Source organism: Paenibacillus sp. NPDC056579 (genome assembly GCF_042793215.1).
GTDB lineage: Bacteria > Bacillota > Bacilli > Paenibacillales > NBRC-103111 > Paenibacillus_S.
Map to the genome: position 1 here is coordinate 576,714 of NZ_JBHTVD010000004.1, position 57,671 is coordinate 634,384.

Annotated in this window: 45 protein-coding genes, 1 pseudogene and 2 riboswitches (2 of these 48 cut by a window edge); of the genes and pseudogenes, 40 read left to right on the forward strand and 6 right to left on the reverse strand. The window is 48.4% G+C overall.

Annotation, left to right across the window (positions count from 1 at the left end; translation table 11 throughout):
- The 19 genes from sbnA to ACFQ88_RS19485 form a co-directional block, all read left to right on the forward strand.
- On the forward strand, positions 1-259 hold the 3' portion of the coding sequence (gene sbnA, locus ACFQ88_RS19395) for a 2,3-diaminopropionate biosynthesis protein SbnA (protein ID WP_379455550.1). The gene continues 731 nt to the left of window position 1, outside the view; 259 of the gene's 990 nt are visible here — the last part of the coding sequence; the start codon falls outside the window, past its left edge; its stop codon occupies positions 257-259.
- Positions 260-275: 16 nt separating this feature from the next.
- Complete coding sequence (gene sbnB, locus ACFQ88_RS19400; protein WP_379455604.1) at positions 276-1,352, forward strand: 2,3-diaminopropionate biosynthesis protein SbnB; 1,077 nt, start codon at positions 276-278, stop codon at positions 1,350-1,352.
- A 75-nt stretch (positions 1,353-1,427) separates the two neighbouring features.
- Positions 1,428-3,296 carry an IucA/IucC family protein gene (locus ACFQ88_RS19405; RefSeq protein WP_379455606.1) on the forward strand — a complete coding sequence of 623 codons (1,869 nt, stop codon included), beginning with the start codon at positions 1,428-1,430 and terminating at the stop codon, positions 3,294-3,296.
- Entirely contained in the window at positions 3,293-5,200 is a 1,908-nt protein-coding gene (locus ACFQ88_RS19410; RefSeq protein ID WP_379455608.1) for an IucA/IucC family protein, read from the forward strand. Before ACFQ88_RS19405 ends, ACFQ88_RS19410 begins: the two co-directional genes overlap by 4 nt.
- 6 nt (positions 5,201-5,206) lie before the next feature.
- Entirely contained in the window at positions 5,207-5,992 is a 786-nt protein-coding gene (locus ACFQ88_RS19415; protein ID WP_379455610.1) for an HpcH/HpaI aldolase family protein, read from the forward strand.
- A gap of 89 nt (positions 5,993-6,081) precedes the next feature.
- Entirely contained in the window at positions 6,082-7,314 is a 1,233-nt protein-coding gene (locus ACFQ88_RS19420; RefSeq protein ID WP_379455612.1) for a type III PLP-dependent enzyme, read from the forward strand.
- The gene (locus tag ACFQ88_RS19425) at positions 7,311-9,362 is read left to right on the forward strand and encodes an IucA/IucC family protein (RefSeq protein ID WP_379455614.1); all 2,052 of its coding nucleotides are present in this window, start codon (positions 7,311-7,313) and stop codon (positions 9,360-9,362) included. Before ACFQ88_RS19420 ends, ACFQ88_RS19425 begins: the two co-directional genes overlap by 4 nt.
- Before the next feature lie 583 nt (positions 9,363-9,945).
- A complete protein-coding gene (gene ppsA / locus ACFQ88_RS19430) occupies positions 9,946-12,540 on the forward strand; it encodes a phosphoenolpyruvate synthase (protein WP_379455616.1) in 2,595 nt (864 codons plus the stop codon).
- A 196-nt stretch (positions 12,541-12,736) separates the two neighbouring features.
- Positions 12,737-13,099 (forward strand): hypothetical protein, encoded by a 363-nt coding sequence (locus tag ACFQ88_RS19435; protein WP_379455618.1) that lies wholly within the window; start codon positions 12,737-12,739, stop codon positions 13,097-13,099.
- 148 nt (positions 13,100-13,247) lie between these two features.
- A complete protein-coding gene (locus tag ACFQ88_RS19440; RefSeq protein ID WP_239625292.1) occupies positions 13,248-13,877 on the forward strand; it encodes a hypothetical protein in 630 nt (209 codons plus the stop codon).
- 464 nt (positions 13,878-14,341) lie between these two features.
- Positions 14,342-14,725, forward strand: coding sequence for a hypothetical protein (locus ACFQ88_RS19445; RefSeq protein ID WP_379455620.1), 384 nt, complete (start codon positions 14,342-14,344; stop codon positions 14,723-14,725).
- A gap of 220 nt (positions 14,726-14,945) precedes the next feature.
- Positions 14,946-17,195, forward strand: a complete 2,250-nt coding sequence (locus ACFQ88_RS19450) for a helix-turn-helix domain-containing protein (protein ID WP_379455622.1) — start codon at positions 14,946-14,948, stop codon at positions 17,193-17,195.
- A 263-nt stretch (positions 17,196-17,458) separates the two neighbouring features.
- Complete coding sequence (locus ACFQ88_RS19455; RefSeq protein ID WP_379455624.1) at positions 17,459-18,421, forward strand: ABC transporter permease; 963 nt, start codon at positions 17,459-17,461, stop codon at positions 18,419-18,421.
- A 15-nt stretch (positions 18,422-18,436) separates the two neighbouring features.
- Positions 18,437-19,351 carry a carbohydrate ABC transporter permease gene (locus ACFQ88_RS19460; protein ID WP_239625283.1) on the forward strand — a complete coding sequence of 305 codons (915 nt, stop codon included), beginning with the start codon at positions 18,437-18,439 and terminating at the stop codon, positions 19,349-19,351.
- 113 nt (positions 19,352-19,464) lie between these two features.
- Complete coding sequence (locus ACFQ88_RS19465) at positions 19,465-21,105, forward strand: type 2 periplasmic-binding domain-containing protein (RefSeq protein ID WP_379455627.1); 1,641 nt, start codon at positions 19,465-19,467, stop codon at positions 21,103-21,105.
- Positions 21,106-21,198: 93 nt separating this feature from the next.
- A complete protein-coding gene (locus tag ACFQ88_RS19470) occupies positions 21,199-23,592 on the forward strand; it encodes a glycoside hydrolase family 95 protein (RefSeq protein WP_379455629.1) in 2,394 nt (797 codons plus the stop codon).
- Between the two features lie 156 nt (positions 23,593-23,748).
- Positions 23,749-23,928 (forward strand): hypothetical protein, encoded by a 180-nt coding sequence (locus ACFQ88_RS19475; RefSeq protein ID WP_379455631.1) that lies wholly within the window; start codon positions 23,749-23,751, stop codon positions 23,926-23,928.
- An 81-nt stretch (positions 23,929-24,009) separates the two neighbouring features.
- Positions 24,010-24,825, forward strand: coding sequence for a tetratricopeptide repeat protein (locus tag ACFQ88_RS19480; RefSeq protein ID WP_379455633.1), 816 nt, complete (start codon positions 24,010-24,012; stop codon positions 24,823-24,825).
- 307 nt (positions 24,826-25,132) lie between these two features.
- The gene (locus ACFQ88_RS19485) at positions 25,133-25,747 is read left to right on the forward strand and encodes a class I SAM-dependent methyltransferase (protein WP_379455635.1); all 615 of its coding nucleotides are present in this window, start codon (positions 25,133-25,135) and stop codon (positions 25,745-25,747) included.
- Between the two features lie 207 nt (positions 25,748-25,954).
- Here the strand turns inward: ACFQ88_RS19485 and ACFQ88_RS19490 are convergent, their stop codons facing one another.
- The 3 genes from ACFQ88_RS19490 to ACFQ88_RS19500 all read right to left on the reverse strand — a co-directional run bounded on the left by ACFQ88_RS19490 (position 25,955) and on the right by ACFQ88_RS19500 (position 28,714).
- The gene (locus ACFQ88_RS19490) at positions 25,955-26,596 is read right to left on the reverse strand and encodes an acetyltransferase (protein ID WP_379455637.1); all 642 of its coding nucleotides are present in this window, start codon (positions 26,594-26,596) and stop codon (positions 25,955-25,957) included.
- Positions 26,593-27,732, reverse strand: coding sequence for a DegT/DnrJ/EryC1/StrS family aminotransferase (locus ACFQ88_RS19495; protein WP_379455639.1), 1,140 nt, complete (start codon positions 27,730-27,732; stop codon positions 26,593-26,595). The genes ACFQ88_RS19490 and ACFQ88_RS19495 overlap by 4 nt, the downstream gene beginning before the upstream one ends.
- A gap of 118 nt (positions 27,733-27,850) precedes the next feature.
- Complete coding sequence (locus ACFQ88_RS19500) at positions 27,851-28,714, reverse strand: glycosyltransferase family 2 protein (RefSeq protein WP_379455641.1); 864 nt, start codon at positions 28,712-28,714, stop codon at positions 27,851-27,853.
- 214 nt (positions 28,715-28,928) lie between these two features.
- On the opposite strand from ACFQ88_RS19500, the gene ACFQ88_RS19505 reads away from it, so the two are divergent.
- The 9 genes from ACFQ88_RS19505 to ACFQ88_RS19545 all read left to right on the forward strand — a co-directional run bounded on the left by ACFQ88_RS19505 (position 28,929) and on the right by ACFQ88_RS19545 (position 41,346).
- Positions 28,929-30,458 carry a glycosyltransferase gene (locus tag ACFQ88_RS19505; RefSeq protein ID WP_379455643.1) on the forward strand — a complete coding sequence of 510 codons (1,530 nt, stop codon included), beginning with the start codon at positions 28,929-28,931 and terminating at the stop codon, positions 30,456-30,458.
- A 544-nt stretch (positions 30,459-31,002) separates the two neighbouring features.
- Complete coding sequence (locus tag ACFQ88_RS19510; RefSeq protein ID WP_379455645.1) at positions 31,003-32,034, forward strand: Cfr family 23S rRNA (adenine(2503)-C(8))-methyltransferase; 1,032 nt, start codon at positions 31,003-31,005, stop codon at positions 32,032-32,034.
- 247 nt (positions 32,035-32,281) lie between these two features.
- On the forward strand, positions 32,282-32,497 hold the full coding sequence (locus ACFQ88_RS19515) for a hypothetical protein (RefSeq protein ID WP_379455647.1): 216 nt from the start codon (positions 32,282-32,284) through the stop codon (positions 32,495-32,497).
- Between the two features lie 222 nt (positions 32,498-32,719).
- The gene (locus ACFQ88_RS19520; protein WP_379455701.1) at positions 32,720-33,568 is read left to right on the forward strand and encodes a dienelactone hydrolase family protein; all 849 of its coding nucleotides are present in this window, start codon (positions 32,720-32,722) and stop codon (positions 33,566-33,568) included.
- Between the two features lie 189 nt (positions 33,569-33,757).
- A complete protein-coding gene (locus ACFQ88_RS19525) occupies positions 33,758-34,372 on the forward strand; it encodes a 3-keto-disaccharide hydrolase (RefSeq protein WP_239625258.1) in 615 nt (204 codons plus the stop codon).
- Positions 34,373-34,700: 328 nt separating this feature from the next.
- On the forward strand, positions 34,701-35,318 hold the full coding sequence (locus tag ACFQ88_RS19530) for an FMN-binding negative transcriptional regulator (RefSeq protein ID WP_379455704.1): 618 nt from the start codon (positions 34,701-34,703) through the stop codon (positions 35,316-35,318).
- 375 nt (positions 35,319-35,693) lie between these two features.
- A complete protein-coding gene (locus tag ACFQ88_RS19535; RefSeq protein ID WP_379455706.1) occupies positions 35,694-36,992 on the forward strand; it encodes an ABC transporter substrate-binding protein in 1,299 nt (432 codons plus the stop codon).
- A gap of 206 nt (positions 36,993-37,198) precedes the next feature.
- The gene (locus tag ACFQ88_RS19540; RefSeq protein ID WP_379455709.1) at positions 37,199-38,518 is read left to right on the forward strand and encodes an ABC transporter substrate-binding protein; all 1,320 of its coding nucleotides are present in this window, start codon (positions 37,199-37,201) and stop codon (positions 38,516-38,518) included.
- 101 nt (positions 38,519-38,619) lie between these two features.
- Positions 38,620-41,346 carry an alpha-mannosidase gene (locus ACFQ88_RS19545; RefSeq protein WP_379455786.1) on the forward strand — a complete coding sequence of 909 codons (2,727 nt, stop codon included), beginning with the start codon at positions 38,620-38,622 and terminating at the stop codon, positions 41,344-41,346.
- Between the two features lie 149 nt (positions 41,347-41,495).
- Here ACFQ88_RS19545 and ACFQ88_RS19550 read toward each other — a convergent pair whose 3' ends face one another.
- Together ACFQ88_RS19550 and ACFQ88_RS19555 are read right to left on the reverse strand one after the other, a co-directional pair.
- Positions 41,496-42,632, reverse strand: coding sequence for a GntR family transcriptional regulator (locus ACFQ88_RS19550; protein ID WP_379455788.1), 1,137 nt, complete (start codon positions 42,630-42,632; stop codon positions 41,496-41,498).
- Positions 42,633-43,125: 493 nt separating this feature from the next.
- Positions 43,126-43,947: an alpha/beta fold hydrolase gene (locus tag ACFQ88_RS19555; protein ID WP_379455790.1), complete on the reverse strand. Its 822-nt coding sequence runs from the start codon at positions 43,945-43,947 to the stop codon at positions 43,126-43,128.
- A 148-nt stretch (positions 43,948-44,095) separates the two neighbouring features.
- On the opposite strand from ACFQ88_RS19555, the gene ACFQ88_RS19560 reads away from it, so the two are divergent.
- Positions 44,096-44,560 carry an Lrp/AsnC family transcriptional regulator gene (locus ACFQ88_RS19560; protein WP_239625243.1) on the forward strand — a complete coding sequence of 155 codons (465 nt, stop codon included), beginning with the start codon at positions 44,096-44,098 and terminating at the stop codon, positions 44,558-44,560.
- Between the two features lie 347 nt (positions 44,561-44,907).
- On the opposite strand, the gene ACFQ88_RS19565 is transcribed toward ACFQ88_RS19560, so the two are convergent.
- The gene (locus ACFQ88_RS19565) at positions 44,908-46,086 is read right to left on the reverse strand and encodes a KamA family radical SAM protein (RefSeq protein WP_379455793.1); all 1,179 of its coding nucleotides are present in this window, start codon (positions 46,084-46,086) and stop codon (positions 44,908-44,910) included.
- A gap of 126 nt (positions 46,087-46,212) precedes the next feature.
- Positions 46,213-46,359, reverse strand: a riboswitch (cyclic di-AMP (ydaO/yuaA leader).
- A 372-nt stretch (positions 46,360-46,731) separates the two neighbouring features.
- Here ACFQ88_RS19565 and ehuB point away from each other — a divergent pair.
- From ehuB to ACFQ88_RS19620, 11 genes and pseudogenes are all read left to right on the forward strand, one after another.
- Positions 46,732-47,640 (forward strand): ectoine/hydroxyectoine ABC transporter substrate-binding protein EhuB, encoded by a 909-nt coding sequence (ehuB, locus tag ACFQ88_RS19570; protein WP_379455795.1) that lies wholly within the window; start codon positions 46,732-46,734, stop codon positions 47,638-47,640.
- A 36-nt stretch (positions 47,641-47,676) separates the two neighbouring features.
- Positions 47,677-48,321 (forward strand): ectoine/hydroxyectoine ABC transporter permease subunit EhuC, encoded by a 645-nt coding sequence (gene ehuC, locus ACFQ88_RS19575; RefSeq protein WP_379455797.1) that lies wholly within the window; start codon positions 47,677-47,679, stop codon positions 48,319-48,321.
- A 2-nt stretch (positions 48,322-48,323) separates the two neighbouring features.
- Complete coding sequence (gene ehuD, locus ACFQ88_RS19580) at positions 48,324-48,977, forward strand: ectoine/hydroxyectoine ABC transporter permease subunit EhuD (protein ID WP_379455799.1); 654 nt, start codon at positions 48,324-48,326, stop codon at positions 48,975-48,977.
- An 18-nt stretch (positions 48,978-48,995) separates the two neighbouring features.
- Positions 48,996-49,835: an ectoine/hydroxyectoine ABC transporter ATP-binding protein EhuA gene (gene ehuA / locus ACFQ88_RS19585; RefSeq protein ID WP_379455801.1), complete on the forward strand. Its 840-nt coding sequence runs from the start codon at positions 48,996-48,998 to the stop codon at positions 49,833-49,835.
- The gene (gene ectA, locus ACFQ88_RS19590; RefSeq protein WP_379455803.1) at positions 49,832-50,380 is read left to right on the forward strand and encodes a diaminobutyrate acetyltransferase; all 549 of its coding nucleotides are present in this window, start codon (positions 49,832-49,834) and stop codon (positions 50,378-50,380) included. The genes ehuA and ectA overlap by 4 nt, the downstream gene beginning before the upstream one ends.
- Entirely contained in the window at positions 50,370-51,683 is a 1,314-nt protein-coding gene (gene ectB, locus ACFQ88_RS19595) for a diaminobutyrate--2-oxoglutarate transaminase (protein WP_379455805.1), read from the forward strand. Before ectA ends, ectB begins: the two co-directional genes overlap by 11 nt.
- A 25-nt stretch (positions 51,684-51,708) precedes the next feature.
- Positions 51,709-52,089, forward strand: a pseudogene (locus tag ACFQ88_RS19600) (ectoine synthase); the annotation flags it as partial.
- Between the two features lie 21 nt (positions 52,090-52,110).
- Positions 52,111-52,959 (forward strand): ectoine hydroxylase, encoded by an 849-nt coding sequence (gene thpD / locus ACFQ88_RS19605; protein WP_379455878.1) that lies wholly within the window; start codon positions 52,111-52,113, stop codon positions 52,957-52,959.
- Between the two features lie 56 nt (positions 52,960-53,015).
- Positions 53,016-53,194: riboswitch (cyclic di-AMP (ydaO/yuaA leader) on the forward strand.
- 78 nt (positions 53,195-53,272) lie between these two features.
- The gene (locus tag ACFQ88_RS19610) at positions 53,273-53,695 is read left to right on the forward strand and encodes a hypothetical protein (RefSeq protein ID WP_379455807.1); all 423 of its coding nucleotides are present in this window, start codon (positions 53,273-53,275) and stop codon (positions 53,693-53,695) included.
- Between the two features lie 1,027 nt (positions 53,696-54,722).
- Positions 54,723-56,651 carry a putative thiazole-containing bacteriocin maturation protein gene (locus ACFQ88_RS19615; RefSeq protein WP_379455809.1) on the forward strand — a complete coding sequence of 643 codons (1,929 nt, stop codon included), beginning with the start codon at positions 54,723-54,725 and terminating at the stop codon, positions 56,649-56,651.
- A protein-coding gene (locus ACFQ88_RS19620; protein ID WP_379455811.1) for a TOMM precursor leader peptide-binding protein crosses the window boundary here: on the forward strand, positions 56,648-57,671 show its 5' portion. Its footprint extends 920 nt past the window's final position; only the first 1,024 of its 1,944 coding nucleotides appear in the window; the start codon lies at positions 56,648-56,650; its stop codon lies off the right edge, out of view. The genes ACFQ88_RS19615 and ACFQ88_RS19620 overlap by 4 nt, the downstream gene beginning before the upstream one ends.

The window sequence follows — 57,671 nt, forward strand, 5'->3', positions numbered from 1 at the left end:
TTTGAACCGCGACGAGATCGATATCTGCATCCACGTCTCCGATAAAGAATCGGCACAAGGATGCCGCGACCTGCTGCTACAGGAAGGCATCTTCGCCGGGGGCTCGTCCGGGTCCATTGTGGCGGCGCTCCAAAAGCTGATCCCTACGTTAGAGCAGCCGCCCGGCCGCCCGCTGCGGATCGTGACGCTCCTGCCAGACCGCGGTGACCGCTATCTGGATTTGGTTTATAACGACGAGTGGGTCGCTCAATTACAATAAACGGAAGGTGAACGAAATGACGATACAGCAACAAGACAAGCCGCAGGCTTCAGCCGATGTACAGAAGCAAGCAGTCTTTCAAACCAGACCCGAGCTGCTCTATTTGAACAGGGAGGCGATCGCGTCGCTCGGAGGAGGTTCCTCCAAGCTCTATGCGGAAGCGCTGGAAGAAGCATTGTCGCTGCACGCACGTGGTGATTACGTGCAGCCGCTGAAGCCGTATTTGCGGTCGGCGGGCAAGGATGGCCACATTGCGGACAGAATCATAGCGATGCCGGCCCATGTAGGAGGCGAGCTGCCGCTGTCCGGGATTAAGTGGATCGGCAGCAAGCACGATAATCCGCAAGCCCGGGGGTTGGAGCGGGCGAGCGGGGTCATAGTGCTGAACGATGCGGAGAGCAACTATCCGGTGGCCGTCATGGAAGCGGGACTAATCAGCAGCATGCGGACGGCGGCAGTAACGGTCGTAGCGGCGCGTTACTTGGCGCGGAGCAGCTTCGCAACGATCGCCTGCGTCGGATGCGGCCTGATCGCTAAAGCGCAGTTGACCTCGCTGCTGGAGCATTACACTCATGTCAGCGACGTCCACTTGTTCGATCAGTCGCAGGCGGCTGCAGAGAGACTGGCGGAAACGCTTCACACGGCTTTCCCAAATGTGCGGGTTACCATAGCGGCTAGCGCGGAGAAGGCTGTGCGCGAGGGCGAGGTTGTCGTAACATGCACGGTCGCGGATTCGCCTTACATTCCGTTCGAATGGCTGCGAAAAGGGGCTTTTGTCAGCAATATTTCGATTATGGACGTACATAAGGAAGCATACATCATGGCGGACAAAGTCATCGTCGATGATTGGGAGCAGTCCAACCGGGAGAAAAAAGTGCTTAACCAGCTTGTGCTGGAAGGCCGCTTTTCACGGGAACAGCTTCACGCCGAGCTTGGCGAGATCGTGATTGGCTCAAAGCCGGGACGGGAAAACAAGGACGAAATCATCATCTTGAATCCGATGGGAATGGCTATCGAAGATATAGCCTGCGCCCGTCGTATCTATATCGAGGCGCTCAAAGAAGGCGTCGGCGTAAGACTGCCATTATATTAAAGCAAGCCATGGATTGTGTGAACGACCGTTAAAGGAGCGATGATGCATCCTAAGCAGAGGGAAGGGAGTAAGGACATGTTGTATAAACAGGAGCTTCCCCAAGCGGTGTCAGGAAACGCTCGGAGGCTGGCTGAGAAGGCTGCCCTCCGCGCCTTGCTGAACAGCTATTTGCGGGAAAGCGGGATAGCCGATCCGCGGAACCAAGCAGGTACAGCTATCTTCGATCTCGGGGCAAGCGCCGGTGCTGACAGCGAAGAGCGGAACGGGACCGAGGAGCCCTTCGGAGTGCTGCTTCCAGCAACGGGCATGCGGGTAGCCGGAGAGATCGTATATTATTCGCGCTCCGGTCAACATGCGTTTGGGGACCGGTTTTATTTAACGGCGGCCAGCGAATCGAAGTGTCCGTTTGTCGAAGTCGATACCGGGGCACTGATTGAAGCGCTGCTGGCCGAGGTAAGCTTCTGCGAGTCTGAATCGGATCGGGAGCAGCGATGTCTCGACATGCGGGAGCAGATCGAGAACAGCATCCGCCGAACGGCGCTGTACTTGGAACACGCACGGAAACGGGAGACGGAGATGGCGCGAAAGCCGCTTGATTATATCCGCTCCGAGCAATCGCTGCTGTACGGCCACCCGTTCCACCCGACGCCAAAAAGCTCGCAAGGCTTCTCGGACTTGGAGCTGGACCGTTACGCGCCGGAGTTATCGGCATCATTTCCGTTGCATTATATTGCCGTATCGCGTCGCCTGCTCCACGAAGAATGGGTAGGAGCAGAGGACGACCGTACTTCGGCAAGTGTAGCGGAGGCAGCGGAGAAGCTGCTGGGAAGCAAGATGGGCGAATATAAGCTGCTTCCTCTCCATCCGTGGCAGATGAGCTACGTATCTGGACTGCCTGTTGTTGGTCAAATGCTGGAACAGCGCGAGCTGGTCGATCTCGGACCGATTGGTCCAATTGTATATCCGACCTCGTCGGTTCGCACCGTATGGGAGCCGGAGGCCGGAACATTCTACAAGCTGCCGATTCATGTCCGCATAACGAATTTTATCCGTGAAAATACAAGCGAGCAGCTCAGACGCACAATGGATGCGGCTATTGTACTGAGTCAAGCGCTAGAAGATCGACCGGGCGGGGCAGACGCCGCAGGCGGGATGGTCATTTTGCCGGAGACTGGCTTTCGGACAGTCCATGTGGCTGAAGCGGACGAAGAGCTGCAGGAACGGATTGCGTCCAGCTTCGCCGTCGTATACAGGCAGGCGGAAGCGCTGGCGGGGGCGGAGCAGCAGCGCTGCTATGTCGTCGCCGGATTACTGGAACTGCCTCCAGACCAGGATGAGCCGCTGCTGTTTACTGCGGTTCGGCAGTCTCGCGGAGGAGCTTTGCCGGATTGGCACACATGGCTGGCCGCTTATTTGAAGCTGTCTTTGCTGCCATTGCTCCGGCTGTTTGCTTCGACCGGCATCAGTCTGGAAGCGCATGTACAGAATTCGCTGCTTGCGCTGAAGCAGGGCTACCCGATACGCTACTACGCCCGCGATCTGGAAGGGATCAGCGTCAACCGGAAGATAGCGTCAGCCCACGGCTGGATCCCAATGCTTATCCCGGAGGATAGCCCGGTGCTATACGAGGAAGCAGAGGCGTGGATGCGGCTTAAATATTACTATGTCGTGAACCATCTGGGAGCTCTCATTCATGTGATCGGCAGATTCAGCCGGAACGATGAAGAAACTTACTGGTCCGTGGTGCACCATGTACTTCAAGACGAGCGGGAACGGTGCGAGGAGGAAGCCGACAACCGGCTGTGCCGTTATATCGACGATCTGCTGATGATCCCGCACCTGCCTGCCAAAGCCAATTTTATTAGCCGGTTTCAAGAACGCGGCGAGACACCGGATTACGTCCTTATACCGAATCCTATATGTGAAGGAGGAGAATGCCGATGATTATACAGCAAACAAAGGAAAAACAAGGCGAAGCCACGATGCGTGGTTCGTCCGTCGCCGGACACAACGAAAGTAGACGGGGGAATGACTGGATCGAGGCGCTTCAATCGTCCGAGTATAGAAGGGTAGAGCAGCGAATCATCCGTCAACTGATCGAATCGCTGCTTTACGAAGGCATTGTTGTCCGGCAAAATGCCGAGGATGAAACGCAAGCAACCTCCGAATCGACAAAGGATGAGGAGATTGTGCTATCCGGCGTGACGGCAGATGGAGAAGCGGTTACCTATCTATGCACGGGACGCACAAAGCGGAGCTTCGGTCGAATCCGGCTTAGCCGGACGGGGGCCGTCCGGCGCGTAGGCTCCGAAGGGACGGAGTCTGAGGCGCGGCTTGCCGACTTGGTGCAGGAAGTACTCGGACCGGTGATTGAGCCGGACCGACTCGCTCTTTTTATGGAAGAGCTTGGGCAAACACTGATCAAGGACGTACAGGCGCAATATGCTGCTCCGCTGCGTGAGTTTTCCGGTTCGGAGAGAAGCTACGACGAGCTGGAGGGCAACATTATGGATGGCCATCCTTACCATCCCTGCTATAAATCAAGAATCGGCTTCAATCTGGAGGACAACGCGTCTTTCGGACCGGAATTCAAGCCCGCTTTGTATCCGTTATGGCTGGTGGTGCCTGTAGATCAAGTAGCGTTGGCGCACTCGACGGCGCTCGATTTCATCTCGTTTATGGTGACGGAGCTAGGGGCCGGGACAGCGGAACGGTTCGTTGAGAAGCTCAAGGCAGCTGGAAAATCTCCGGAATCGTACCGATTCGTTCCGGTGCATCCGTGGCAGTGGAGAGAGATTACGGTACGGCTATTGCACTCGAGCATCGCTGAAGGCGAGATCGTTTTGTTGGGCGAAGGCGAGGACGAGTACCGGCCGCAGCAGTCAATCCGTACACTAGCGAATATGTCGCATCGCGAGAAAGCGTATTTGAAACTGCCGATGAACCTTATCAATACGTCGACCGGACGCATGCTCGCGAAGCATACAGTGCTGAACGCGCCGATTATCTCGGATTGGCTGAGCCAATTGGTGGAGCAGGACCCCGTGGCGCAGCAGCTTGACTTTGTGCTGCTCCGGGAAATCGCAGGGGTTGTCTACGATCATGAGACAGCGCCGCTGCCCGCTCTGGTCAGGCCCAAAACATATGGTACACTGGGCGCGATTTGGCGGGAAAGTGTACATCTCTTTTTGCGTGAAGAGGAGGAAGCCTCGCCTTTCAATGCGCTGTCCCATATCGAGCGCAGCGGTACGCCGTTCATCGACCCATGGGTGAAGGCGCATGGTGTTGAAGCATGGACGCGTCAGCTGTTGAACGTTTCTGTGCGCCCGCTCATTCACTTGCTATTTGCCCATGGCGTTGCACTCGAATCGCATGCGCAAAACATGGTGCTCATACACCGCAACGGCGTTCCTGTCCGAGTCGCATTTAAAGATTTTCATGACGGCATCCGGTTTTCCCGCCGGGATTTGGCGAATCCGGAAGCTTGCCCGGTGCTGCACGCTTTATCCGACCATCACGCTCGGGTAAATCCGAATTCGTTTATTGAGACAGACCGTGCGGACATGGTGCGTGATTTTGTCCATGACGCCTTTTTCTTCATTAATTTGACGGAGGTATGCTTCTTGCTGGAGGAACGCTACGGGCTGCCGGAGGAAAGCTTCTGGCGAATGGTGGCGGACATTATTCACGAATATCGTCGCGAGCATCCTCAGCATGAAGCACGTTACCAGGCATTTGATTTGTTTGCGAGCACGATCCAAGTGGAGCAGTTGACTTCGCGCCGATTGCTTGGGGATACCCAGATTCGGATGCAGGAAGCGCCGAACCCGCTCCATCCGTTTCGGTGACCGGCCATGCTTGGAACGAATCGGCTGAAACAGAAGCTGGGTGAAGGTGAGACGGTATTCGGGCTGTTGTGCTCGATCCCTTCGCCTGTTGTCGTGGAGATGGTAGGCTGCGCAGGTTTTGATTTTGTCATTATCGATACGGAGCATGTGCTGGTGAACCCGGAAACACTGGAAAATATGATTCGTGCGGCGGAAGCGGTCGGATTAACGGCGCTTGTGCGCGTGTCCGAGCCGAATCCGAAGGAAATATTGCGTGCGCTCGATGGGGGAGCACTCGGCATCGTCGTGCCCCACGTGGAATCCCGCGAGCAGGCGGAGCTGATCGTCCGCGCTTGCAAATACGGTCCCGAAGGGAGCCGCAGCTTGAACAGCGGCAGGGCGGGGACGTTTGGCAAGCACGATTTGACCGAATATATACGCAGGGCGAACGAGGAGATCATGGCTGTCCCGATGATTGAGAGCAGGTCAGGCGTAGAACAAGCTGATGCAATTCTGTCCGTGCCCGGCATCGACATGGTGCTGGAAGGGGCGGCGGATTTGTCGCAGTCTTACGGAATTCCGTGGCAAACGCGCGCTCCTCTAGTGAAAGCGGGACTGAAGCAATCGTACGAAGCGTCCCTGCGTCGAGGCGTGACTTATTGCGCTATTCCCAGGGCAATGGAAGATTACGAGGAGTGGCGGCAGCTCGGTGTACGAGCGTTCGTCCTCGGGGATGAACGGGGCGTGTCGTTCCGTGCCATGCGGGCACATTTGCAGTCGTTCGCCGCAGAAGTACAGGCTGCAAAGGGGTAAGTTGAGCATCTTGCACAGATGAGCGCGCTCAGCGAAGCTGCTGATACGGATGTTTATACATATTTTGGAAGGAAGGTGCGAAGAAACCGATGAATGCTGTGGTAACGAAAGCAGAACGAACCGTCATTGCTTTGGTGGAACGCTTGAAGAAGGATGGGTCTGAGCCAGTCTGCGCTTTTCTGTACGATAAGCGGGAACTGCGCGGGCGGGCGCAGACATGCGCGGATAGCTTGCCGGAAGGGTGCCGGCTGTTTTACGCGATGAAGGCGAATCCGTCTAGAGACTATTTGGAGTGTCTGGCACCGGTTGTTTATGGCTTTGAAGCCGCATCGATCGGGGAAGTCCGCAAAGTCCGCGAGGTGTCGGCAGACAAACCGATTATTTTCGGCGGACCCGGCAAAAAAGATTACGAAATCTCAGAGGCTCTAGAGCTTGGCGTTATGCTGTTCCATGCCGAGAGCATGCACGAGCTGCGCCGCATCTCGCTGATCGCCGGCAGGCTTGGTAAAATAGCTTCCGTCCTGCTGCGCGTCAACCTGCGCGCTTCTTTCCCTGAAGCGACATTGGTCATGGCAGGGCGTCCTACGCAGTTCGGCATCGACGAGGCTGATGTTCCCGAAGCGATTCAGCTCGCCCAGTCGCTGCCGCATCTTCAGCTGGAGGGCTTCCACCTCCATTCGATTTCGAACAATTTGGATGCGCATTTGCACGCTTTGCTCATTTCGGTTTATTGGGACCGAGTAACGGAGTGGAAGGAAACGTTCGGCTTGACGGTCCGTTACTTGAATGCGGGTGGCGGTTTCGGCATTTCATACACTGATTTGGACCGCAAATTCGAATGGCCCGTATTCATCAAGGAGCTTAGCCGTGTGCTGGAGGAGAAGCGGCTGCCGGGTGTGGAGCTGCTGTTCGAGCCAGGGCGTTATTTGGCGGCTACTTGCGGCTACTACGCCGCCGAAGTTGTCGACCTAAAGTGCAACCATGACAAGCATTACGCCGTACTGCGGGGCGGCTCGCATCATTTCCGGCTGCCGGGAGCATGGCAGCATAGCCATCCGTTTGAAATCGTCCCGCTGGAGCAGTGGGACTATCCGTTCCCGCGTCCCGAAGTAAGGGACGTCGAGATTACTGCAGCCGGCGAGCTGTGCACGCCGAAGGACGTGCTCGCCCGGGACGTGCGCATTTCCCGTCTCCGCATCGGGGATGTGCTGCTCTTCCATTTGGCGGGAGCCTATGGCTGGACGATCTCGGCGCATGATTTTCTCAGCCATTCGCATCCGGATCATATCTTTTTCGAAGCCGGGCAGGAGGACTCGCAATGAGCGTGACCGTAAAAAAACTATCCGGCGCAGTAGCAGGCACTAAGAGCTCAACTGAAAGGGAGCAAAGTCACGCGATGGGTGCTTCGGCATCGCAAGCGTACGAAGCACTGGCTGCCGAGGCGGCGGAACGAATCCTTGCCGATCTGATCAATGCGCTTCTGGCCGAAGGCTTGACCGAAGTGGAAGGGCGTGGCGAGCTGATCGGCTTGACTGACGCCCGGCAAGACGCGGTCGTCGCCGCATTATGGCCTGACGGCTTGAATGCGCTAAGCGACGAAGCGAGCCCTGAACCCGGATCCGTTCGGCCAGAAGTGAAGCTTTACCGCTGGCGGGCAGACCGGGAGTCGGGCCATTGTATTGTATTCCAGGTGAGGCCGGGGTTCGTGCAAACTAATCGTTATATAGCGGGCAGCGGAGTGTACGAGGTTGGCGGCGTGTCTCCCGTTCGCTTGGATGCTGCAGAGGTGCTCCGCCGATTGACGGATGCACTCTACAACGGTAAGAATCCTGGGCGAACTGCACCGGACGGCTCCACCGGCGTGACGCGGCTGCATGATCTGCTGCAGCTGTCACTGGAGCAGGCACAGTGGTCGGCGAGGCTCGCAGAAGATGAGGCGGCAGAGCTTCAACACGGCGGGCATACCGGCGACCCGTGGTCGTTTGTCCTGCTGGAGCGTCTTGCCGCTTGGCGCGACCGACCGTTTCACCCCGTCGCCAAAGCGAAGGGCGGGTGGACGGAGGCGGATTACCGAGCCTACAGCGCTGAGTCGGGCCAGCCGGTCAAGCTGCAATGGCTCGCGGTCAAACGCGAGTATTTGCTGCACGGCAGCGGCAACGCGGAGCGAGGTGCGTCGTTCGGTCCCGCCGACCTCTTGCTGACGGCGGATGAGCGTGCCGGCATAGACGAAGCGATGAAGAAGCTCGGGTTGTCGCCGGAGGAATACACGGCGCTGCCCGCTCACCCGTGGCAGCTAGAAGCCGTGCTGCCGAAGATGCTGCCGCACGAGCTGGATTCCGGTATTTACATCCCCCTTGGCGTGGAAGCCGGTAACTATGTTTCCACTTCCTCGGCCCGGTCGCTTGCTCCATTAGACGGAGGTGCACAACACGTCAAGCTGCCGCTCGGCATCGTCTCGCTCGGTGCGGTACGGTATTTGCCTGCTGTGCACATGATGAACAGCGAGCGGGGACAGCGGCTGCTGGAGCAGGCAAGAGAGCGCGATCAGGTGCTCAAAGAGCATCTGAGTTTGTGCGATGAAACGAACTGGTGGGCGTATGTGCCGGAGAACGGTGACCTGTTCGCCGATCCTCCCCGTCATTTGTCCGCACTCGTACGCGGTTATCCGCCGCATCTAATTGGAAGAGAAGATACTCGCCTCATCCCGATGTCGGCTTTATCCGTCCTGCGCCCTATTGGAGCGCACCATATCTTCGATGATTGGATGCGACTTCGTTCATTTCCGGAAACGGCCGAGTCGGCCATCCTTTTGTTCAGGGAAGTGTGCGTCCAATTTGGTCAAATAGTGTTGAGGTTGTTCCGCTTGGGTGTAGTCCCGGAAATTCACGGACAAAACGTGCTGCTTGTGCTGCGCGAGGGGAAGCTTGCAGGCATGCTGCTGCGCGATCACGATTCCGCGAGACTGCATCTGCCGTGGATGCAGATGCACGGGCTGGATGATCCTTGCTACAAGATGAAGCCGGGCTATCCCAATTCGCTTTACAATGAGACTCCGCAGAAGCTGCTCTTTTATATCCAAACGCTTGGAATCCAGGTGAATCTGTATTCCATCCTAGAGACGGTTTCACACCGCTACGGCATCGCGGAGCTGCGTCTAGGGGTCGAGCTGAAGGAAAGCTTGCTCGAAGCGATCGAGCTGGCTGACTTGCCTGTGACTGTCCGCGAGCTGACGGAGGATGCTCTGTTTAGGCAGCCAAGCTGGCCATGGAAAAACTTGCTCAAGCCGCTGCTGGAGCAGGAGGGAGCCGTTTCCGGCAGTATGCCGTCGGGCGCTGGCATGTCGGTCAATCCATTTGCAGGCTTAAACTGATATCAGCCGCCCTGTTCGCAACGGTTCGAGCTTGAGTTAAGACTGAGCGGATGCCATTTGGGTGAAAAGTAGCGCAGAAGTGAATGGAAAACTCTCGCTCACTCCGATGATCTGTTCTACGCATTCATAACCACCCATACAAGAAAGCGCACTGAATACCCCTAGCAGGGCGTTCAGTGCGCTTGTTGTTTTCGCAGGAGCTGAAATTGTTTCGCGATACTTCAGTGTGTATCAAATGGAGAGGTTCATGATCATATGAAGAATGATCGGGAAAGCATGTGGTTTAACGCAAAGGTTAAAACAATACAATCTTAGAATTTCCTAAGGTTGCATAATCTATGCGGTTTGAAAGCAGATTTGAATGTTTTTTGGACGGGACAAATAGCAGCGGAACATCAAAAAAGAACCTGAAAAAAAACCAGATTCTTGGCACTTGCATATGAACAGATGCAATGATATAATCAATTCACGACTGTTATCATAAATATGGTCGTATGTATCTCATCTTACAATTTAATTGTATCATGGCGGTAAACTCTTGTCAAATGTTTTTTCTCAATTTAATGGTTAGGAGAGATGTTGAATGAGTTCGTTGGTTCTCGGCTTCCAGGAAATCGAAAAGACGCAGCTGTTCCTCATTGGCGGAAAAGGTTTGAACTTAGGAGAATTATCAAAAATTCAAGGAATACAGGTACCGGAAGGATTTTGTGTTACAACAGCAGGATATCAAAAAGCCATCGAACAAAACGAAACGTATCAATCATTGTTGGCTCAACTAACCGTACTAAAAGCAGAAGATCGAGATCAAATTGGTGAAGTGAGCAAGAAGATTCGTCAAATCATTATGGAAGCAGAAATTCCTGCCGATGTTGTAAATGCAGTTACCCGTTATCACTCCCAATTAGGCGTGGAACATGCCTATGCAGTTCGTTCTAGCGCGACCGCCGAAGATTTGCCGCATGCCTCTTTTGCCGGTCAACAAGATACCTTTTTAAATATTATCGGTAAAGAAGCAATCCTGCACCATATCAGCAAATGCTGGGCGTCCCTATTTACGGATCGCGCGGTAATCTACCGTATGCAGAACGGGTTCGACCACAGTCAAGTTTACTTATCCGTTGTCATTCAAAGGATGGTTTTCCCAGAGGCTTCGGGAGTATTATTCACAGCTGATCCGATTACCTCCAACCGAAAGCTGCTCTCAATTGATGCGAATTTTGGACTCGGAGAAGCACTGGTCTCTGGATTGGTATCCGCCGATTGTTATAAAGTACAGGAAGGGGAAATCGTCGAGAAAAGGATAGCAGCCAAACAATTGGCTATCTATGGACGGAAAGAAGGCGGAACAGAGACACAACGGATTGATCCTGATAAGCAAAAGTCTCAAACACTTACTGAGCAGCAAATTTTACAACTGGCACGCATCGGAAGACAGATCGAAGCTTATTTTGGCTGTCCTCAAGATATTGAGTGGTGTTTGGCTAATGATACATTTTATATTGTCCAGAGTCGGCCGATCACTACTTTATACCCGGTCCCTGAAGCGAATGATCAAGAAAATCACGTCTATTTATCTGTCGGTCATCAACAAATGATGACAGATCCCATAAAACCATTGGGATTGTCTTTTTACCTGTTAGTTACTCCTGCTCCTATGCGTAAAGCCGGCGGGAGGTTGTTTATTGATGTTGCACCTAGGCTGGCTACACCTGTCGGCCGGGAAGCTTTATTGAATACCATTGGATCCGATCCGCTCATAAAAGGCGCACTCATGACCATAATAGAGCGAGATTATATAAAATTGTTAGCAAATGATCAAACAGCACCGATTCCCAATAGAAGTAATACAGATACGCTGGCACAAATCGATAACGATCCGACTATCGTTGCTGATTTAATCAAGAAAAATCAATCATCGATAGAAGAGCTAAAACATAACATCCGATCGAAATCAGGATCCGAATTGTTTGATTTTATTTTGGAAGATGTACAGCAATTAAAGAAGATCTTATTTGATCCGCAAAGCACAGCGGTCTTTATGGCTGCAATGAATGCTTCTTCATGGATCAATGAAAATATGAACAAATGGTTAGGCGAAATAAACGCAGCAGATACGCTTTCTCAATCTGTACCCAACAATATTACTTCGGAAATGGGTCTGGAGTTAATGAATGTAGCGGATCTGATTCGCCCTTATCCGGAAGTCATTGATTATTTGCAGCATGCCAAAGATGATAGCTTTTTGGATGAGCTGGTTAAGTTGGATGGTGGCCAGGAAACGCAAGACGCTATCTATGCTTATCTCAATAAATACGGGATGCGATGTGCCGGAGAGATCGATATTACTAGAACTCGTTGGAGTGAAAAGCCAATTACACTTGTCCCTATGATTCTTGGTAACCTCAAAAACTTCGAGCCAAATGCCGGCAATCGAAAATTTGAGCAAGGCCTCCAGGAAGCTTTGGAAAAAGAACGAGAGCTATTAGATCGATTGAAACAATTGCCGGATGGTGAGCAAAAAGCAGAAGAGACAAAACGAATGATCAGTCTAATCCGGAATTTCATCGGTTATCGTGAGTATCCCAAATACGGCATGATTAATCGATACTATGTCTATAAGCAAGCTATGATGAAAGAAGCCGAACAGCTTATGAAAGCTAGCATTATTCTGGAAAAAGAAGATATTTACTATCTTACTTTTGAAGAGCTTCACGAAGCTGTACGCACTAATAAAGTTGATTATGAAATCATCAACAAACGAAAAGAGGATTACAAATTTTTCGAAAAACTAACTCCTCCTCGTGTCATCACGTCTGATGGCGAAATCATTACAGGTGCGTACAATCGAGACAATCTGCCGGCTAATGCGATTGTAGGTCTGCCTGTTTCTTCCGGAGTTATAGAAGGGCGGGCGCGTGTCATTTTAAATATGGAGAATGTGGATCTAGAAGAAGGAGATATTTTAGTCACCTCGTTTACCGACCCTGGCTGGACACCCTTGTTTGTATCCATAAAAGGCCTGGTCACCGAAGTCGGTGGACTGATGACCCATGGATCTGTTATCGCGCGTGAATATGGCTTACCTGCAGTTGTCGGCGTGGAAAATGCTACCAAAATGATCAAAGACGGACAGAGAATTCGCGTGAACGGAACAGAAGGTTACATTGAAATATTGTAATGGAGAAAAACGTCAATCAATGACCTTTGTATTGCGGATGTGATTAGTAACTTTTAATCGATAACGTACACCAAGATGTGGCTGCCGGTATGGATCGGTGGCCACATTTTTTCGTGTAAATAAGGATTAAAGGGATTTTATGTAAAATGTTGAACTAATATAGATCAAGAGCAGGTTCATGAAAGGATGATGGTACATGAACGTACGGTATTTACGTATCCAGGTTCGTTATGCTGGAAAAACAGGAAAGCCAGTAGGCATTTTTGGAGCATGCTGGCATCTTCTCAGAAATAATCGTTTAAGTGAAGAGGAGTCAACTAATTTTTTGGCTGTAAATGAGTGGTTTAAAGAACAATTACCTGAACCTCCGTTTTACCAGGACGGTAATCCAAATAGGGCAATTACATGGTTCAAGGTAGGTTCATCTCAAGAAATGGTGACAGAACTTCAGCCGCTAATGGATTTATTGGATAAATATCATGTCCAGTATGACATCGTTTTTTCTAATTACCCTGGAACGATTATTTATGAGGATGAGTATCAAGTTGGTGTTTTCTAAAAGACGAGTATTCTTATTGAGGAGGGTGATAACAAATGCGATCAACCACTACAATTACTAAAAAATGGTTTAATTCTGTTACGCGTTTTATTCAGCGTTTACGACAAATGACTATCGATTTAGGGTGAACATCTCAAGGGGGACAACGATGAATTGTTTGGTTCATCAAGAAGCGGAAGTAGAATTTACATGTCCAGGATGTCAGGGGCAATACTGTAATCACTGCCGGGACGAATACCTTACTGAATATTGTGATGCTTGCGCCATAAGCATAGCAAAAAAATACCTCGAGACAAGTAAGTTTGAAAGCCAAAGAAAGCGGAATATACGGCGGGGGATCGGATGGTATCAAATTGTTGGTGGTCTGCTAGGTATGTTAATGAGTTTATTCTTTGGTATTCAAATCATTTCTAACAAGAACTGGCTTGTCGTAGTATCAATATTTGGTGGTTTTTTCATATTAAGTGTAATCTTAGTTCTTGCTGGGGTGTTGATTCTGAAAGATAGGAAGTACGGTAAGCGTGTTACTGTATTTATTCAAATACTACAAATTCCTCAGTTCACCATCCTAGGAGTTACCTACAAATTTTTATCAGGACTTGCACTTATGCTTACCCTTAAAATTTTGCCTAACGTTACGATTGGCATAAACTTTCATTTTTTAAATTCATTTAATTTCGCTGTATCAAGTAATCACACAGAAATGTACATAAGTATCAATGTCATACCTATTCTGTTGATAAGCTACCTGATTAGAAAAGGTACTGAATATAAATAAGGTAAGGAGAGCGAGACCCGTATTCTGGGGATACAGTCTAACACCATTCCCAACAATGGAATGGTGTTTTTGTTTATCACTAGGTTTAAAATTTCTATGAACCTCGTGTGTTCTTTTATTATGGTAGGGACCAGCCCCAATAAAAAAAACGTAATTTCTTTCAAATAATCCAAATATTGACTATTTCTTGAAGGACATGGTACTCTAATCTTACCCTCAACATTATTACCCTCAGAATTAAACCCGCCTTCCAGCCGTTCATCCTTGCCGCTACCAATAGATTTTTAAGTCGGTCGTCCTAGTAAAGGAGGTGACGCCTTTTCGATAACGACAGCGTTTTTTTGTTTTGAAAGCGCATTATTATGAATTAAGACTTAGGGGAGGAGCAATTATTAAAATCGAGATCGACGAATACGGAATGATGGAGTATTTTTTCATTTATGAAATCATAGGAGGATTATTCGATGAAAATCAAGGTTAAAACCATGTTAGCCGTTCTCACCCTCGCTTTCACTGTAATGGCTGGCAGCGCACAAGCCGCAAGTCCAATCATGGACTACTCATCTTATATCAGCAGCGATAATAATTATATTGATGCCCGGGCGTATACCGCTTTTAACGGTTGCGGAAGCGAGTGGTGCAGTTTGACCGAGGTAGGTGTGGAAATGACCATCTATGAGAACGGTGTCAACATATGGAGCAGCTACGATTATTATAACAGCGGTACGACTATTGTAGGAACTGGAGATATTCCTGTCGACAGCTCGAAGTCTTATACTTCGAAGGCTTACCATTGGGCGTATGGAGATTACTTCTCTTGGAACGATACAACCTACGATTCATTGTAAGGAGCGGAGGACTGCCTGTAACTAAAACGGGCGGTCCCTTTTTGCTATTAATCGGTTAAGTTAAATTCAATGGTTCGGTTCAACCGTATAGCTGAGTGGGATTTACTTTGGTAAGGTTCCATCATGCCGCTTAAGGGCCTATGATGGCGGTTGACCCGATAGAATGGCCATGTTAGTATTTTGATAGCGCTAACATTGTGCTGGTGAAGGGGAGAGGTTCATGAAGGAGAAGTTCCGATTGAATATTTTCAAAAAGTTTCTGATCTCCTACCTGCTCTTTCTTGTTATTTTTCTCCTAAGCGGAATGATCAGCTATCGTGTTGCAGATCAGGCGATTACGGACAGCTCTAGAAAAACAAGCCTGATGATGCTGAATCAGAGCAAGGATTTTGTTGATAACCTTTTGAAAGGGATTCAAAATTTATCCAAGGAAATCTCCACTAACGATGACCTGAATACGTACGTTAACGGCGGGCAGGCAGCCGGAGTATATAACGCCTTTAAGGCATGGAAGAGCCTGACGCCCTACCATTTCTCCAATGAGATGATATTGGGCTTTTATCTTTATACTAAAACGAATGATGCCATATTGACCCCTCAGGGATCGTATGTTCGCATAGAGGATTTTTACGGCTTATACCACTACGCCGATATGGATGTCGAGCAGTGGAAGCAATCCGTATTACATACGATGCATCAGGATGAGATACTTCCGTCCAAACGATTTGTCAACAAGGTTCAAGAGCTGAATGTGATTACGTACATGAACTCCATCACCTTGGGCCATGAGATTGCAACGCTCGTGGTATTGATCGATGAGCGTGAGGTGCAAAAGCTGCTGAGCCGCAGCACGCTGGAATACGGAGGCTGGATAGGGCTCGCTGACGGACGAGGGCAGCTCATTGCTTCATACGGCGAACTTCCCGACGGTGACTGGCGTGAAGCTGGAATTAAGCCGGACGGAAGCACCATAGTTATACAAACGAACTCGGATTATAACGGCTGGACTTATATCGCCGGTCTATCCAAAGACAAGGTGCTCAGCAAGGCGCTCTATATCCGTGATGTAACACTGTACCTGCTGCTGATTACGACTGTAGTAGGATTGGCCATCGCTCTGATCTTTGCTTACCGCAACAGTGCGCCGCTGAATGAGCTTGCCTCATTGTTGAAGGAGTCCATTGGTGACGGGAGCTATAAAGGGAAGGACGGCTTTGATTTTCTTCAGGGAAATGTAACGCAGCTCATTCGTAATTATCGGACGCTGGAGGAGGATATGTCGAAGCAGGCTCCGGTCTTGCGAGAAGCTTACATAGGCCGCCTGCTGTCGGGCCGACTTACCGATAGGGAGAAGGAGTATGCGAATGAGCAATTAGATATCCGCTTCCAAGGTCACAGCGGCTATGTCGGGATTCTTCAGCTGCATGGCATGAAGCAAATGGAACAACACGAGTCCATTGAGCAATTAAATGTCTCCCGCCTTATTGTTCATAAGCTGCTGAAGGAGCTATTTGCACAGTCGATGATCGTTGGGGATGATCAGCTGGATCAGCTTTCATTTATTTGGACGTGCCCGCCGCCGTTGGAGCAAGAAGCAGTACAACAGTGGAATGAGAATTTGCAGCAGCTGGCAGGTATTTTGTCCGGGCAATATGGGATACAGGTGTCCATATCCATCGGAGGCGTTTTCCATACCCTGACAGACTTGTACCGCTCCTATTACGAGGCTAAACAGGCGATGGAGAACGCTCCTTACTCGCTGTTTAACATCATATGGTATGATCAGCTGCCGACCGAAATGGGGATCTTGTATTATCCGATCGATCTGGAAATGCGGTTGATCAGTTCCGTGAAGCATGGGGACTGGCCTGAGGTGGGGACGATTCTGGAGCGGATTTTCGAGGAGAATCTGGTGGCACGGCAGGTCACGGGAGAGATGTTCAAGCAGCTGATCTTTGAGCTGAAGGGCACTGCGCATAAACTGGTTTCGCAGCTGCGTGGTGGCGATAATATGCAGCGACTGCAGGATCTGGTGAATCAAATCAGCGCGAAGGAAGCTCCATCTCTTGTTCGCTCCATCGTTGAGAATGTGTTCCAGGCTTTGTGCGAAAGTGCAGCTCCTACCGGTCAGCATAAGGACCAGGCGATAACGGAGCGTCTGGTTGCTTACCTGCAAGCGAACTATGCATCTTCGCAGCTCAGTCTTACGCTTGCAGCCGACCAAGTGCAGCTTCCCGAGAAATACGTGTCACAAGTATTTAAACAACATACGGGAGAGAACTTCTCCGTTTATCTGGAGAAGCTGCGCATGCAGCGCGCAACGGAGCTTCTGTCGGCAGGCGAATATACGATTGAGGAAATTGCGGAGCGCGTCGGCTACAACAGTGCGCATGCCTTCCGCCGCGTCTTCAAGCGAGTAACGGGCGCTTCGCCCAGTGTGTTCCGAAGCCTGGTTGTCGAGGAAAGTTAACAAACCTCATCATGATAGAAATGATATGAAGATCGCAGCCCAACTTGCCTGCAAGGAAGATGGGTCGTGATCTTTTTTTTACTTCAATGAACCGCTTGATTACAAGCTATTTTGTATTGTGTAGCGGCAAGTGTACGGTCCGGAGCAAGTGTACCCTGGACGTTGTAACTCAAGTGTACCCACCAGAAGAAGTGCTTCTAGCCGGACGAGACCGCATGCACTACGATCACCTTAGCACATCAATCCAAAAAGGTGGGAGAAAAATGAATGCGCTTCCTGTATCAAAGGATGCCTCGGCAGCCCGTACACATGTCCGTAGAGAAAAAACGGCATGGCAGAAAATCAAAAGGCATTGGCAATTTTATTTGCTGATCCTGCTGCCACTAGCCAATTTGCTCATCTTTAAGTACATCCCTATGCTGGGGGTGGTAATGGCCTTTAAGGATTACAACGTCATTAAGGGGATATGGGGAAGCTCGTGGGCGGGTTTCAAATATTTCGACTTGTTTTTCCACAATCCGTACTTTGGCATCCTGCTCAAAAACACGCTCGGGATTAGCCTGTACCATCTGCTCGTCGGGTTCCCAGGTCCCATCATTTTGGCGCTGGCACTTAACGAGATTCGAAATGGCGTATTCAAGCGTACGGTTCAACTGGTTTCGTATGCGCCGTACTTCATTTCCACCGTTATTATGGTTTCCATTATTATGATCGCGCTTTCGCCGACAACGGGTATTTTGAAATCGGTTATGCAGGCGCTAGGGATGGAGATGCCCAATGTTTTGGGAGACCCCGCCTATTTTAAATCCATCTATGTGTGGTCTGATTTATGGCAAAACGTTGGTTACGGAGCAGTCATTTACTTAGCGGCGCTTTCGGGTATCGATCCCCATTTGTATGAGGCGGCTAAGGTGGACGGTGCCTCGCGATTCCAGAAAATGCTGAACGTTGATCTACCCGGTATTCTGCCAACCGCAACAATTTTACTGATATTAAATGTGGGCAACATCATGCAGATCGGCTTCGAGAAAATTTACCTGCTGCAAAATCCGCTCAACGCCAATGCTTCCGAGGTCATCTCCACCTATGTGTATAAAATGGGGCTGCTCGACTCTAACTTCAGCTTTGGTGCGGCGGTAGGACTGTTCAATTCGTTCGTCAATTTGATTCTGCTCTTGATTGTCAACTTCATAGCCAAACGCATCTCAAGCAACAGCTTGTGGTAGAGAGGAGGGAGAACATTGGATCGCATCATAAGAAGAAAAACAACCGGCTTCATTAGGGATTCGTTCGGGGACAAGATATTTCTCATCGGCATCTATTTATTTTTAATCATCGTGCTTCTGACGATTCTGGTTCCGCTTCTGCATATTGTAAGCGCTTCGTTTAGTAACCCGATGGATGTGACTTCCGGCAAGGTGTGGATTTGGCCAGTCAATCCGACTCTGCTTGGCTACAAAGCGGTCTTCGACAATAACCAAATTTGGTGGGGGTATTGGAACTCCATTGTATATACGGTGCTCGGAACCGTAATCAGCGTCGTACTAACCGTCATGATTGCTTATCCGTTATCCAGAAAAACCTTTTACGGACGCAACGTGCTGATGATTCTTATTGCCTTTACGATGCTGTTTTCCGGGGGGCTGATCCCACTGTATTTGGTGGTCAAATCACTGAATATGGTAGATACCCGATGGGCGCTTCTGCTCCCGCAGGCCTTGGCGGTGTGGCAAATTATTATTGCGAGAACCTTCTTCCAAACGACCATTCCCGATGAGCTGGCCGAGGCGGCGGAGCTGGACGGCTGCAGTGACATGGGCTTCTTGATCAAGATCGTCCTGCCCTTGTCCAAGCCGATTATTGCGGTCATGGTACTCATGTACGCTGTCGGACAATGGAACGCCTACTTCGATGCACTGATTTATTTGAAGTCTCAATCGCTTTTTCCGCTTCAATTGGTGCTGCGAAATATATTGATACTCAACACGGAGACCGGCAACAATTCCAACCTGCAGGAGATGCTCGCCCGTCAAGGGATGAAGGATCTGATGAAATATTCCTTGATTGTAGTTGCCAGCTTGCCGGTGCTGATCATTTACCCGTTTGTGCAAAAGCATTTTGTCAAGGGCATGATGATCGGCTCGATCAAAGGCTGAACGCTGAAATCAAATTTTATTAAGGAGGTGATGGCCATTCAATGGTAATCTATGAGTAGATAGACTGTTCCTGAGATAACAATTCATTGAAAGTAAAGGGAGGTTAACGAACAATGAATAAAAAACTGTACGCCGGTCTGTCTGTATGCCTAGCTTCTTCAATAGTCGTTAGCGCTTGCTCCGATTCCCAGCAGAATTCCGCTTCACCGGACGCAAACAAGGAGGCGGCTTCTGGCGGGCCGGTCACGGTCACCATCTTCGCTCCTCAGGACCCGAATACCGACTACATGACCAATACATTTACAAAGCTTGTGGAAGAGAAGCTAAATATGAAAATCCAATGGACTGTCACGCCTTATGACGCCGCCAAGGAAAAGCGCAAGCTGGCCATCTCGAGCGGCGATTATCCGGATGCTTTTATGAGCCAAAGCTGGGTTGATTCGTTCTCACCTTCTGAGCTCATGAAGTTTGGTCAACAAGGTGTGCTTGTCCCGCTGAATAAACTAATCGACGAGCATGCGCCGGTGCTAAAGAAAAATATGGAGGCAATTCCCTACCTGAAATCAGCCGTAACCGCACCGGACGGCAATATCTACGGCCTACCTCCGGTAAATGAGTGCTATCATTGTTCCTTTCCGTCAAAAATGTGGATCAATACGGGATGGCTGCAGAAGCTGGGGCTTGCGATGCCGAAAACTACGGATGAGTTCAAAAAGGTTCTGCAGGCGTTCAAAACGCAAGATCCTAACGGCAACGGTAAGCAAGACGAGATACCGTTAAGCGGCGCCAATGAAACGTACGGCACGCATGTTACCGCCTTTTTGATGAATGCCTTTGTCTATAACGATGATTCCACCTATTTGGATGTGCAGAATGGGAAGTTAAACGTCGCAGCGATGCAGCCCCAGTGGAAGGAAGGTCTGAAGTATATGGCCTCGCTCTATAAGGAGGGACTGATCGACCCAGGAGCATTCACGCAAAATGCGGACGCCTTCAAGCAGCTTGGCAATCGTACCGATATGACACTGCTCGGAGCGGGAGCCGGAATGCATCCGGCCATCTTCATTGACATTGCCGGCAATCCGCAGCAGCAAAATTATGATCCGGTTCCTCCATTGACCGGCCCCCAAGGTGTAAAGTTTGCAACGACAACACCGTTCATTGATGGATTTACGTTTGTGATTACGAATAAGGCCAGTAAAGAAAAGCAAGCTGCACTTATTAAGCTTGCCGATTACTTGGCTTCCGAGGAAGGCACGACGCTCGCCACGATGGGAGAAAAAGGTGTTAACTGGGATGTAGCTAGCGCTAATGACAAGGATTTGGACGGGCAACCGGCGAAGTATGTACCTTTACAGCGTCCGAAAGGAGAGAAGCCGCTCAACAATAAATGGGGCGAGATCGGCTCGTTCTTGAAGACCAAGGATTACCGTTCTTCCTGGGCGGCTCCTATGGACATTAAGGATGCGGCCGGCTATGAAAGAAGGCTGCACGAGGCGACAAAGCTTTACGATGGCAGCCAGCCGAAGGAAGTGTTACCGAAGATCATTTATTTAGACGAGGCGGCCAATACGGAAGCATCGCTGATGAAGACGAATATTAAAAAGTATGTAGAAGAAAACATGCTGCAATTCATTACGGGAGCGAAGGATATCGACAGCAGCTGGGAGGCATACTTGGCTGGCTTCAAAAACTTGAACGTCGAACGGTTCTTACAAATTTATCAACAAGCCTATGACAAGATGAAGAAATAACGCCGGTATGATGCGGAAAAGGAAGCTTGATGGGATGGTTGCTTCCTTTTCCTATTAAAGCTATCGATAGTAACTCAAGAGAGGGAGAATATCATGAAGCTGCAATATACAAAGCCGGCCAAGGAATGGACGGAGGCGCTGCCGATTGGTAACGGGCGGCTCGGTGCGATGATCTTCGGAGCCGTCGAGCAGGAGCGAATTGAGCTTAACGAGGATACGCTGTGGTCCGGCGGGCCGAAGGATTGGAACAACCCCGAGGCTCTAGCCTCACTGCCGGAGGTTCGCAGGCTGTTGGATGAAGGCCGATATAGAGAGGCTGATCTGGCATGCAAGAACATGATGGGTCCATATACGCAATCGTATCTTCCCTTCGGCACGTTGAGGCTGTCCTTTGAACATGGCAGCGTAGCCGCCGCTTATGAACGGGAGCTGTGTCTAGAGGAGGCTCTGGCACGGGTGCAATTTGTCGTAGGTGCTGTTCGATATACGAGAGAGATGATCTCCAGCTTTCCCGACCAAGTCATGGCGATACGTCTTACCTGCAGCGAGCCGGGAATGCTGAGCTTCACGGCAAAGCTGGACAGCAAGCTGAGAGTGCGGACGTTCGTAGATGGGGATAAGTGGGTCATGAGAGGAACCGCTCCAGAGCATGTCGACCCGAGCTACTACAGAGAAAATCTGAGGCCGATCCGCTACGGGGAGACCGAAGAGGGTGGCGCGATGACGTTTGAGGGCAGGCTGGCTGCGACTGTGGAAGGCGGCTGGCTTCAGCTGGACCACGATGGTCTGCATGTCCGAGGGGCTACGTGTGCGACGCTGTACTTCAGTGCCGCAACAAGCTTTAATGGCTTTGATTGTGAGCCGGGTAAGCAAGGCAGGTTGGCCGGAGAACGCGCGGAAGCATCCCTGGCTGCCGCTATGCAGTTCACGTATCAAGAGCTGCGGGAACGGCATGTGAAGGACTATCGGAGTCTCTACGAGCGGGTGTCGATCCGCTTAGGGAATCGGGTTAGCCCTGAGGACATGCCGACGGATGCACGAATTATGACCTATGGAGCGAACGATCCGGACTTGGCAGCGCTGCTGTTCCAATACGGCAGATACTTGATGATTGCTAGCTCCAGACCAGGGACCCAGCCGGCGAATCTGCAGGGAATATGGAATCAGGACACGCGTCCGCCTTGGAGCAGCAACTTTACGCTGAATATTAATACCGAGATGAACTATTGGCCGGCGGAAACGTGCAACTTAGCCGAATGCCATGAACCGCTGATCAATTTTATCGGCCGTCTGGCCGTAACGGGCAGACGAACGGCTCAGGTCAATTACGGAGCAGCGGGGTGGACGGCACATCATAACTCCGATATTTGGGCGCAAAGCGCTCCGGTCGGTGCCTACGGTCACGGCGATCCCGTCTGGGCGCTTTGGCCGATGGCGGGTGCCTGGCTCTGCCAGCACTTGTGGGAGCACTACGCCTTCGGGCAGGATGAGGGGTATTTGCGAGACGCGGCCTATCCGATCATGAAGGAGGCGGCGAAGTTTTGCCTCGATTGGCTTATTGAGAACGAGGATAGCTATCTGGTCACGAAGCCATCCACCTCGCCGGAGCATAAATTCAGGACGGAAGATGGCCTTGCCGGCGTATGCACCGCAGCTACCATGGATCTGGCCCTAATCTGGGATCTGTTTACCAACTGCTGCGAGGCGGCGGAGCTACTGGAGCAGGATGCCGAGTTCAAGAGGGAGCTTTCGGACGCACGCAACCGCTTGCTCCCGCTTCGCATCGGACGCTACGGCCAGCTGCAGGAATGGTCGGAGGATTTTGAGGATCAGGACGTGCACCATAGGCATGTGTCGCATTTATTCGGCGTATTTCCCGGGAGGCAGCTCCATGGGACAGATACACCGGAGCTATTTGATGCAGCACGGACCTCCTTGGAACGGAGGGGCGATGGCGGTACGGGCTGGAGCCTGGGCTGGAAGATTTGCCTATGGGCCCGCTTCCATGACGGCAATAGGGCGCTTGGACTTATTTCCAATTTGCTGCGCTTGGTGAAGGAGGACGAGATAGAATTCACTGGAGCGGGTGTGTATGCGAATTTATTCGACGCTCATCCTCCTTTCCAAATTGACGGTAACTTTGCTGCTGCCGCCGGGATTGCGGAGATGCTGCTGCAGTCAGAGCGGAACGTGCTGCATCTGCTGCCGGCGCTGCCGGATGCCTGGAGCTGCGGTTCGATCAGCGGACTGCGCGCCAGAGGCGGATACACAGTCAGCATGGAATGGGAGGCGGGGATGCTGGCTTCTGCGACTATTAGTTCCGTTCAGGGAGGTACTTGTCGAGTGCTTGCACAGACTTCATTGCGGGTGGAGGATGCGTCTGGCGCTGCGGTTGCATGCAATGAACGGGAAGGGGTGCTGACTTTCTTAATGCAGCCCGGACAAACCTATCGCTTGGTTCCAAGACAGGAGATCTCTTCAAGTTGAATGTAGGGGAATCCGCCGGATCCGGCAGTCCATGAAGTCCATGAAGTCGACAAAAGGATTGCATGATGACATTTTCTTAATCATGATGCGTATCGTAGATAAGCTTGGTTGGAATGCAGCATTCTGACCAAGCTCTTTCTGTTCAGCAGGGCCGATATGAATCAAAATCGCGGAGCTTATGCAAAAGAGGGCGCCAAGGTTTCAGCAGGGGGCGGAACTGAGATGGGCGTCATATTCGACGTAGAGAAAAACAGAAGATATCCGCATTCTTCATATAAAAACGGAACCGTTATCACAGCAGACGGCGGTTTGGACGGCATATTAACGATTCGGTAATTACAAGTTTTAAGACTCCATTTGGCTAAATCTCCGCTTCCGGCTATTATAGTACTAGTGTGGAAAAAGGGGGATGGTTCAATGAAGCCGCTTATCAAACTGGCGCTTACCGGCGCCGCACTTGTACTAATTGTGTTTATTGCATTTCGGCTGCATCCGCTGCTCGGATGGGGGCTTGTTATCATTCTGATAGGGGTGATGGTGTATGCTTCCAGATCGAACTACTATGCCATTCGCGGGAGCACGGCATTCGCAGCCGACCAGTTCGAGCAGGCGCTTGCCTGGTACCGGAAAGCCTATGCCAGCAAGCCGTGTCCGGAGAAGCATCAGGTCGGCTATGCCTATATGCTGATGAGGACTGGCGACCCGGAACAAGCGGTGGCTGTGCTGCAAAAGCTGCTTAGTCGCACCGCGAATCACGAGATAAGGATGCAGGCTCGCTGCAACCTGGCTACCGCATATTGGCTGCAGGGGAAGCGGGACGATGGCATCAAAGAGCTGGAAGGCGTATTCGAGCAATACAAAAACACGTTGGTCTACGGCAATCTGGGCTATTTCAAGCTGATGCACGGCGACCTGAACGAATCGCTGGAGTTCAATCTAGCTGCGTACGCGTTCAACAACGATGACAAGACGATTCTGGACAACTGCGCATTGAACTATTACATGCTTGGACAAATGTCGGAGGCGGAAGCGATGTTCGAGCAACTGATATCCAAATCGCCGAAACGCGCCGAGCCTTACTATTACTATGCGCTGACCCTTAACAAGCTCGGGAAGAAGGAGGAAGCCGCCGAACAGATTAAGCTGGCGCTTAGCAAAGATTTATCCTTCCTGACAACCGTGACACGACTCGAAATTGAAGAGGCGGCCAAAGAGATGGACGCAGAACAATAGGCGTTCTTGGCATTGCGCAACGGTACATCCATGAAAAAAGCTCCACCTTAAAGAATGCCCCGTCCCAATATCATCATCAGGTTCGATGAGAGGGAAGCGGGGCGTTTGTTTTGAATAATCAAGTCAACTTGAAATATCAGAAGTGATTTAAGCTATCAGGGGCCAAAAGCAGTGTTTAAAGCAGAGGAAGCCTCGTTAAGCTAAATGGCAGATTGGTTGAATTGTGGCGAGAAGAGTCGTATCCTATAGAAAGACAAGTTTATTTAGTGTGCATGCTTGTTTATTAAGATTGATAGGAGTGAGAATAATGGGAAATACGGATAAGTTTGAAATGATTGCTAATATATATGACACTCCTGAAAGAATCCAAATTGCGAAGGTATCCTCAGATGCCATCCGTAATTATTTAGTTGATACCAAAAGTAAGAATGCCATTGATTTTGGGTGTGGAACCGGTCTTGTGGGAATGAACTTGTTAAACGAGTTTCATTCTATGCTTTTTCTGGATACGTCACAAAACATGATTAATCAAATGAAGCAAAAAATAACTGATTTTAATATCCAAAATGTAGATACATTATGCTTTGATTTTGAAAAGGAAAGTCTTTCGAATCTAAAGGCCGACTATATTTTCATGGCCCAGGTTCTACTCCATATTCATGATGTTGAGATGATTTTATCAAGATTATTTGATGTTCTTAATGAAGGAGGACATCTTCTGATCGTAGATTTTAATAAAAATGAAAACATAGCTTCAGATATTGTCCATAACGGTTTTAATCCAGGAGAGCTATCCGACGTCATGGCTAAAATAGGGTATACGGATATTCAATTCGATACTTTTTATACTGGGAGTAAAATATTCATGGGACAAGATGCGTCTATGTTTATTCTTGATTCAAAAAAGGGCAGGGGGCAATAGCGTTACTGCCATTGTCCAAATATATATTCGTCAAAAAAGGTACAGCCTCTTCAATTTTATTGAAGATCTGTACCTTCTTTTTCTATGTGACGATTTTTTTCAGTGGCCTCGTAAGGGGAAGCTGGATCTTCAAATTGTAATTGGTTTAAGGACAATAGTAGGGACATTGGTGTTTGATAGAGTCAACCAAATGATGTTGCTCCTTTCCTATTTCTTATCAAGCCGTTTCTTGATGACGGCTGGAACCCCCGCGGCCATTGTAAAGTCAGGTATATCATCTTTGACAAAGGCTCCGCCGCCAATCATAGACCAGCAGCCGATGCGGCATTTCTCACGAACCGAAGAGCCGATACCGATGTAAGCTCCTTCGCCTATGGACACGTTACCCGCCAGATTCACGCCCGGGGCGATGGTGACATAATCGTCAATGACCGTATCATGACTGATGTTGGCGCTTCGATTGATTATGACGTGGCATCCGATCTGGATATTATCGGTAAGGATGGCCCCCTCGCAAATCATGCTGCCTTGCCCCACGATATTTCTCCTCGACAAACGAACACGCGGATGAACTAGGGGGTCTGGGATTCGGAATCCCGACCGGATGGCATCGTTAGCGAACCGCTTCTTTAACGCCGGGTCCCCGACCCCGGCACAAACGATTTCGACCTCATGCCGCATCGCTGCGATATCGGCAAGCGTTCCCAATACGGTAACTCCATTCACCAGTTGGCCCTTCATTTCAGGACGTTCGTCCAGAAAACCCAGCACCTGCACTCCCAGTTCCTCACAAAGCCAGTTGACCTCGCGGGCGTGTCCGCCCGATCCCCAAATGACAATCTTTCTCATATGGCGTTCTCCTCGGTCATATTTCCAAGCACCTTCACTATTCGCCTAACGGTGGCCTCATTCATTTCTTCCCAGAGCGGCAGACTGACAATACGGTCTGCAATCCATTCCGTCACCCGAAGATCGGAATGGGAGCAGCTTTGAAACTGCTTCTGCTGATGGCATGCCGGGGAGAAGTAAGTGCGGGCTTCTATCGAATGGGAGGCTAACTTCCGGATGACTTCCCGGTTACCCGAAGAGTCCGGGCTTAGCATAGAGAAAAATTGCAGGGGTACCTGGCCTTGCATCTTTTGGGAAGACCATCCCCGCAGCAATAAATTCTGTTGCTGTAGTTCACGGTGATAATAGCCAATAATCGTTTGTCTTCGCTCCCGTACTGCCTGGAATCCTTCAAGAGTAGCCAAGGCGATAGCGGCGGTATATTCGGATAATTTGCTGTTTAAGCCTAACATAACGGATTCCCTTGAGCTGGAGAAGCCGAAGTTTCCGGCTTGGCGGATTCGTTGAATGAGATTCTGGTCCGCGCTATATACGAGCCCGCCTTCTCCGACGCCAAATGTTTTGGTTGCGTGAAAGCTGAACACCACGGCTCCACCGAAGCCTTTACCGAATTGTGCAGTATTCTCTGCAGCAGTCGTTCCAAAGCTGGCAGCCGCATCGATGACGACCGGAATTCCATCCTGCAGAAGTTTATTGTATAGGGTTAAATCGATAGCTGAACCGAAAGTGGCGTAGGGAACGACCACCGCGATCTGATCGCCCAACCGCCCGACCGTCTCCTCCAATTGCGCTCTGTTCATTTGCCAATCGTCCGGTTCGATATCCAGAAAATAGGGCTCAAGCCCGCACCACTCGGCGGCTAGAGGGGTAGCTGCAAAAGTAAAGCTGGGCATCACCGCATATTTGCCTCGGGGCCGCTTGCATTGGGAAATCGCCAGCATCAGCCCGATCGTAGCGTTATGCACCGTAACGGCTGCGCCGGTGCCACCGAACATTTGGGCAATCACCCGTGTTTCAAACAGATGATTTAATGGTCCGTAATTGGAGTAAATCCGGCTTGCTTCTATGTTTTCAAAATAAGGAAGCAACTGCTCTTTTTTGACTAGATTCGGTCGCAAGAACGGAATATCATACATAAGGCAACCACTTCCCTCTGGAATCCTCTTTCGAATTAAAGTGTGCATACCTTATCATATGAACCCATCGATTGGGTGGAACGGCGAATAACAGGCACTCCGATTTCACGTTAGTTCATTATGACGTATTCAAGATCGAATCGATTCGCTGAATGTCCGCTGCAAATTGAGGGTACCCCTGCACACGCTTGCGGTAAGCAAGAAGGGCGGTTTCGAACAATTCCTTCGTCTCCAGAAACCCGTCTTCTCTGGAGGCAATCGTGATATCCAGCCATTCGCTGAACGCCTTGAAGCCAAGTGTATTGTTATTTTGGTTGGCATGTAATCGAAAATAGCTGAGCGCCTCCGGAATATACACCGCCTTTCCTTTGGACAACAGAAGCAACCAGGCTGCCATATCGTTGATAAGCGAATACTGCTTCCCGCGGTATACTCCGAACGGTTCGGTAAGGTCCGCTTTCTTGAATAAAACGGTCGTCGGCTCGCCTATGACATTTAAGCAGCGGGTTAATGCGATATTCCCTAGCATTTTCCCATCCATCACTCGTGTCTCTTCGTAGAGTTTGACCGTAGCAGCGATAGGTGCAAGAAAGCCCCCCGATTCATTGATGGTTTGCCTGTAGGAGGTGACCAGCGTAATGTTTTCGAATTCGTGAAAAAATCGAAGCATTTTGGAGATTTTCTCTTTATGAAATACGTCGTCATCCATCAAGTAATTGATATATTCCCCCGACGCCAGATCGAAGCACTTGTGCCAGTTTTCAAGAAAGAGGTTTTTCTCGTTTTTGTAATATTTGACTTGGGGATAAAAAGGCAGATAAGCTGCTTCCAGCATTTGCTGCACTTCGTTATTGGAGCTGTCGTCGCATATGACGATTTCGATATTGGGATAGGTTTGCTCGAGTATGCTGTCCATGGCGATTTTTAGCGTATGGGGCCGGTTATAAGCGGGAATAACGACACTAACCAGCGCATGTTGCAAGATAACCCCACCTTTCTAATCATGAGTGGCGTCCCGCCTTGTACGAGAGATTGCTACCTTCCAGAGTATTCGTTGTCAAGCGAAATGTGCGTTCAAACAAGGCATTTAGGCGGACAAATATGAGAACAGCGGAATAAACTGCGAATGTTAAAAAGAGTATGGATCGGCACTTCAGCTCTCGCTCGTGTTTGCCATCTAAGAAGGGGGAATCAGCTTGTCGTCGGACTTCACTCCTTTATTAACAGTGCATCTGTTTGTGACAGACAAGATTTCGAAGAATTTATTGAAAGAACCGATATTAAGGTTAGAAGAGAACCACATCACTGTGAAAATGTATGGGCCTGATGATCCACTAATTGATGCCGCCCCCAGAAAGCCACGCGTCTATGTTTCCATGGGCGAGGACTGGAAACCTTTTACATCTCTAATATCTCTGCCTGTTCAGGAAAAAAAACGTTGGCTGCACTTCCAATCGCCTGATGAACTCGAATCGTATAAATTGTTTTATTGCTGGCTCCGTGGGACGGATCCTCTCCCTGAAAATAAACCCATTCCTCCAACCCGATTTTCTTCCAATACGCCTCTGATCTCCGTGTTCACAGCCAGCTATAGGTCAAAGGAAAAAATTCAACGTCCTTATCGATCGCTGTTAAATCAGACTTACCCGAACTGGGAATGGGTCATTGTGGACGATTCTGGAGATGACGATGAAACTTACAAGAATGACTTGCTCCCATTAAAAGACCCGCGCGTGCGGAGGTATCGCCAGGATTCTCGCAATGGCTATATCGGGGCGCTCAAAAGGTATGCCGCAGGTCTTTGTACAGGGGAAATCTTAGTAGAGGTGGATCATGATGACGAGCTGATGCCTGACTGCCTGGAGAAGATTGTTCGGGCATTTCAACAAAATCCCGAATGCGGCCTGGTTTACGGGGATTGCACCGAGGTGTATGCAGAGAACCTTCAAGCGCATTGGTACGGATGGGATTGCGGATTTGGTTACAGCTTATATTATCGTGTCTGGATGCACGATATGAACCGCTGGCAAAATGGGCAGCGACATACGACGATCAACGGCAATACGGTCCGCCATTTAGTCGGTTTGCCGAATCATCCTCGCGCATGGTCCCGGGATTGTTATCATCTGATCGGAGGGCATCGTGACGAGCTGCTGGTTGCGGACGATTACGACATGCTGATTCGAACGTTTCTTTGTAGTAAGTTTGCGGCCGTTCCCGATTTACTTTATATCCAGTATAGAAACGAAAAGGGGAACAACACCACTTTTCTAAGAAATAAGCAAATTCAAATTTTGGTTAGAGAGCTAGAACGAGTTTACCACGATAGAATTCATTCGAGGCTGAGCGAGTTGGAGCTGCCGGAGCAGCTGCCGTACAGCCGTGTATGGGAGACCCCGCTTCACGATCCCGCCCGAAAAACAGCTCACGTCATTCATGAAGACTCGACCCGGGTTTCGATATTGTTCCCAATTCCATACTCTCATCCGGAAACGGAGCATACTCAATTAACTAAGACCCTCATGAAGGGTATGGAGTCGGGCTTTAAGAACACCGAGGTTATTGTTGTGGGCCGTATCCCCAAAGAGGTGGAGTCTTATGCGTCCCAAGCGCCTACGGGGGCGATCCGCTGGTGGCCGATGGAGCTGGAAGATTCACTGGAGACTTGCATCCAATATGCGAAGTATTGTGCATCTTGTAAAGAGAAAGTGGTTGTGATGCCTTAAGAGATAGGTCAGCATCAGGTGCCAATTCCAATTTGGAGAGCAGGTTGAAACGAAAGTGTGATTATGCTAAGATATTAGCAAATTTACTGACAGGAGTTGAGGGGAATAATGTAAAATTTCTTGCTTATTTCAAAGATAAAACATCCGCTGTTTTATTCTTTGAAGCAAGAAAGTTACTTATTCTCTTCACTCAAAGTGTATACATTGCTAATCCAGTAATTGCTTTGGACTAGTTGTAACTATTTGGGCTACAAGAAAAGTAACTTTCTTGTAGCCCTTTTTCTTTTGGAGGAAAACTTTCTTTTATTTTAGGAGGCTGAAATAAATGTTTGAGGTTGTAAATGATTGTGTGAACCGTTCATTGTCCGTTGGCACGGTTCACGATCAAACTAAACGGAAGCCGGAGCATTTTCCATCTATTGATAGATGCACGTAGCGACTTAGCTACAAGCTTCGTGGGTTAAATCTAGTTGGTTAATGTATGTGTTAATGCTCCAATAAAGGATGCTAATAACATTTTCTCCGGCTCAAGAGGAGAAAAGACATGAAATCAACTTCGAAATATGAAAAGATTCAACACATATTGACATGTTTAAACCAACCTGCATATCGGTTCCAACAAATCGTGGATGCTATCTTCAAGCAAAGAATTGGTGAATATGATCAAATGACCATGTTACCCAAAAGTATACGAAACGAATTAATTGTAAACCTTGGAGAAAACGTTTTGAACTTAGCTCCTGTCATGCAAAAATCATCCAAACAAGTGAACAAGGTGCTTTTTTCCATACAGGGTGATGAACATATTGAAGCGGTTCAACTAAGGTATGAGCGCGGCTGGAATTCATACTGCATTTCCAGTCAGTGCGGATGCGGATATGGATGTCGTTTCTGTGCTACAGGGACTATCGGACTGAAACGAAATCTAACAGCTGATGAAATTACCGATCAATTGTTATATTTTCATTTTAACGGTCAAGCCTTGGATAGTGTTTCATTCATGGGAATGGGGGAGGCTTTGGCCAATCCGTATATTTTCGACGCACTCAAGATTCTAACAGATTCACGAATCTTTGGATTAGGCCATCGAAGAATTACAGTTTCTACTATCGGCATTTTGCCAGGTATCGATCGTCTGACACGGGAATTTCCGCAGGTTAACCTTACCTTTTCACTGCATTCTCCGTTCGACGAACAGCGTAGCGGGCTAATGCCCATTAACAGCCGATTCCCTCTTAATACTGTGATGGACAAACTGGATCAGCATATTCGTAATACAGGCAGAAAAGTATATATTGCATATATTTTACTCCGAGGAGAAAACGATTCAAATGAGCATGCGGAGGCTATCGCTGCATTGTTAAAGGACAGAGGTCCTTGGGAACATTTATTTCACGTCAATTTGATTCCTTATAATTCAACCGACGTAACGTCAGAGATCTACCATCAATCGGACAAAGCCCGGGTTCAAAGGTTTGTCAGTATTTTGAAGTCAAAGGGAATTAATGTCACTGTGCGAACTCAATTCGGAACCGACATAGATGCAGCATGCGGTCAACTATACGGACACAAGTAAGTCCGGAAGCCCTATCTTCGTCCCGCCAATCTGTGACCATACGAATAATGTCTCTTTAGAAGCAATGTTAAGATTTGTGTAATATCTTCACTAAAGATGCATGTTACAATATGGCTATAATTCAGATGTGGAACAACTGACGGGCGGTGAATCGCTATAGCAGCAATAAAAATATTGGTTGCAGACTATGAGGAGAACATCACGGACGTATGTTCTCGTTATTTGCTAACGAGTGAAAGGAAATGTTATGCTAATCAAGGACAAGTCGGCGATAATAGATAAGAAAATGGACGATGCCATGATGGACATGTCGAGATTAATGGTTAGAGTTGGATGCGACATGTTGGTAGTCAACGGCTCGGAAAAAATGTCAGCAAGCGCAGCGGTCATTATTAACGATAAAACCTACGTAGGCAAAGATGTTGTAGATCAGTTCCTAATGTCCAATACTATGATGAAGTAAAAGCAGGCGCTTCCCTCTTGGGGGAGCGCTTTTTAATTTACGCGCACTTTATTCCAAGCATGCGAGTTCGAATGTGACCACAAGAATCCAGATAAAGGCGGACAGCAAGAACAGGTGCTTGTTTCGATTTAAAATTACTAGATCATAGACGAGCTTTCCAATATCTCCCTAGATATGATAATCTTAATGAGAATAGCCTCTTTCAAAGGAGTGTGTACAGGAATGGAATTGCTAACAAAATGGGTTCATTACGGTAGCGACAATGCATATAGCGGTTATCTCGCTAAACCTGCAGCGGCTGTCGGTTCGCAACCTGCCGTCATCGTGTTACAAGAAATATGGGGTGTTGATGGACATATTCAAAGTGTGACGGATCGTTTGGCTATGTCTGGCTATGTCGCATTCGCTCCGGATTTGTATGCGTTAAACGGCAAACATCCTGAACCGCTTAAACCTGAGCGAATCGCACAGTTAAAGGCTTTCATGGATTCGCTTCCAATAGGTGTTTGGGGTAATCCGGAAGCACGTTCACAAGCACTTGCTGAAAAATCAGAGGAAGAACGGGAAGCGTTAGAGGAAACACAGAAGATGATTTTCCAGCGTGACATTCCCGCGTATTTACAGAGAGTGACAGCCGCAACGGAGTACTTGCGTGAACAGGAGCCGGCATCTCGCGGAAAGCGGGTTGCATCCGTCGGATTTTGTCTTGGCGGCGCGTTGTCGGCGCAGCTTGCATGTCTCGATTCGAAGCTGGCAGGAGCCGTTATTTTCTACGGAAATGCGCCTCAAACGGAACAACTTCTAAATATCGAGTGTCCAGTAATCGGCTTCTATGGCGGCAAGGACACAAGGATAACAGATGGAGTACCGGCATTTGCTGAAGCGATGAATGCAGCTGGCAAAAGCTTCGTCCCCCATGTATATCCGGAAGCACCTCATGCTTTTTTCAATGACAGTAGAACTAGTTATCGAGTGGATGCCGCTCGAGATGCTTTCGCACGTACACTGGCATTCCTGAATGAATGCCTGAGCGAACCGAATGCTGAACAGGTTCGGTTGCCTAACAGTTAACAATAGTGTAATAAACAGAGAACACACGTGTCTGCAGTTGTTCTCTGTTTTCATTCCAGTCAGGAGTGCTTTGCGGTGTGAGAACACCTTATAGTAGCCGAAGAGTTCGAAAACAGCCAAGTCGAGCACGGTATGCTTACGGATATGTGTCTTCATTCAGAGTTAATTAATTTATTAGGAGGAATAACAATGAATGTTCTGACGGAAGAAGAAATTAATTCAGGTTATCGTCTGTTGTTTGACGGGGAAACACTGAACGGCTGGGCTGCAACGAAACATCCAGATGGGTGGCTGGTACAGGGTGGGAATATCGTTTGCAAGGGGGAGAGCAACGGATATCTGTATACTGTAGACCAATTTGAAAATTTTATTATCCATTTGGAATACAAAGCGGCATCAAAGACCAATAGCGGGATTTTTTTTAGGTGGTCAGACCTTCAGGATCCGGTGAATACGGGGCTTGAAATGCAAATATTGGATACCTACGATCAGGAAAAGATGAGTAGAAACAGCTCGGGTGCTTTATATGATCTGGTTGCTCCCTCCTCGAATACAGTACGTCAGGCTGGGGAATGGAATCAAATACGGATTACATGCGATAACAATCAAATTGAGCTCATGTTGAATGGCGTCGTGGTAGTTGAAGCAGATATCGATCAATGGTCTGTTGCCGGCAAAAATCCGGACGGCACGGACAATAAATTCAAGTACGCTTGGCGGGATCTCCCGCGATCAGGTCATATTGGACTACAGGACCACGGGGGCTATGTAGAATTTCGCAATATAAAAATGATTTCCTTATAATTTTTTGGTTTAGTGGCAGCCGCTTACCAGAACTTTATTCGACAATCGGTTATTTAACGTTTCAATCTGCGGGCCATAGCATAGGGTGCTTAAATTCTTTCAACTAACAGGAAACGATTGCTTAAATACAATCAAGACGCGGCTGCCGACATGAATTGGCAGCCGCGTTACTTTACGAGCAGGATTGTAGAATATCGAAACCGAGCAGGTTAAATTTTATCAATGGTTCACTAAATTTTTTTCAAATCGGATCTTTTAGTAATCCGCTCTTTTACACTACTATTTGTTTATGATTACTAACATTATAACGTAAGAGAGGGAAGACCATATGTATATACCTTCGCATTTTGAAATTACGGATGTATCCGTTGCCTACAAGATTATTAAAGAAAATAGTTTTGCTACTTTGTTTTCTCAACATGATGGAACACCTTTTGCCACCCATTTGCCCTTACTTCTCGATAATAATCATATGCATCTAGTCGGACATTTTGCTCGTCCCAATCCTCAATGGAAAGACATTAGGAATCAAAGTGTGTTAGCAGTATTTCATGGTCCTCATTGTTATATCTCTCCGTCTTGGTATGAGACCAATAAGGCAGTTCCAACATGGAACTACGTGACTGTTCACGTATATGGGGAAGTTGAACTCGTAGATAACGAGGATGAGTTGATGGCATCCTTAAATGATATGGTATTAAAGTACGAAGCTCCTGATAGCTCCTACAGTTTGCGTGATATTGATCCCGGCTTTCTAAGTGGTTTGAACAAGGGAGTTCAAGGCTTTAAATTGAAAATTAACAGGATAGAAGGGAAAGCAAAGTTAAGCCAAAATCATTCAATACAACGACAGGAATTGGTTATTCAACAGCTTGAGAAAATCCAAAATACTGACGAGCAAAGAATTTCTTCTCTTATGAAACAAAATCTTAGGCCATTAAGCTAACGGTATTTCCGTTAACCATAACAGAACAAAAGCAGCCTTAATCCGGTTACAATCACGATTATAGGCTGCTTTGTTTTTTCACTATCGCTACAGCTTCACCGAGAGAGGAAGGATCTATTATAACAGTTAATAGAGTGTTGACCAAAGGGTATAAATGTATATACAACATATTTACAAGTGAACTTGCGGATGTTATAATCCGATCAATCACAGAAACACACATTCAGTTGTAACCGTATTTGAATTAATAAATAGGGGGGATGAAATGAGCGTTTGTCAATATCTATTATGTGCAAATTCATTTTTTCGAAAGCGCCTTCATTGTTTTTGATCGTTGGAAAACTTGCATCATTATTAGAATGGAGGGATACTGTGGTGAAAAAAATTATTTTTATAACGTCCATTGCCATGATCGTCTTTTCTGGATGTTCAACTATCAATAAGGAAGGAAAGAGCGAGTCAACGGATACACCCGCCGTCAATAATCCACCGGTTACTTTAACAATCGGAATGCCTAGCGGTTGGATGACCGACGAAGAAATGAAACGATACATAACGGACCCCGTAAGCAAGAAATATCCATGGATCACTGTGCAAATGATACCGTATGTCCAGGGGAAAATGCTGCCTGAGCTCGTAGCTGCCGGCCAAACACCAGATATCGTCATCGATAGCAACGTTGGCGGCTTTTCTACCTGGAGGGATTTGGATTTAGTCATTTCCTTATCCGACCTGATCAAAAAGTATAATTTAGATCTTGGGCGCTTTGAACCGGAGGCTCTTGATGCGATTAAAGCAGGCACACAAAGGGAAGATCTTATCGCAATCCCCTACTGGAGACATTTTTCCGCACTATATTACAACAAAGAAATATTCGATAAATTCGGTATGCCCTATCCAAAAGACGGCATGACTTGGGATGACGTATATGAGCTAGCCAAAAAATTGACTAAACTCGATAGCGGGATTCAGTATCGCGGATTGGAACCGAATGTGACTGAACGAATGGCGTCCCAATTAAGTCTGCCCTTTGTTGATCCCAAGATGAACAAATCACTCCTTAATTCGGATCAATGGCAGAAGGTATTAAGCAATGCAGCCAGGATTCGACAAATCCCAGGCAACGAGCAGATTACCTATAACTCGGCTGCCAACGATCTCTTGTTAAAAGGTACCCTAGCCATGATCGCTTCGGTCAACATTATTTACGAGGGAAAATTATATACGAATCCCGATATATGGGATATCGTTAGTTATCCAACATGGCCGGAGGCACCAGGCACCGGAATGAGGGTAGACGAGCATGCGATGGGAATTTCATCAACCAGCAAGAATAAGGATGCTGCTTTTCAGGTGATTTTAACAATTACTTCCGATGAAGTTCAGACGGATATGTCGAAGCAAGCCCGGGTCAGCATCCTTAAAGATGCTAAGATAAGAGACGCATTCGGCTCCAATATTGAGTTTCTGAAGAACAAAAACGTTCAAGCCATCTACAAAACAAGACCGGCGAAATCGTTCACTCCAACAAAATATGATTCAATAGCAAGTGGCGCTATTAACGAAGCGCTGAAGGATATAGTCGAGAAAGGTAAGGACGTGAATACGGCATTAAGAGAAGCGGATGAGAAAGCGAACCAGAGAATACGTGAGAAAGAAGCCGGCGCCAAATAATTGGGTCCGAAACCTTGCTTGTTGATCCGTTCTCAGAATCTTATGTAATGTAAATGATATAATTGAATATACATTATATTTACAAGGGTACATTTGAATGTTATAATTTGATCAATCATAGAAACGCTTATAGATAAAGGTATAGTGATCAACGGATGTTGTTTCAATGAGAAGCTTAGCTTTATATTAGGAAGGGGCAAATTCCGATGTCCAACAAACGCTCATTCAAGAAAGCGTATTCATTACTGATGATCGGTTCTATTTTTTCCGGTTTGCTGGCAGGCTGCAGCGGTCAAAAATCGTTGGAACCAGAGTCGTCCAGCGACAAGCCAAAGGAATCGGTTCCTGTTGAGCTTACATTGGCACCTTATTTTTTAAACATGACCGATGAAGAATTCGAACAGGTACTCATCACACCATTAAAGACAAAGTATCCTCACATTACCTTGAAGATTGTACGGGATGATATCAATAAATTGGTTGCTGCAGGTCAGACTCCCGACATTATTTATTCCGCAAACTCAAGATTTCCTGTCCTTAAGGAGCTGGATATTCCATATGATGTAAGTGAATTTGTGAAGAAATACAATATGGATTTAAGTCAATTCTCAAGTCCCAATATCGATTGGATAAAGGAATTAGGCTCTAAAGGTGAAATCTACGGCATTCCCTTTGCGTTAAATCAAATGGCATTGTTTTACAATAAGGAACTTTTCGATAAACGGGGTGTTCCTTACCCGAAAGAAGGCATGACCTTCGATGAGTATTTGGAGCTTGCCAAGAAAATGACCTATTTTGAGGATGGGGTCCAATACCGTGGAAGTCTCCCCACCAATCCCGAGTTTTTTGCCAGAGTGAGATCTTTGTCTTTTGTCGACCCGAAAACCAATAAGGCGGCAATTGACAATGATCAGATCAAATCGATTATGGAGCAGGTTCAAGCTTTTTATCAAATTCCTGGAATGGTCCAAAATGGGCAAAAGCCGCCTGGTTGGGACAGCTTTACAAAAACGCAGCAAACCGCCATGTATTTGAACTGGATTCCTGATACGATAGGCTTCATTAAACAGGCGGGAGTGCAGCTCAATTTCGACCTTGTTGGAGCTCCCTCCTATAAGGATAACCCTGGAGTCACCATTGACCATGGCGCACAAATGATGGTTGTTTCCAAATCATCCAAAAATAAAGAAGAAGCCTTCAAGGCGATTCAGTTATTTGGCTCTCCGGAGGTTCAAACCATTTTGAATAAAAAAAGCCGTTTGACCGTTTTGAATGACGAATCGATTAAAAAAGATTTTCTTGCCGATGTAGAAGTAGCGAAAGGCAAGAACATTCAAGGGGCGTTAAAAGTTAAATCAGCGAAAATGGCTCCACCCAATCCATATCACGTTATCGTTGCCGGTAAAATCAACACAGCGGCCGAAACGTTCATAACCGGGACGAAGGACGTTAACACCCTGCTCAGAGAAACCCAGGAAGAAGCGAATAAGGCGATTGAACAGGAGCTAGCCAATAAAAAGAAGTGATGCCGGTTTAAATGAAATAACATCAAAAATAAAAAGGGAAACGTTAATTTGCTGCTAAGAAATTTTTGCAGATAACCATACAGATAAGAGGAGTGGAGCAATTGGTATCACAAAAGTATGCACACATCATTTCACATTCACATTGGGATCGGGAGTGGTATTTGCCCTTTGAAAAGCATCGGGTACGTTTGGTTGAGATGATGGATACGTTACTCGATTTGTTTGAGCAGGACCCTGAGTTTCGAAGCTTCCATCTCGATGGGCAAACCATTATTTTGGATGATTACTTGCAAATCAGACCTGAGAAGAAAGAGCAGATTGTACGCTTGGTTCAAGAGGGGAAGCTGCTCATCGGGCCGTGGTACATCCTGCAGGATGAATTCTTAACAAGCAGTGAGGCGAATATCCGAAACTTATTAATTGGTCATGAGGATGCAAGGGAATATGGCGGTATTTGTAAGCTAGGGTATTTCCCCGATTCGTTCGGCAATATGGGGCAGGCACCGCAAATTTTGCTTCAAGCAGGTATGGATACTGCAGTTTTCGGGCGAGGGGTAAAGCCGGTAGGTTTTAATAATGAAGCAAGGGGAGACTATGAATCGGCCTTTTCGGAAATGAACTGGCAATCACCGGACGGCTCAACCATCCACGGGATATTGTTCGCCAACTGGTATCATAATGGCATGGAAGCTCCGGCTGATCCTAACGAGGCTTTGGTCTACTGGGAACGGAAGATCCGGGATGCCGAGAAGTATGCTTCTACACCACATCTGTTATTCATGAATGGCTGTGATCATCAGCCCGTACAAACGAATTTGTCGGATGCGCTTCGTACTGCGAGAAGCTTGTACCCGGGGGTTGAGTTTCTTCATTCCAACTTTAACGAATATGTAACCCGGTTGAAGAACGAGCTGCCTGAGAATCTATCTACCATTCGTGGGGAATTAAGAAGCCAGCGAACAAACGGGTGGTGGACATTAGTTAATACCGCTTCCTCTCGGGTATATATTAAGCAGGCCAATCAGAAAATCCAAACCTATTTGGAGAAGGTCGCTGAACCGATCGCCACATTCGCCAAGCTGACGGGGAATACGTACCCTAAGCACTGGTTAACTTATGCGTGGAAAACTCTGATGCAAAATCATCCGCATGATAGCATTTGCGGTTGCAGCGTTGATGAGGTTCACCAAGAAATGATGACTCGGTTTGCTAAAAGCTATCAGGTTGCTGAGCAAATTACAGCCAATAGCTTGAAAGCCATCACTGGTAATATAGATACCGAAACGGCTTATGATCAATCTGCGATTCCATTTACTATATTCAACACGTCTGGCTGGAATCGTACCGGCGTAGTCAGCATCGACTTGGAGGTCAAGAGACTTCCGCTTGCAAATGGAAATCGAAGGAAGATTGTCGAGGAGCTAAAGGAGCTTTCACTTGAAGGCTATGTTGTAAAAGATAGAAACGGGGATATGTTAGATGCCAAGCTGGAAGACCTTGGGGCGACCTTTGGCTATGAACTACCCGAAGATAGGTTTCGTCAGCCTTACATGGCTCGTTCCGTACGTGTGCAGTTCCTTGCACAAAATATCCCGGCTTTGGGGTATACAACGTTTGCCTTATGCAGAGATGTAACGAAAACTGTACATTCGCAAGCCTCTCTGAATAAAGCCGCCCCATACAGGATGGAGAACGAATTCTTACGCGTATTCATTACCGAAGATGGAACCTATGATATCACTGATAAAAGAACGGCTAAGACTTATACCGGCCTCGGCGCTTATGAAAATGTGGGTGATATCGGAAATGAGTATATCTTCAGAGCACCGGAGGGGGATGTTCCCCTTACGACCCGTGGGTTACCGGCTGAAATTTATGTAGAGGAGCAAACATCGTTTCATACGGTGATCGCAATTATTCATCATTGGGAAATTCCTGTTAGCGGCGATGAAATATTGGAGCAAGAAATCCAAGAATTCGTCCCGTTCCTTGAGCGTATTGCACAACGGAGCAAACAAACCATATCACTAACCGTTACGACTCGTCTCACGCTGGAGCAAGGTGTTCCGCAGCTTAAAGTTACAACGAGTCTGAGAAACGAAGCAAAGGATCACCGCATTCGAGTGCTGTTTCCTACGGATATTAACTCAGCCGTCCATTACGCTGATTCCATCTTTGAGGTAGCTGCCAGGGATACGGTACCTGCACCAGAATGGACGAACCCGAGTAACTGTCAGCATCAACAGGCCTTTGTCAATGTCCACAACAACAGTTACGGACTGACGGTATGCAATTTTGGTTTAAATGAATATGAGATATTGCGTGACGACATGGGTACGATAGCCGTTACTCTGCTAAGAGCTGTTCGCGAGCTGGGTGACTGGGGAGTCTTCGAGACTCCGGAGGCACAGTGCTTGGGAGATCATGAGTTTGAGTATGTGATTATTCCGCACGGCGATAATCATGATGCCATACAGTCGTTTGCAGCGGCTTACCAAGCACAGATTCCTTGGACAGCGGTACAAATCCCATTGCAATCCGGAACTCTGCCGGCAGAGCATCAATTTATCCGTTGGTCAGGCGACGGGCTTGCGCTCTCAACGGTTAAGATGAACGGTTCTTCAGATGACTTCATTATGCGATGGTTCAATATGACAGAGCTAGCGACACAACTGCATGTTGAGTCTGTACATGGATCTAATGACTCCCTATACAGAAGTAATGTGCTTGAAGAAGAAGGGGAGGAGATTGGGGTCGGATATGTGATTCCGATTCGTCCAGCGGAAATTGTGACTATTGGAGGAAAGCTTTCTCTAGGCGAAGTATAAAACGAAAGATGTTGCCCGTAACAATCTGCAGCTTGATTCTGAATCAGCTGCTGGTTTACGGGCTTTTCTATGTCATAATTGTCTGAAAACCCGAGGCTGCTGCTAAGCGGCTCCCTCGGGTTTTCCTTAAACGTGCTATCAGCAATGGATTATGCTTTAGATTCTGCTTCTTTCGCAACCGTTGGACTCGTCGTCGAATTCCGAACGACCAGTTTGTTCGGTAGAACGACATTGCGGCGGTCCTGATTGGGCTCCTGAATGAGGGAAACGAGAAGTTTAGCAGCCTCTCTCCCCATATTCTTCTCATTCTGATTAATATAGGTTAATGGAATTTCTGAATGCTCGGAATGAGCATAGTCGTCGAAACAAACGATGGACAGATCGTCGGGTACCTGAAGATTCAGGGATTTGGCCGCTTTCATAGTAATCAAGCCGATGGCCGAATTTGTGGTCACCACAGCTTGAACATCGGGGTTTTCCATCAAATAGCTTTTGATTTGTTCAACAACCGGCATCCCGCTGCTTAGCGTTAGTCTCAACCGGTAATCGATGAATAGGCCGGAATCACTTAGAGCCTGTTCATACCCGTGCAAACGATCTTCAATACTAGTCGTTCCGGAGACGGCTGTGCTTATAAAGCTAATCTTGGTATGTCCGAGATTCGTTAAATGCTTTGTGGCTTCATAAGCGCCCTTAAAGTTATCTGAGCTTATATAGTTAGCGTCAAGCCCGCGGAGATACCGGTCTATAATGACAAGCGGGAAGCGGTCTAAAGTTAACTTCAATATTTGATCATTGAACGTTTCACCATCTACAGGATAAATAATGATCCCATTGACCTCAAGCTGAGTGAACTCCTTGAGTAATTTATTTTCTAGTTCCTGAGAATCATGAGTAAGCTTGAACACGAGGTGATATCCATGCTCGGCCAACTCTTCTTCGATTCCTGTCATTAGGTTGGCTGTAAACAGGTTATCCAGCCGAGGCATAAGAAATACGACAAGAGGCGACCCTGTTGCTATTTCCTGATGCTCATAAGCAATCAGCTGATTCGATGCATCATCGGAAATGTAGGAGCCTCTTCCTTGAATTCGGGTGATCAAGCCTTGTTTTACAATATCAGCCATGGCGTTTTTTACGGTTATTCGGCTGACATTGAATTGCTCGGCTAATTCATTTTCCGAAGGAAGCTTGTCTCCTGGTTTCCAAACCCCCGTATTCATTTGATTGATGATGTAGTTTTTTAATTGTATATACATAGGAACCCTTTTTTGGGTATTAGACATAGGAATACTGCTCTCCCCCGTTTTTTTATATCAAATATACAACCTTTTTTGGTTTTAGTAAAGTCCGCAGAAAATAGCAACAACGCTTGGTTTATTTATCGGAAGGAGGCAGTCAGGTCATGATGCAGGCTCGGTAAAAATATATCAAGTTTTGTAAAGATATATCATTCCTTTCATTTTCGCGAATTGTTACAATGAAACACAGAATAGAGCGCTTACTTTGTAGTTATGGAAAAGGTGATGTTAGTGAACGTAGTTAATGAAGGGGTCCATCTTTTATGGAAACAAGTGATTGAACAAAAGGAGACTGAACAAAACAAGAAACAGCTTGCCAGTGGCAGCTGCTCCATACCATGTCCTAGATTACCTCCGTATTAATAACAACCGGTCTCTGTTGCTTACCAATTATATCGCCATGGAGGGTATCGTAAACACTCGTATGATTTTGTCAATCTAGGTGTTAGAGTTTGTTGTCAATTCTTGCTTACAAACTTTATTTTACTTGCAGGAACTCGAGCACGGCACTGAGGAATTCAGTTGGATACTCCACATTGGATAGATGAACTGCGGGCAATACGAGCAGCTTTGCGTCAGGTACGGTCTTGGCGATTAATTCACCATGCTCGGGAAGCGTCACCGTATCATTCTGCCCTGTGATAACCAATGTCGGACTGCTGATTAGTGCGGCAGTCCGGCGCATATCCATGTCGCGGATAGCAGCCCAACTTCCTGCGATTCCCTGTGGACGAGTAGCAAGCACCATCTCGCGAAATGAGGTGACGTGCTGGTTCTCCGACTCCAACATATGCGAAGGGAACCAGTTCTTGATGAACATATCTGCAAATTCGGGTAGTTTTCCCGGTTCCAGTACGGAGGTAATCAAGCCCTGCCATTGCTCTGCTGGCCCTAGATAAGAGGAGGTATTACTCAGAATGAGCCGGTCGATCCGTTCCGGAGCGTATATACCCAGCCATTGCGCAACGGCGCCGCCGAGCGACAGCCCGAGGAAATGCACTCGGTCGATCTGAAGTACGTCAAGCAGCTCGATAACATCCCTTCCCAATCTGTCGAACGAATACGGACCGTCGGGCGTATCCGAGTCGCCATGCCCCCGATAGTCGTAGCGAAGAACGCGGAAATGCTTTGAAAGTTCGGAAATTTGCCCATCCCACATGTTCATAGAGGTTGCGATGGAGTTCGCAAGCACGAGTACCGGCTTGTCGACCAATCCATCAATTCTGTAAGCAATCCGAACACCGTCTACGGTCGTAAAATAGTTTACCCCTTTAGTCCTTCTTGTTTCGTTTACTGTCATTGTTCTCAGTCTCCCTTACTGGTTTATAGTGACATTTTAGGGGAACCGATCTACAATTTAAATAAGAAGAGTAAGGAGTTTGGGGGTTAAAAACTTATTTCTATCGTTGTTTCCGAGTCAAACTTTATAAATTTGAGGTGATCTGTTCATGGACCATATCGATCTAAAGATACTGTCCATTCTTCATGATAATGCCAGAATTACGGTTTCTGAGATGAGTCGAATGATTGCCATGTCACAACCGGCTGTAACCGAACGGCTTCGGAAATTGGAGGAACAGGAGGTCATAACGGGTTATCGTGCTGAGATTTCTGCGTCCAAGCTGGGCAAGTATACAACTGCGTTTGTACTGTTCAAGTCGAATAACTGCAAGGAATTCGAAGCTTTCAGCGAAGCGGCTCCTGAAATCGTCGATTTCTACAGAACCAGTGGAGAGTATAATTATATGCTGAAGGTTGTAACAGAAACAGGTGAGTCATTGGAAGCCTTCCTAGAAGCTTGCAACGCATTTGGATTTTCAACGACCCTTGTGGTTCTTTCCACTCGTTTCGAGGATAAAAGTCTTGTGGCGAGCCATGAAGCATCAAGTTCCCTAAATAATTTATTGAAATAACTTATGCTGGGATATCCGGAGCTGATAGCAACCTCTTTGACGGACATGTCCGGATCGTTCAAAAGCATCTGTTTGCTGGCTTGAATTCTACACTTTGTAATATAGGTGATAGGGGACAGCTTGGATGCAAGGGTTGTATGTAAAAGGATAGATAGTTTAATAGTCAGTAATAAGCAGGTTGCCCAGCAACCTGCTTATTTATTGGACTAAAGGGCTGCGTTACGATAAGTATTTTATAAGTGCTTCAGCCCAAGCCTTGGGGTGTAAAATATTAACAACACGAACGCGACCTAATTCAAAATCAGCTTATCCTGACGGTTTAACTCTAGCGCCAAACGAGCCGGCCGTTACGCATTCCGAAATGCTCTCAAATCTTGCGGCATATCCGGAAGCTCATTTACGGATACGACAGCTTCCGTCTTTTTACTGGGCTTGATCCAGAAATTTTCGCTGCCAGGGAGATCGTCAAACCAAGCGGCATCATCCGGGCAATCGAGCACCATAAATTTACCGTACTGTTCATCACGCGACTGATGGTATTTTAAATATGCCTTCCCATTCTCGATGGCTACGATCTCGATCTTCCCAGAGGTATGGCTCATGGATAGACGAACACGCTTGCCTAAACCGGATGTCCGCGCCTTAGCTTCTTCAACTATCCGATATACTTGCTGCAAAGGCAGCACAAATTCCTTATTACCAGCTACCGGGCGATTGATAAAGAAATAATAGGGCGTGACACCTGCCCATGACAATTGATCCAATAGTTCTCCAAGTACGGCCGGATCATCGTTAATGCCCTTAAGCACAGGTGTTTGATTCACAACTATGGCTCCAGACTCATGCAGCGCTTGAAACCCTTTCCTTGCCTCCTCAGTGATTTCCCTAGGATGATTAATATGAGCCATTACATAAATGCGCTTTTCCGGCGTTGAATATTCACGAATCGTCTCAAGCAGCTCCTCGTCTTCATATATCCGCATGGGGTTGAAAACAGGGATTTTCGATCCGAGCCGGATTATCTTCACATGGTCCAGCTCACGCAACCGTTGTATAATCCCCCTTAGCTTTGGCGTAGCCAGAATTAAGCTGTCTCCGCCGGTTAGCAGCACATTATTGATGTCTGGATGCTTGGCGATATAACGAAGCCCCGGCTCCACATCCGACAGCGCTTCCTTCACGTCATTACGGAAAAGCCGCTTTCGGAAGCAGTACCGGCAATAAGAGCCGCACACCTCCGAAACAATGAGAAGCGCCGTTGTACGATATTTGTGCTGGCAGCCGGGGACGACATAATTGGTATCTTCATCGGATGCATCCCAACGTCCGTATTCCAAGAGCTCTCCTTCGTTCGGAATGACCAGCTTACGAATCGGATCGTCAGGATCGCTCCAATCGATGAGGTTAAGATAATAATCATTGACCCGAAACACGAATTTTTCTGTGATTTGCTTGAGCCGGTTCCTTTCTTGCTCCGGTATCCACTTGATCCTGTCAATATCGGTGATGTACTTCGGCTGAGGCATTGCGATTCCTCCTTGTATTTGAAAAATAAAAATGACCCTGTAAGCAAAGGGACATACACCTTTGCCTGTTCAGGGCCAAAATAAAAAGACCCAAATAAGGGTCTCGTAACACCGATATATCGGAACTATTGACCCATCTACTGCTGACGAGGTTAGCTGACGGACTTGGGAAAGATGGTTCCCTACGATACTGTTAGAGCATCGATTCGCCCCTAAAAAAATTGGTTCCCCCGCTTTCCGATTGGAGAATCGGAAATTAAGCGTGTCTTTATTATACGGATGATAAGTAAGAGGGTCAACCTGATAATGAAAATTAAATTATTCTTAACACAGTGATTTTTTTAAATTTCATTGACTAAAACCGCGATATTCGAAATGAATTAGCAATATCACAAGATTTAGAAGTAAAAATAACCATAATCATTTGAATATGACGATTATTGAACCAAAATGACAATTTGTATTTATCAGGAATCCTGAGGATAGGGGAGGATTTTTCCATATATCGGCTCTAATCTGGGATATCGGTAGGAGAGGGGGGCTCAAGTGACCTGAGGGGACTAGAACAGAGGTGAGTATAGTATTAGGACCATGTTACCCTTATATGGGGCCCCAAACAAGCAACAAATTGAAGGGAGCGCACGAATGAAAAGAGGGTTAAGAATACTACTTGCAGTTCTGCTCAGTTCAGTAGCTGTCGCCGGCTGCAGCAAAGACAACGCGAAACCGGTCAACGGAGGAACGGCTGGGAATGTTCAGCAGAGTGCAGGGGAATCTACGCTGGATAAGGCAAAGAAACAAGGGTTCATCACCGTCGGTTTCGCTAATGAAAAGCCGTATGCTTATGCCACCCCAGATGGGAAGCTGACGGGAGAAGCCGTGGAAGTAGCAAGAACCATAATAACAAAGCTCGGGATCAAAGAGATGAACGGGGTATTGACCGAGTTCGGTTCATTAATCCCAGGTTTGAAAGCAGAGCGCTTCGATATTATTACAGCCGGTATGTTCGTTACTCCGGAGCGCGGCAAGGAAGTGCTGTTTGCCAATCCGGAGTACAGTATTGGCGAAGCGATTGCCGTTCAAAAAGGAAATCCGAAGGGGATCCACAGCTACAAAGATATTGCCTCCAAGCAGGATGTGAAGGTAGCTGTAATGGTTGGCGCAATTGAAGAGCAATATTTAACCAAATCAGGTGTAGCTAAAAATCAAATCGTCACAGTACCTGATCAGCCGTCAGCGATCTCGGCCCTGCAATCCGACCGGGTACAGGTTGTCACGATGACAGGTCCTTCTCTTCAGGCGATGCTGGATTCAGCCAAAGACGATAAGCTTGAACGCGTTAAAGACTTCGAACAGCCTACGGTAGACGGAAAAAGCGTACGGGGGTATGGAGCAGCGGCGTTTCGGATGGGTGACGATGACTTTGTAAAAGCTTACAACGAGGAATTGGAGAAGCTGAAATCCTCCGGAGAGCTGCTTACTATTCTAATACCCTTCGGTTTTACCGAAGAGGAGCTCCCCGGCAAAATGACTGCCACGGAGCTGACTAAATAGCAGTCTGGTTAACAACAATGGAAGGCGATGATGTTGATGGTTGAACTGCTTCCGGCTCTATGGAGAGGAACGGTCATTACCATAGAAGTAACCTGCCTCTCAACCGTTGCTGCTCTTGTTCTTGCCATAGCAGCGGGATTGGCAAGGTTGTCTCCGCTGCGGCCGCTTCAATGGATCACCGCCCTTTATGTAGAAACGTTCCGAGGTACTTCCTTGCTTGTACAACTATTCTGGCTCTATTTCGCATTTCCGCTGCTGCTGGATATTCGTGTAAATGCCATGACGGCAGCTGTGCTAGCGCTTGGGCTGAATTACGGCGCATATGGCTCCGAAATTGTCCGAAGCTCTATTCTTGCCATACCTCGAGGTCAGACGGAAGCGTCCATTGCCCTTAATATGACTCCATGGATGCGGATGCGTCGTATCATCGGTCCGCAGGCATTGGCAATGGCACTGCCATCCTTCGGAAATCTTCAAATAGAGCTTTTGAAGGGCACCTCCCTGGTGTCTCTCATCACTCTGGCGGAATTGACATACCAGGGCATGATGCTGCGGTCGTACGATATGTCCCGGACAACGCTTATCTTGATATTGATTCTGTTAATCTATTTCGGTATTGCCCAGCTCATGACCCGCATCATTCGATTGCTGGAGCGACGTTTTGTTGTGGGGAGGTCGTGACATTGAAATGGAATTGGGAATACGCTTGGAGCATATTGCCGAAACTGCTGGAGGTCGTACCGGTAACAGTGGGAGCAGCTTTATTCGGATTCGTCCTGGCCATGCTTCTGGCGCTGCCCATCACTTTGGGAAAACGAGTACAGCATAAAGCGATATCGCAATCGGTGTCTTTTCTGGCCGAATTGATCAGGTCAACACCGCTGTTGATCCAGCTGTTGTTCGTTTTCTATGCTTTGCCGATGTATGGGATCTCGTTATCTCCATTCACGGCTGGCGTGATCGGTTTAGGCATTCATTATGCCACCTATCTGGCAGAAGTGTACCGGTCGGGGATCGAGGCTGTTCCGAGCGGTCAGTGGGAGGCGGCGAAGGCGTTAAATTTTACCCCACAGCAAACATGGCTCAGACTTATTCTGCCGCAAGCGCTGCCTCCAGTACTTCCGGTTATGGGGAATTATTTGATAGTCATGTTTAAGGAGACGCCGATCCTTTCAGCCGTAACTTTAGTGGAAATGCTGCAGACAGCGAAATCATTAGGCTCGGCATCGTTTCGCTACATAGAAGCATTCACCTTGGTGGGCTTGTTGTTTCTCATCATGAGCTGTATATCTTCTCTACTTCTTAAGAGGCTGGAAATACGTTTGGCGCGCAAGTGAGTAAAAGGGGGCGATAGGATGCTTATTCCGGAAGTAACCATGACTTTAGGAGCAATGGAAACCCGATCCGATCCCATCGTGAGATACCGGGGAGTCCGAAAGTCGTATGGGGAATTGGAAGTGCTCAAGGGAATCGATTTGGACTTGTATGCTGGTGAAAAGGTGGCAGTCATAGGACCGAGCGGATCCGGTAAAACCACTCTTGCCCGGATTCTAATGACTCTGGAGCACCCGACAGAAGGAACCGTCGAGGTTAATGGAGAGCATCTGTGGCATCGACTCGTGAGAGGGCGGCTTATCCGTGCGGATGAGAAGCATCTCCATCGTGTCCGGAGCTCGATCGGGATGGTGTTTCAGCATTTTCATTTATTTCCCCACATGACGATTCTTCGCAATGTGACGGAAGCACCGATTTCTGTGCTGAAAATACCTAAGGAACAAGCGATTACGGAGGCACTGGAGCTTCTCGACAAGGTCGGGCTTAAGGATAAAGCGGAAGAATATCCGATACGGTTATCAGGAGGCCAAAAGCAACGTGCTGCTATTGCGAGAGCCTTGATTATGAAACCGCAAGTGATGCTGTTCGACGAGGTGACGTCAGCATTAGATCCCGAGCTTGTCGGCGAGGTTCTGAGAGTTATTAAGGAGCTTGCTGAGGACGGATCCATGACAATGATGCTGATTACGCATGAGATGGATTTTGCGCGTGATGTCGCAGACCGCGTAATTTTTACCGACGGCGGACTTATCGTAGAACAAGGGACGCCTGAAGAGATATTTGAACGTCCTCAAAGCGAGAGACTGCAAATGTTTTTATCTCGCTTCCGCAGCGGCATGGGAAAGGAATCCGTCCGATGAAGCACGTACCAGAGCAAGAGAGGGTTAACATTCGTCCTCCGTCAATCGAGGATGCAAATGCTGTTTGGCATCTTGTCAAACATATTGGCACTCTGGACCCAAACTCTTCCTATTTGTATCTCTTATTGTTCCGATATTTTGCCGATACGTGCCTGGTGGCGGAGAAAGACGGGCAAATAGTAGGCTTTGTGACCTCGTTCGCTCAGCCTGACGACCCATCAGCCTTATTCGTCTGGCAGATCGGTGTCACTCCGGAAGAGAGGGGGCAGGGGATCGCCACAAGATTGCTGCAATCATTACTTGAACTGCCTGCCGTTCGTAAGGCCTCCCGGCTGGAAGCAACCGTGTCTCCGGGCAATCGGGCGTCGCACCGATTGTTCGAGACGGCAGCCCAATCAAGAAACACTGTCTGCGAGACGGTGGAAGGAGGCTTCCCGGCATCGCTGTTTCCCGAAGCCGGACATGAAGATGAACCTCTGATCCGAATCACGCTTGGATCTAGAAATATCAACCGAATCAAAGGAGGAGGAGCCAATGATCAGTAGACAATCGATATCTGCGGATAACTCCCTAACTGTTTTTGAAAGCATGGAATCCGAGGTAAGAAGCTATTGCCGGTCGTTTCCCGTCGTGTTCAGTAAAGCCTCTGAATGCAAATTATGGGATACGGAGGGCAAGGAATACCTCGATTTTTTCGCAGGGGCAGGAGCATTAAATTACGGCCATAACAATGTAATGCAGAAAGAGAAGCTGATCCGCTACATTCTTGAAGACGGTATAAGTCATAGTCTGGACATGGCAACGGAAGCAAAGCGGCATTTCCTCGAACGTTTTCAAGAGGTCATTCTGAAACCGAGAAAGCTAGACTACAAAATCATGTTTCCGGGACCGACCGGAACGAATGCGGTTGAGGCGGCGTTGAAGATTGCACGGAAAGTGACGGGACGTACGAACGTGGTTGGCTTTACGAATGCCTTTCATGGCATGACTCTAGGGGCTCTGGCCGTTACAGGGAACAAATTTAAGCGTCAGGGCGCCGGAGTCCCGCTGCACAATGCGACTATTATGCCCTATGACGGTTATATGGGACCAGGGGTCGACTCAATCGCCTATTTCGAAAATTATTTGAGCGACAGCGGTTCCGGCGTATCTCTTCCAGCTGCGGTCATTGTAGAGACGCTTCAGGGTGAGGGCGGACTAAATACAGCAAACGGCGAATGGCTGCAAAAGCTGGAGACACTTTGCCGGAAATACGGCATCCTTCTAATCATTGACGACATTCAGATGGGCTGCGGCCGAACGGGACCGTTCTTCAGCTTCGAGCCCTTCGGTATCCGCCCGGATATTGTTTGTCTGTCGAAATCAATAGGAGGATTTGGCCTGCCGATGGCGTTAACTCTTCTTGACCCGAAGGTCGACCAGTGGGCTCCTGGCGAGCACAATGGAACGTTCCGCGGCAATAATCTGGCTTTCGTGTGCGCCGCAGAAGCGCTTCGTTATTGGGAAAAGGAGAACTTCACCGGCTCGGTCATAGAGAAAGGCAAGCAGCTGGAGAACGGATTGAAGGGGCTGATATCCCAATTTCCAGAATTGAAGGGCGAATGGAGGGGACGCGGGCTAATGCAGGGGATCATGTTCCCTATGGAAGGGATGGCTGGAGAGATATGTGCCGCCGCCTTCCGTCGCGGACTTATCATGGAGACGTCCGGGACTGACAGCGAGGTAGCCAAAATTATGCCACCTTTGATCATCGATAAGTACTCGTTGCAGCGAGGTTTAGGCATTCTTGGCGATAGCATGGAAGAAGTAGCCGAGTACTACCGAAAAGAGCGAATAAAACTCATATAACGGCAGAACAAGGAGGATTCTCGATATGATCGTAAGGCATTTGGATGAGGTATTAGGTACGGAGCATGATGTGGATACGGCCACTTGGTTCAGCCGGCGTCTGCTGTTGCGTAAGGACGGAGTCGGGTTCTCGCTTCACGATACGACGATGAAGGCTGGAACCGAAACGGATATGTGGTACAAAAATCACATTGAAGCGGTTTACTGCATTGAGGGTGAAGGTGAAATCGATGTTCTGGATGAGAATAAGACCTATCCCGTAACACCAGGCACGTTGTACGTCTTGAATGGCCACGAGAAGCACAGACTGCGAAGCAAGACGGACCTGAGAGTCGTTTGTGTCTTCAATCCCCCTTGCACAGGCAAGGAGGTTCACGATGAGAGCGGAGCTTATCCTCTCGGAGAGCCCGATGCCTATCCGTCGCGAATTCATTCGGAACCGCAAATCCTCGATCGTGTGGATCCGGTGGTGTATAATCACATAATCAATCAACAAGTTATTAATGCATTGCAGCTTTCCGGTTATGAGCAGGACGGATATTTGTTTTTGGAAGAGTTTTTTACTCAAGAAGAAGTTGCCGCCATGCGTGAAGAACTGAAGAAGATTTGGCAGGAAGCGGGCAGTGACAACAACAAACCGGAGGTCATCCGTGAACCCGATAGCGAGGAGGTTCGCTCCGTGTTTGCCGTTCATCGGGATAGCGGGGTATTTCATCAGCTTGCAGTGCACGAAAGGCTTCTTGCGGTCGTTAAGCAAATCCTTGGCAGCGACGTTTATGTTCATCAATCGCGCATTAATTTTAAGCCGGGATTTACAGGAAAAGAGTTTTACTGGCATTCCGATTTTGAAACATGGCACGTAGAGGACGGAATGCCGCGAATGCGGGCGCTAAGCTGCTCTATTGCACTAGAGGACAATTATTTCTTCAACGGTCCGCTCATGGTCATACCGGGATCCCATCGCCACTTCATAGCCTGCACCGGCCAGACTCCCGACGATCACTACAAACAGTCTCTAAGGAAGCAGCAGTATGGCGTGCCTGATCATGACAGCATGCGTTGGTTGACCGAGAAAGGCGGTATTGTCGCTCCTGTCGGCAAAGCAGGCTCCGTGCTGCTGTTCGACTGCAATCTGATGCACGGATCCAGCTCGAACATTTCTCCGATGCCCCGAAGTAATATCTTTCTTGTCTTTAATAGTGTTGAGAATAAGCTGGTAGAGCCCTTCTCCGGCATGAAGCCGCGACCAGGGTTTATCGCATCGCGTGAGGCATGAATTGAAAATCTGATAGTATAGAATTAATAAATTCGAAATAAAATAATATACGAATAGTAGTTCTACTGCTGAGTTCCGATTAACGGAAGCGGGGGAACCATGAAGGACGGGCATGAATCTCGATGCCCGTCTCTTGGGGTGAATCCTTCAAATGCCGGCATGGCCGCATGGAAGGTAGGGCGACTCTCACGTCCGAATCCGACAGCTAACCTCGTAAGCGTCAAACTGGTGAGGCAGCAAACCTTTATAAGCAAGCAGCTATATAGAAATACTCTACAATGCTTATTTTGTTGCCTCCGGAGGGGGGGAACAAATGAACGGATTAAGGTATTTTCTGGGGGAGTGCGTATTGGTATCCGCCCCGAATGAAGCAGGCAAACAGTTTATTAACGAACTGAGGGAGCGAGGAGTCGGTTACTACGCAATAGTTAACAGCCATTCTGGAAAGAAGCGAATGGAAGCAATAGGGGTCAAAAAGATTATATCCGTCGATACATCGGATGGGAACAAGTGGGACGATGCTCCTCATCTTCCGATACGGAAAGTATTTTTATTCGAGGATAGCTTCACCCTGACATGCCGCCTTATTCAATTGTGCAGCAATTGGCGGTTAGAAAGCATTTATGTCATAACAAGACGTAAATATAATAAACAAACTTATAGAGCACTCGGTGCGACACATATCTTTTTTATAAACAAATGCGATGTATCCTTCCTGGTAAATGATATAGATTAGAGATGGTTACAGCAAATAAGCAGCAAACGGCACTGATGAAGTTACTTCATCAGTGTTTATTTATATCGAAAACGATTCTAAGTTATTGTTTTGATTTTCAATGCTTAGCGCTCTATTCAATTCACGGTGGAGGAATGGTACTGGGCAGTCCGGTTCACTTATATAACTATTGGCAGCATTGATTTGTTCATAGATGAAGCTTTAATATTTGCAATACAACTTGCCTAAGTTCGATTGTTCAGGAATAATGAAATTCCTGCAGGAGACATGACAATACCTAATAATACTTTTTTCCCAGTACTTCTGGGCTATTTTTTTTGTTTATAAATAGGTACGTATGTTCTTATATTTGGAGTATTCATGTAAATTGGCCCTCAGAGGATATCCGGGGGCTGTTGTTTTGTTTGTCTAGATGTTGGTACAAACGCCTAAAAAATAGGTCTTTGACTCAGTAACAAACGCGGAGCTTCGCCCATAAGTTGGAATCATGTCGATATCAAAAAAAGTTACTGGAGGTTTTATCAAATGACTAATTTTCAAAATGAGCTTCAGCAGTTGGATGTTTCGCAGTTCCAGGCAACGGAAATGACACCTTGGGATCAGCAAGCTCAGTATTATGCCGGACAGTATCCTAATGGCCAAGTGCCTGTAGATCCTTCTCGCCTTTGTGTCGGATTTTGCGCTGGAGTCTGTGCTGGTTTTTGCGCAGGATTTTGCGGAGTTTTTTGTGCCGGAGTTTGTGGTGGATTTTGCGGCGGGTTCTGCGGAGGCGTTCGCTGCGGGGGCTTCTGTGGCGGCTTTCGTTGTCATAACTGCGCAGGATTTTGTGGCGGCCACCGCTGCCGCTAAGGCTGACACTTTCGTCTCTCATATGATTGAAGTAAACCGATCGCCTCTGCACAGTGCTGTGCAGGGGCGATTTTCTATATCGTAGGTGATGTATGACATGAGGGACAAATAGAAGTACATATAATGTAGAACGAAGATTGAAAATTGTAGAAAAGCGTTTATAGTTAGGAGGGCTGAGATGACAAAATTGACCTCGTCTACGCGCCTTCAGGTAAAGGCGGATACATTTTTTTTGCCGGATCAGAATGACGGCGTCTATTTCCGAAACAACGTTGGCACGTTCCAAATGAAAGGTGAGATGATTGACCGATGGCTTGAAAAGCTCATCCCCATGTTCAACGGGGAGCACACAATGGAGGAATTGACGGACGGGCTATCCGGGCCTTACAGGGACCGAGTGTACGAAATCGCGGAAGTGCTGAGGGAAAAAGGCTTTGCGCGCGATGTGAGCCAGGATTGCCCGCACGTTCTCTCGGAGCAAACGGTCCGCAGGTATGCAGGGCAAATCGCTTTTCTCGACAGCTTCGGCGATTCCGGCGCTTACCGGTTTCAGTGCTACCGGCAGGCTGAAGTGCTCGCGGTCGGCTCCGGCCAGATCTTTTCCGCGCTTGTGTCGTCGCTGCTTGAGTCGGGCCTTACTCGGTTTCGAATGCTGATTACGGATTCGCTGCCGACGGATCGGCATCGGCTGACGGCTTTGGCGGAGCACGCCCGCTTGACGGATCCCGAGGTGGTGATCGAGGAAGCTGTACTGTCGAACAAGAATGCCGACGGTTGGAGGGAAGCCGTGCGCCCGTACCAAGCGGTCCTCTATGTGTCTGAGCAGGGTGATTGCGAGGAGCTGCAGCTTCTTCATAAGGCATGCCAAGCGGAACGCAAAACGCTGCTTCCTGCCGTGAGACTGCATCAGGCCGGCATCGCGGGCCCTATCCTGCAGCCGGAGAGCACGGTCAGTTGGGAATCGGCGTGGAGGCGCATCCACAAGTCTCAAGTGTTCAAAGATCCGGAGAGGTTTGCCTTCTCCTCAACGGCGGGGGCGCTGCTCGCGAATGTGATTGTTTTCGAGCTGTTAAAGACTCTGACGGGAGCTGCCGAGCCGGAGCAGAGAAACTCACTGTATCTGCTTGATTTGGAGACATTGGAAGGAAGCTGGCACCCATTACAGCCGCATCCCCTTGCTGCCGGAAAAGTCAATGCCGCAGCTAGCTGGGTGGATGACGTTGAGCTTCGGCTCGAGGATGGACCGAAAGTTGACGCAGTGAACGGGTTGTTTCCGTACTTCAGTAAGCTGACTTCGGACCGAACGGGAATTTTCCATAGCTGGGAAGAAGGGGACCTTGGCCAGCTGCCCTTGTCACAATGTCGCGTTCAGACAACCGATCCGCTGTCTGACGGACCCGCCGGTCTGCTGCCGGACATCGTTTGTTCGGGAATGACGCACAGGGAGGCGCGTCGTGAAGCGGGGCTCGCCGGGCTTGAGGCGTATGTATCTCGGCTTGCGGGAGTTCTTGTGAATACCGAGCAGTGTATCGGCATCGGTATCGGAGAGACGGCCGCAGAAGGCGCTGCTCGCGGACTGCAGGCTTGTTTGACGAAGCATTTGGAAGCGCGGTCGACATACCGTAAGCCAACTGTCGTTCGGGTTCGGCTCGGTCAGATTGACGACGAGTCATGCAGGTTTTATTTACAGGCGCTGACTACGATGCGGGGCACACCGACGATCGGGCTTGGTGAGGAAGTGTGCGGTTTTCCCGTCATATGGATAGGTACGGAGGATGGATGGTTCGCAGGCACCGGCTTGACCGTGACAACGGCGCTGCGCAGGGCACTGCAGGCCTCTCTGATGAAGGCGCAAAACGGATCCCTATACCGCTTGCCGCAAGCCGTAGAGGTGGAGACCATGCTGCTTAGCTCGGGCAACCCTCTGGAACTGTCCGTCCCAGCCGAGGAGTCGGAGGCGAGTCTGGATGGGGTCAAGGATGCGATGCGGAAGCTGAAACTAAGCGGCCGGGAAGTTTACGTCATTGATTTGGCGGTGGAACCGTTTTTGCTTGATGGTCCTGCTGCTGTCTACGGCGTGCTGCTTGGAGAGGGGGGAGCAGTATGAGCGCGGTCGTAGCCGTTGTCGGAGAAGGAGTGCTGGCGGAGCTGGTGTGTGGGGAGCTTATCTCCGAGTGCCGTATCGTTCGTTTGAGCCATATCAGAGAAGAGCTGCCGGAAGATGCGGAATTTGCCCTCGTACTGAATGATGCTTGGCATCCAGCCGTTCACCGTGAGGCGGAAGGGGTGCTGCAGGCTGCTGGCATTCCATGGCTTCGCGGTTTCGTCATCTTCGGTGAAGGCGTTGTTGGGCCGCTCGTCAGGCCAAGCAAGTCTGGATGCTCCAGGTGCGCCGATACCCGGCAGCTTTTAGCAGGACGCGACCGCAGGGAAATGTGGGGGCTGCAGCAGCGGTTGACGGAGACCGGGGGAAGCCCCTCTGACTCATGGGCATCACGATCGGGGCTGCAGCATATGGCGCATCTGCTTGCGGAGGAATCGCGGAACGTGCTACGGCGTATCGCTTCCCGTACAGAAGAGCGTGTGGTTCTGGTCAACCTGAAGACGTTGAATTGCTCCAGTCATTTCTTCCTACCGGACCCGTTGTGTCCCATATGCGGACGTCTGCCCGAAGATTCGCGGGATGCAGCCCGGATATCGCTCAAGCCGTCCCCGAAAGTCGGAGACAACATCTACCGCAGCCGATCGCTCCAAGAGCTGAAAGCTTTTCTTGCCCGTGACTATCTCGATTACAAGATGGGATTTATTAACGGAAAAATGCTGGATTTGGTTTCGCCCTTAGCCGATGCAACCGTGAATCTTCCGATGTTAGAGCAGGATGAGGTGACGGCCGGCAGGACGAACAGCTATGCAGATAGCGAGCTGTCGGCTATTCTGGAGGGCTTGGAGCGGTATTGCGGCACGGCACCGCGCGGCAAGCAGCCAGTTGTTCACGGGAGCTACCGGCAACTCGCGGACGAAGCGCTCGATCCCGTGACGGTTGGGCTGTATTCGAAGGAGCAGTATGAGCTTCCTGGATTTCCCTTTAGGCCGTTCGATTCTGATGCCGAGACCGATTGGGTCTGGG

What these genes read in the sequence shown, in the direction of transcription:
- sbnB (WP_379455604.1), top strand. Translation starts at nt 276, where the DNA reads ATGACGATACAGCAACAAGACAAGCCGCAGGCTTCAGCCGATGTACAG.
- ACFQ88_RS19405 (WP_379455606.1), top strand. Translation starts at nt 1,428, where the DNA reads ATGTTGTATAAACAGGAGCTTCCCCAAGCGGTGTCAGGAAACGCTCGG.
- ACFQ88_RS19410 (WP_379455608.1), top strand. Translation starts at nt 3,293, where the DNA reads ATGATTATACAGCAAACAAAGGAAAAACAAGGCGAAGCCACGATGCGT.
- ACFQ88_RS19415 (WP_379455610.1), top strand. Translation starts at nt 5,207, where the DNA reads ATGCTTGGAACGAATCGGCTGAAACAGAAGCTGGGTGAAGGTGAGACG.
- ACFQ88_RS19420 (WP_379455612.1), top strand. Translation starts at nt 6,082, where the DNA reads ATGAATGCTGTGGTAACGAAAGCAGAACGAACCGTCATTGCTTTGGTG.
- ACFQ88_RS19425 (WP_379455614.1), top strand. Translation starts at nt 7,311, where the DNA reads ATGAGCGTGACCGTAAAAAAACTATCCGGCGCAGTAGCAGGCACTAAG.
- ppsA (WP_379455616.1), top strand. Translation starts at nt 9,946, where the DNA reads ATGAGTTCGTTGGTTCTCGGCTTCCAGGAAATCGAAAAGACGCAGCTG.
- ACFQ88_RS19435 (WP_379455618.1), top strand. Translation starts at nt 12,737, where the DNA reads ATGAACGTACGGTATTTACGTATCCAGGTTCGTTATGCTGGAAAAACA.
- ACFQ88_RS19440 (WP_239625292.1), top strand. Translation starts at nt 13,248, where the DNA reads ATGAATTGTTTGGTTCATCAAGAAGCGGAAGTAGAATTTACATGTCCA.
- ACFQ88_RS19445 (WP_379455620.1), top strand. Translation starts at nt 14,342, where the DNA reads ATGAAAATCAAGGTTAAAACCATGTTAGCCGTTCTCACCCTCGCTTTC.
- ACFQ88_RS19450 (WP_379455622.1), top strand. Translation starts at nt 14,946, where the DNA reads ATGAAGGAGAAGTTCCGATTGAATATTTTCAAAAAGTTTCTGATCTCC.
- ACFQ88_RS19455 (WP_379455624.1), top strand. Translation starts at nt 17,459, where the DNA reads ATGAATGCGCTTCCTGTATCAAAGGATGCCTCGGCAGCCCGTACACAT.
- ACFQ88_RS19465 (WP_379455627.1), top strand. Translation starts at nt 19,465, where the DNA reads ATGAATAAAAAACTGTACGCCGGTCTGTCTGTATGCCTAGCTTCTTCA.
- ACFQ88_RS19470 (WP_379455629.1), top strand. Translation starts at nt 21,199, where the DNA reads ATGAAGCTGCAATATACAAAGCCGGCCAAGGAATGGACGGAGGCGCTG.
- ACFQ88_RS19475 (WP_379455631.1), top strand. Translation starts at nt 23,749, where the DNA reads ATGAATCAAAATCGCGGAGCTTATGCAAAAGAGGGCGCCAAGGTTTCA.
- ACFQ88_RS19480 (WP_379455633.1), top strand. Translation starts at nt 24,010, where the DNA reads ATGAAGCCGCTTATCAAACTGGCGCTTACCGGCGCCGCACTTGTACTA.
- ACFQ88_RS19485 (WP_379455635.1), top strand. Translation starts at nt 25,133, where the DNA reads ATGGGAAATACGGATAAGTTTGAAATGATTGCTAATATATATGACACT.
- ACFQ88_RS19490 (WP_379455637.1), bottom strand. Translation starts at nt 26,596, where the DNA reads ATGAGAAAGATTGTCATTTGGGGATCGGGCGGACACGCCCGCGAGGTC.
- ACFQ88_RS19495 (WP_379455639.1), bottom strand. Translation starts at nt 27,732, where the DNA reads ATGTATGATATTCCGTTCTTGCGACCGAATCTAGTCAAAAAAGAGCAG.
- ACFQ88_RS19510 (WP_379455645.1), top strand. Translation starts at nt 31,003, where the DNA reads ATGAAATCAACTTCGAAATATGAAAAGATTCAACACATATTGACATGT.
- ACFQ88_RS19515 (WP_379455647.1), top strand. Translation starts at nt 32,282, where the DNA reads ATGCTAATCAAGGACAAGTCGGCGATAATAGATAAGAAAATGGACGAT.
- ACFQ88_RS19520 (WP_379455701.1), top strand. Translation starts at nt 32,720, where the DNA reads ATGGAATTGCTAACAAAATGGGTTCATTACGGTAGCGACAATGCATAT.
- ACFQ88_RS19525 (WP_239625258.1), top strand. Translation starts at nt 33,758, where the DNA reads ATGAATGTTCTGACGGAAGAAGAAATTAATTCAGGTTATCGTCTGTTG.
- ACFQ88_RS19530 (WP_379455704.1), top strand. Translation starts at nt 34,701, where the DNA reads ATGTATATACCTTCGCATTTTGAAATTACGGATGTATCCGTTGCCTAC.
- ACFQ88_RS19540 (WP_379455709.1), top strand. Translation starts at nt 37,199, where the DNA reads ATGTCCAACAAACGCTCATTCAAGAAAGCGTATTCATTACTGATGATC.
- ACFQ88_RS19550 (WP_379455788.1), bottom strand. Translation starts at nt 42,632, where the DNA reads ATGTCTAATACCCAAAAAAGGGTTCCTATGTATATACAATTAAAAAAC.
- ACFQ88_RS19555 (WP_379455790.1), bottom strand. Translation starts at nt 43,947, where the DNA reads ATGACAGTAAACGAAACAAGAAGGACTAAAGGGGTAAACTATTTTACG.
- ACFQ88_RS19560 (WP_239625243.1), top strand. Translation starts at nt 44,096, where the DNA reads ATGGACCATATCGATCTAAAGATACTGTCCATTCTTCATGATAATGCC.
- ACFQ88_RS19565 (WP_379455793.1), bottom strand. Translation starts at nt 46,086, where the DNA reads ATGCCTCAGCCGAAGTACATCACCGATATTGACAGGATCAAGTGGATA.
- ehuB (WP_379455795.1), top strand. Translation starts at nt 46,732, where the DNA reads ATGAAAAGAGGGTTAAGAATACTACTTGCAGTTCTGCTCAGTTCAGTA.
- ehuC (WP_379455797.1), top strand. Translation starts at nt 47,677, where the DNA reads ATGGTTGAACTGCTTCCGGCTCTATGGAGAGGAACGGTCATTACCATA.
- ehuA (WP_379455801.1), top strand. Translation starts at nt 48,996, where the DNA reads ATGCTTATTCCGGAAGTAACCATGACTTTAGGAGCAATGGAAACCCGA.
- ectA (WP_379455803.1), top strand. Translation starts at nt 49,832, where the DNA reads ATGAAGCACGTACCAGAGCAAGAGAGGGTTAACATTCGTCCTCCGTCA.
- ectB (WP_379455805.1), top strand. Translation starts at nt 50,370, where the DNA reads ATGATCAGTAGACAATCGATATCTGCGGATAACTCCCTAACTGTTTTT.
- ACFQ88_RS19610 (WP_379455807.1), top strand. Translation starts at nt 53,273, where the DNA reads ATGAACGGATTAAGGTATTTTCTGGGGGAGTGCGTATTGGTATCCGCC.
- ACFQ88_RS19615 (WP_379455809.1), top strand. Translation starts at nt 54,723, where the DNA reads ATGACAAAATTGACCTCGTCTACGCGCCTTCAGGTAAAGGCGGATACA.